Below are 57671 nucleotides of genomic sequence, written 5' to 3' on the forward strand. Positions count from 1 at the left end.
ACTCAACACATAACAAAGAATTGATTTATTTTATTCAATATTCAGCTATGATGTAATATTTAGTGTTTGAAATCACCAAAAACTATATAAAGAGTAATGATTGAGGACGATTACAATTCTGACATGTTTTTTACCAAAACTAAACTAATCACTGGTAACTGATTTCATTTAAGAAACAGAATTAAATTAAAAACTATTAAACTTATCACTTAAGATATTTGAGATTGATTGGTTAGGAAGTTATACATATTACTATACAATTATTCATGTGCACTGTTAGTTATTATATATATTATATAGGTCGTTCTATTTTTTAACCTTTAAAAAAAACTACTATTAAATATAGAAAATTTTAAAATTAAACTGCATCCTATTGTTGAATAGATATCAAAAATTACATAAAAAGTTATATGATAAAAAAATCGTAAATCTTCTAAAATTTTAGAATTATACAGCATAAGTTTGCACTGTTTTTATCCCAGAAAATTTAAATTTAATTTAGTGGAAAACCTATGCACCCGATGCTTAATGTTGCTACTCAAGCCGCAAGAAAGGCAGGAAGTTTAGTTATTAAATATTATGAAATTGTCGATTCAGTCATTGCTAGTAAAAAAAGCATGGCAGACTTTATAAGAAAGCTGAGTTGTGCGGCAAATCATTCAATGATCGATGTTATCCATAAGTATTATCCGCAACATGTTATTACCAACAAAGAAAAGAGTATTGTAGTGGGAAAAGATGCTACTGTCCAGTGGATTATCGATCCGCTTGACGGTAAAACTAACTTTACCAAACGTTTACCTCATTTTGCTATTTCTATAGTTGTATATATTAAGGGTCGTACAGCAGTTTCAACAATCTATGACCCTATTCGCAATGAACTTTTTACTGCAACTCGTGGTTATCATTCTCAACTTAATGGTTATCGTTTAAGGAGCAGTTCTGTAAGAACTCTAGATCATGCAGTCTTGGCTCCTGGATTTCTCTTTCAGCAAGAGCAAAATTTAAACGGCTATGCTACACTAGCGAATGAATTATTTATTCAATGCGCAGATTTTCGTCGTACCGGTTCTACCATTCTAGATTTAGCTTATGTAGCTGCTGGACGAATGGATGGTTTTTTTAAATTTGGCTTAAATTATTTAGACTTTGCTGGCGCTGAATTGTTAGTACGTGAAGCAGGGGGGTTAATCACCGAACTTACCGGCGAAGATTACGATTGTCTTCTTCCTGGAAACCTCATTGCCGGTAATCCCTGTATTATAAAAGCAATACTTTCTGTTTTAAAAAATAAATTTCGTAAAAAATCCAGAAATAGTCATCACTTATTATTTGATAATTGATCAATTTTTAAATCTCTCCTAAAACTAGCACTATAGTTTTATTATTGTTAATTCTTTATTAAAAAAGAAAATAAATATCGAGAAATCTATAGGTCAATAAATATACTATTTATTAAAGCAAATTAAAGTTATTTGCACCGTATCACTTACAAGTTTCGTTTATAGACAATTTTCTTAATTAATCTGAAATATTATCAAATAGGTTTTAATCTATACTACTCATTTTTAATGAGGATTTTAGTGATAAATCCTGTTAAAAACGTAAAGAAAATTATTCCTATTCGTATAAAAATAAACATATTAGTCTCGAAATTTTATCTATAATGGATTTATTAAATAATTTATTCATTTTTTCTGTTGTACGCAGGACAACAATTAAGCAGACGGTAGTTATCAAAAATCACAACTTATTAATTTATAATTACTAATTCTATTGCAATCAAATCAATTGATTTTAAATCAAATTAGCGGAAATTTTTTATATCCATAATTATGTGCGCAAATGGTATACGCCTTGGGATTCTTTTTACCAAATAACTCTTTTCTAGAGTTGAGAGAAATTTTGATAAACGAAACTTATTGAAATAGCTTATCCATAAATAAAAGAAAATAAAAAGAACCGTTTAATTCTAAATTAGTCGGTTTTTAAGGATATTTAAAGAATAATTAATACTCAATCATTTTTATACAAATTTTATTTATCATTATTCTTCAAATAAGAGAACAGTGCTAAACCAAACCGTAGATAAATAAGAATTTAAGATTCTATTTTGAAATAGCTAGGCAGAATCACTTATTATTTTTCTATAATAGTGAAAAGATAAGTTCCGTTTAGTATAACTAACAGAGCAGCTTCGAAATTAATTATGGCCCATTAAAAGAAAAAATGATTGAAGTCAGAAAACAGTTAAGAGTTTTCTCTTAAAAAGAGAATCGCTCCTGACAAAGTACCAGGAATCTTTGTGTTGCGCAAAATAATTTCTTAAAAATAAACGGGATAACAAGCACAAATACTTAGAACTTTATTTTTAATGCGTTTTAGCAAATTTTCATTATAAGTACTTTCCAATATATCACACATCCAATTAGCCACATTACATACGTCAGACCCTGAAAAACCTCTTCTTGTTATTGCTGAAGTACCTACTCGAATTCCAGAAGTTGTAAAAGCGCTTCTTTGATCATTAGGAATAACATTTTTATTAACAATAATATTACTCCGACTTAAAACTTCACTTGCTTCTTTACCAGATAAATTTTTTTCTGTCAAATCCACCAAAAATAAGTGACTATCAGTTCCACCGGAAACAACCTTAAATTTTCGTGATAAAAAAACCATCGCCATAATTTGAGCATTTTTAATTACTTGCTGTTGATATGTTTTAAATGATGGCTCCATTGCTTCTTTTAATGCAACCGCTTTTGCAGCAATTACATGCATCAACGGTCCACCCTGTGTTTTAGGAAACACAGCAGAATTTAATTTATCGTATAAAATGTTATCACCATTTTTAACTAAAATTAAACCGCCTCGTGGACCAGCGAGTGTTTTATGAGTAGTTGTAGTAACAACATGAGCATAAGGCAATGGAGTTGGATATATACCAGCAGCAACAAGGCCAGCTATATGAGCCATATCTACTAATAAATAGGCACCGATACTATCGGCAATTTGTCTCATTTTAATCCAATCAACTATCCTAGAATAGGCAGAAAAACCAGCAATAATCAGCTTTGGTCGGATGGTTATTGCTAATTTAGCTAAATGACTGTAATCAATACAACCATTTATATTGGTTTCATAAGAAAAACTATTGTATAACGCGCCAGAGAAGTTGACCAAGGAACCATGAGTTAAATGTCCGCCATGTTTCAGACTCATTCCTAATATTTTGTCTCCAGGTTTTAATAAAGCAGAATAAACAGCAAAATTGGCTTGCGAACCAGAATGAGGCTGTACGTTTGCATAATCAGCATTAAATAAGACCTTGGCACGATCGATAGCCAATTGTTCTATCACGTCAACATATTCGCATCCACTATAGCAACGTTTTTTGGGATAACCTTCAGCGTATTTGTTAGTTAACTTTGACCCCTGTGCTTGCATAACACGCAAGCTAGCGTAGTTTTCAGATGCAATTAATTCGATATATTCTTCTTGGCGAATTTCTTCTTGTCTTATTGCTTGCCATAATTTACGATCATAGTCTGCAATATTTTTACTGTGCTTTAACATTTAACTTCTTAAATTGTAGTCAAATTAACCTGAACATAGCGGAAACTAATTAAGTTAATTCCGGAGCTTACTTTATCCCTATTTTCATCATTTTTAATGACTCAGAAACTGATAAATTTGAAAATAATTAATCGTTATTATAAATTTTGACAGAATTAAAACATACAATGCTAGTACATATATTTCATTTTTCTTTCTTTCAAAAGAAATGGATATTATACTTAATTTAATTCCACATTAAAGTTCGTTACTTAATGAAAAGATACAGTTTATCCAGTAACATAAATGCAGATTGATACGATTAAACTTATTTCCACTTTTCTAAAGTACTACGTTCCTATATCTATTCTTTTTTAAGAATTTTATTCAATGTGCGGTAATGGTCTGTTAAATATCTGCGTTTGAAATATTAGGAAGCTAAAAACGTCCTTTACAGTCATATTGTTAAGCTTTTTTAGAAAGTTCTCTACTGAACGTAGTTATATAATAACACGCGCTTCTTTTATCAAAGTCTTTTTACAAAAGATTTTTATTTTAGCATTAACACACATTGTTACCTAAGACATAGTTATAAAATAAATTTTTATTTATCTTTTAAAAAGATAAAAAAGCGAGGATTAACATCATATCTAATATCTATGGCTTAACTCAAGTAAACAAAGAAATTATTAAAATTTTGTATAATTAAATTTTATAAAAACATAATCATTTTCATTAAATCTAATAAATACTTTCAATAAAAAATTGAAAGCTCATTATTTTAATAAATTTCTTTTAAAAGAATCTTTTATTACGATTCTTTAGAAAAGTTTAAACCTTTCATTGGAGCAAAAATCATATTTATGATCGACAATCTCTTATAAAGAGGTGAATGTCTTCCTTGAGATAAATTGCTAAAAAAAAGAAAATTTCACATCTGCTTAAGTTTAACTTAGCTATTTTGGATTCCTCTTTAAAGGGGCTCTTCTGCTTTATATCTTTGAGGTAAGAAATTAATAATGTTCGTCTACTAAATTTGATTGCCGCCATCTAATAGATAGATAAGTAAGTTATTTATCATCTATTACTTTATTACTTTTTTAAAAAAGCATGATAAAGGAATAATTTCTATTAAGATAGAATATTCTGCAATGTATTTACGTATTTCACTTACGCTATTTGCATATACAAAGTTATATTCGAATAGTAAATTGTATTTGATTTACGATATAACTTTTACAATTTTTGTAAAATTATCCTAGTTAATTTTATTAAAATTTAATTTTCTGTACTTACAGATATTCAAATTTAAATGAATAATTTAGTTGCTCATCACAAAAATGCATCAAATTAATTAGTTGAAAAACTGATTAATAAAGTAGAACTATATTCTGATAATTAAAAAACTTTTTAGTAAAGCTCAACTTTGTTGAAGACAATCTTTTATAATCTTTTTGTATTCAAGTCAGCTTGACTGATATTTATCTTTTATTCTAAATTAGAATTTAATAGACCAAATTTAAATTGTATGATTTTCCTAAAGATCACGCTCCCTAAAAATAAAAAGTAGTTGTAATAGTAGTGGATTTGTTTACACGCCTCTTTTTAAGAGGTTGTTGTTTTCCAACAAAAGGAAAATATTTAGTTTTTTATTCCTCTCAAAAAGCTAATTGATTATTTTAAACTGTACCTTTTTTGCGAAAAGCTTTTATTGCAGTTGATGTATAATAGTTTATTTTTTTTGCATTTTTCTTTTAAGAATGAACTCTTAATGTAATGAAAAATATTCGTAACTTTTCAATTATTGCTCATATTGATCATGGAAAATCCACATTATCTGATCGCCTAATACAAATTTGTGAAGGATTTAGCAAATATAAAAAATATACTCGAGCATTAGATTCGATGGACCTCGAACGTGAACGCGGTATTACCATTAAAGCACACAGCGTAAGATTAAATTATAAGGCGATTGATGGCGTATCATATCAATTAAATCTTATTGATACTCCAGGACACACAGATTTTTCTTATGAAGTTTTCCGATCACTTGCTGCATGTGAAGGAGCATTGTTAGTAATCGATGCTGAACAAGGAGTGAAAGCTCAAACATTGGCTAACTATTATACTGCAATGGAAAGAAATTTGAAAATAGTGCCCGTGCTAAACAAAATTGATCTTCCAAACGCTAATCCTGAACGTGTCACACAAGAAATTAAAGATCTTATTAATATTAATGAGATTTCTAATATAGTGCATTGCTCAGCAAAAACTGGTTTTGGAATGCTTAATCTTCTTGAACGATTGATACATGACATCCCACCTCCAAACGGAGATCCGACTGCATCATTACAGGCGTTAATTATCGATTCTTGGTTCGATAATTATTTAGGTATTGTTTCTTTAGTATGTATTAAAAACGGTTCCTTACGCAAAGGAGATCTAATTAAAGTAGTGAATACCAGTAAAACCTATTATGTGAATCGTATTGGTATTTTTACTCCAAAACATATTGACTGCGAATTTCTTAATTGCGGAGAGGTTGGCTGGTTAGCTTGTGCCATGAAAGATATTCAAAGCGCATCGGTAGGTGATACCCTAACATCGGCTGGTCATCCTGCAACTAGTTCATTAATCGGCTTTAAAAAAATAAAACCAAAAGTTTATGCTGGTTTTTTTCCAACAAATTCTAGTGATTACGAAGCTTTTCGTAGCGCTCTTGGAAAACTTTCCTTGAATGATTCATCTTTATCTTATGAACCTGAAAATTCAACCTCATTAGGTTCTGGTTTCAGATGTGGATTTCTTGGATTGCTTCACATGGAAGTTATCCAAGAACGCTTAAAACGTGAATATAATATTGAATTAATCATAACCGCACCTATGGTTACCTATGAAATTTTAACGACTAGAAAAAATGTAGTCTACATAGACAATCCCGTTCACTTACCTTCTTTAAATAACATTATTGAACTACGAGAACCTATTGCAGAGTGCCGTATTCTAGTTCCAAGAAACTATTTAAATAATATTATTACGTTATGTATCAAAAAACGCGGAGTTCAGATCAGATTAACTAATTTTGGGAACCAAATAGAGTTAATCTACGAAATTCCTATGGCCGAAGTTATATTAGACTTTTTTGATAAGATAAAATCTGTATCGCGGGGGTTTGCTTCACTGAATTATGAATTTAAACGATTCCAAAGTGCAGATATAGTACGAGTTGATATATTGCTCAATAGGGAAAAAATTGATGTATTAACACTGATGTCACATCGAAGTAAAGCTCTATATCGCGGGAAAACATTTGTTGATAAGCTTCAAAAGCTTATTCCTAGACAACAATTTGATATAATTATTCAGGCATCCATTGAAAATAACATAATTGCTCGTGCTGCTATTAAACAGCTTCGTAAGAACGTATTAGCTAAGTGCTATGGTGGTGACATTACTCGCAAGAAGAAATTATTAAAAAAACAAAAAAAAGGAAAAAAAAAGCTAAAACGGCTAGGCAATATTAGTCTTTCAAAAGAAACGTTCCTAAAAATTCTTTATGTAAATAATAAATATTAGAAGGTATATTTCAGATATGGCCAATACTTTTGTGTTGATATTAGCAGCTGTGACATTTGTTTCTGGAATTTTTTGGCTTTTTAAAAAGTTTAAGAAATTGGCTTTCATCTTTCATTTAAGAAACCAGTCTACCTGCAGGCAATCATATATTTCAAATATAATTATAAAAACAACAATCAATCAATTAAAGAAATTAGCAGAATTCAGCGCGTCAATTTTTCCAGTCTTACTTTTAGTGTTCATTATTCGGTCATTTATTTTTGAGCCATTTCAAATTCCATCAGGATCAATGATGCCAACTTTACTAAGTGGAGATTTTATTCTCGTTGAGAAATTCGCTTATGGAATTAAAAACCCAATTACCCAAACAACACTAATTAAAACGGGTCGCCCAAAACGAGGTGATATTGTAGTTTTTAAATATCCGTTTAATTCAAAATTAGATTACATCAAACGAGTTATAGGATTACCAGGTGATCGAGTCAATTATGATCCCATTAACAAAAGGTTAACAGTACATTTTAGTCAAACAAATGAGCAACAGATTTTTAGTTCGATTTTTCCAATAACTTATAGAGATTTCGTTCCAAGCGAATTTTCTCAGCTGTTTAATTATACTAAAAGCGGTGAAACCAAAAGCATTTTCTTAAAAAGATCAAATAACCAAAAAATAAATGGCGAACTACGATTAATGCAATGTGAAGAATTATTTAATAATGTAGGGCATAACATATTAATAATTCCTGAACAAAAAGATCCAACAGAAATTTATTACCAACAACAAGGTAACTGTGATGTATTGGCGGAATGGACAGTGCCTCAAGGAAAATATTTTATGATGGGTGATAACCGTGATAATAGTGCCGACAGTCGCTACTGGGGTTTTGTCCCGGAAAGAAACTTAGTAGGTAAAGCAATAATTATTTGGTTGAGTGTTGACAAACAAGAGGGACAATGGCCAAAAGGGATACGCTTTAGTCGCATTGGCAGCATTTATTGATAGTTTAAGCTTAAATTTATTTTGCCATCTCTATGGTGCTTATGCATAAATGGTTATTGGATAATTAATATATGAACTACTTAATCAATAAGCTTGAAGAAAGGTTAGGTTACTTTTTTCAAAAGCAAGATTTATTGTTGCAAGCCTTAACACATCGAAGTGCCGATAGTAAACATAACGAAAGGTTAGAATTTTTAGGTGACTCAATTTTAAGTTATGTTATTGCTAATGCACTGTATCAAAATTTTCCTTATATTAATGAAGGAGACATGAGTCGAATGCGTTCTTCTTTAGTTTGCGGAGATACACTTGCTAAAATTGCTAAAGAATTTGAAATAGGAACATATCTACGTCTTGGATCGGGAGAATTTAAAACCGGTGGACCCTATCGTGAATCAATTTTAGCTGATACAATGGAAGCGCTAATTGGTAGCATATTCTTGGACAGTAATATTCAAACTATTGAAGAAAAGATTCTTAATTGGTACTGCTCTCGTTTAGAAACAATTAGACCTGGTAATAAACAAAAGGATCCGAAAACACGATTACAAGAATATCTTCAAGGACATCGCTTACCTTTACCGTTGTATCGAATAGTTCAAGTTAGCGGAGAGGCACATGATCAAATGTTTACTATACATTGCCAGGTCAGTATATTAATTAATCCTGTAGTTGGTAATGGAACCAGTCGTCGTAGAGCTGAACAAGAGGCAGCAGAACGAACTCTTAAATTACTGGAACTTTAGATGAATGACGCACAAGTTACTTATTGCGGATATGTAACAATCATAGGTAGACCAAATGTTGGAAAATCTACATTGCTGAATCAGATCATGCAAAAAAAAATATCGATTACTTCACGTAAACCTCAAACTACTTCCTATCCTGTTATGGGAATTTCCACTATAGGGCCTTACCAAACTATTTATGTTGATACACCAGGATTACAGTTCTTGGAGAAAAGGACAATAAATCGATTAATGAATAAAATAGTTAATAGCTTTATTATTGATGCAGCATTGGTAATCCTCGTAGCAGAAGAAACACACTGGACGCATGATGAGGAACTATTAATAAAGAAACTATTTAATATTCACTGTCCGATTGTTTTAGCTATTAACAAAGTTGATAATTTATCTGACAAGAAAAAATTACTACCTCACATAAACTTTCTTAATCAGAAGATGTTGTTTAACGACATTGTTCCAATATGCGCTAAAAATAATATAAATGTTAAAAATTTAATTAAAATTGTTCAAAAAAACCTCCCAAGGGGAGCGCATCGTTTTTCAAACAACAATGTTACTAATCTTTCTCAAAGGTTTATGGTTTCAGAAGTTATAAGAGAAAAACTAATGCGATTACTTGGAGATGAGCTTCCTTACTACACCACAGCAAAAATTAACCATTTTTTTATTAATAATCATGGTCATTATGACATTCATGCTTTTATTTTAGTAGAAAAAAGCAACCAAAAGAAAATAGTTATTGGAAATAAAGGAAATAAAATTAAACTAATTGGAATTAAAGCAAGAAAAGATATTGAAAGTTTGCTTAAAAAGCAAGTGTATCTAAGTCTTTGGGTAAAAACCAAATCAAGAAGAATTGATAATAACTGATAGTATTTACAGTAATTTGAACTATAGTCAAAATTTTTAGAACAAGGTTATCTTAATGGAAGTTTGGCAACGGGCTTTCGTATTACAAACACATTTTTACGGCGAAAGAGGACTTATTCTTGATCTATTTACCGAACATCAAGGACGAACTCGCGTTCTAGCCAAGAATGTATATTCTCAATACTCTATTTTTAAAGGCATTTTCCAACTTTTTACGCCATTATTAATATGTTGGAAAGGGCGCAGTGCATTAAAAACTATGCAAAGCGCCGAGCCGATCTCACTAAGTTTACCGCTAAGCGGAAAAATATTATATTGTGGTCTTTATGTTAATGAATTACTTTCACGTGTTCTTCTTTACGAAGCCGACTATTCTACGTTATTTTATGATTACCTCTATTGTTTACAATCATTAGCAAAAACTACTCATTCACCAGAACCAATACTTCGAAAATTTGAATTTTCACTTCTAAATTATTTAGGATATGGTGTTGATTTTTTGCATTGCGCTGACAGTGGTGAACCAATTAAGGATAGTAAGATATATTCTTATCAAGAAGAAAGAGGTTTTGTTACCGCTGATGCATTTAAAAATTACTGTCATTTTAATGGATATGAATTGCAAGCAATAGCAGAACAGAATTTTTTTAATTCTGATATATTGCAAACTGCAAAACGATTTATCCGTTTAGCATTAAAACCTTATCTAGGAAATAAATTGTTAAAAAGTTATGAGCTCTTTCATTAACTAATTAAGAATCCGTAAGTTCCCCTTTCATTCTAGAAGGTAATTATTCAAATTCAAAAAATTTGACTTACATTTCGATTATTTTTTATTATCTAGAGTTACTGAATTTTAATTCACCAAAATTTAAGGAAAGAGCATGTCTGAATTATTGCTAGGTGTTAATATCGATCATATTGCAACGGTGCGAAACGTTCGTAAAACAGCGTGGCCAGATCCGATCTTGGCAGCTTTTATCTCTGAACAAGCAGGAGCTGATAGTATTACTGTACATTTACGTGAAGACAGAAGACATATTACTGATCGTGACATACAATTATTGAGAAAAACAATTTATACCAAAATGAATTTGGAAATGGCAGCTACAAAAGAAATGATCTCTATTGCTTGCAATATAGCTCCATATTCTTGTTGTTTAGTACCAGAAAAACGTCAGGAGATAACCACTGAATGCGGATTGGATGTAGTCAATCAACTAAAAAAACTCAAACAAGTAGTAAGTCAATTATCTGACTTTGGTATTCAGGTATCATTATTCATTGATCCTGACGAGAAGCAAATTGCAGCAACTGCAGATGTAGGAGCACCATGTATTGAAATTCACACAGGCGCTTATGCAAATGCAATTAATGAGGAAGTTCGAATGATAGAATTTTCTCGTATTCGAAAAAGTGTAGATTTTGCTGTTAAAATAGGCTTAAAGGTCAACGCAGGTCACGGACTTGATTATCATAATGTTAAAGCAGTGGCGGCTTTGCCACAAATACAAGAACTAAATATCGGACATGCGATTATTGGTCGTGCTGTTATTAGCGGCCTAGCAGCTGCAGTAAAAGATATGAAGCACCTTATGTATGAAGCGCGTAGCTAAAAAATGGCAATTGTCGGGATTGGTACCGATATTATTGAAATAAGTCGTATCGAAAAAATTGTTTTTCGTCACGGGAGTCGATTTGCGCGTCGTATTCTGAGCTCTAAAGAATGGAAACAATATCAATATTGTCATCAACCCACACGTTTTCTTGCAAAACGCTTTGCAGTAAAGGAAGCAGCGTCTAAAGCATTAGGAACTGGTATTCGTTGCGGATTATCTTTTTCTCAATTTGAGGTCTACAGCAGTTCGTTGGGGAAGCCAACATTGCGGCTTTTTAAACAAGCGGCACTACTGGCTAATTTGTTAGAGATTACTAGTATGCATATTACATTATCTGATGAGCGATGCTACGCTTATGCAATAGTTATTTTTGAGCGATAAAAATTTTTTATAAATATTCACTTCCTCTTAATTGGAGGAGTCCCTATCTTTTTATCTTTTTATTGAAAATAACTGAAACTCTTTTCATAAAGAAAAGAAATTGAAATAGTATATTCTATAATTAAACTATCAGTAGTTTTTATGTTTAAAAATGTAAACTAAACTTGTTAATTTAACACTTTATTGTCAAATAATATTAATGCTAAGACATAATAGTAAGTTTTAAAATTATATAAGGAATAAGAAACAAAAAATATATCAAGACATTGATTTCAACCATGCGTTCTTTTTTTTAGAAAAAATTATTTATATTTAGATGTACTGATTAATTTATAAAAATTATTAATTTGCGAAAAGATCTAGAATAAAGCCCTTTATAAAAGGATATATATGTTTATCTTGATTTTTTATCTTTTTTCGAAACCGATAAACCTGAAATTTTTATACGAATAAAATTCACTTTCAAAAAAGAAGAAATGGTAAGTTTGAAAATCGGAAAAATAAATAAAAAGTTTCAAATCCTTTGAATCATAATCTAAGTAAATTTAATATAAATTGTTATAGTCCTTTCTGAAAAAAACCTTATAAAAGGGAGCTACTTTTTTATAAAAGTAGTCTTCATTTCTAAAATGGAATTGCAAGGGTTTCCTAAAGGAACAACTCATTCTTTCTAGACAAGTGAGAGCTATATTTTTTATTAACCATTTTCAATGAAAATTATTAAAAATATGTTGATTATCATTGATATAATATTTATTATAAGTTCTTTGTTTTATATCCTATCTCTGATAAAAAAATACATTTAGTAGTGGACAAATTGTTTTTAAAAACTTTCCTTTTAAAAAAAAGCACTAATCTAGTTTTAGTAAAGCTTATAGTCTCTCTCTTAAAGAAATAAATTTCTAACAGCTCTACGTAGCCCAAAAGTTAACACTGATCCTACACTATAGTTTTATAAAAAAGAGCACATCATAGACAGCTCGATTAGTAAATGATTGTCAATCGTCTATTAGAGAATAATTTTTATACATTTATAAGTTCGTAGTTCTTTAATTAAGAATTCTCTTTAAGATTAAAAAGAATTTTTTTATAGATTTTCGTTAAATGGGCAAAATTTTATGAAACGCTTCGTAAAATTACTCCTTAATAAAAGACAAGACCATTAGTTGCACTAAAACTATAACTAACTTTTTCATATGGAAAGAAGTAATTGTTGATTTAGATTATAATATCTAAGTAAATTAAAAATTTTAATTCTGGAGGTATTTTTTGAATAAACGGAACATTCAACGAATTGTTTTTTTTGATTTAGACGGAACGTTACATCAACAAGATATGTTTGGTTGTTTTCTTCTTTATTTACTCTTTCGTCTTCCTTTAAACATTATACTAGTTACTCTTGTTCTCCCAGTGGTATTATCCGGATTGTTAATCAGAGGTGTCTTAATAAGATGGCCAATAAGTTTGCTACTTTGGTCTATTACTTTTGGTCATAGTGAAGCACAATTACAGAGATTACAAGAAAAATTCGTAATTATGTTTCGTTTTCGTTTACACCGTTTTCCACAAGTAATGGCTCATTTAAATAGTTATCTTAATAAGAAGCATACTCAAGTATGGATTATCACCGGCTCACCACAACTTTTAGTAGAAAAAGTTTACAGTGATATGTTTTTTTTTTCGAAAATACGACTTATTGGAAGCCAGATACAGTGGCGTTACGGAGGTTGGATTATGACATTGCGTTGTTTAGGCAATGAAAAAGTAACCCAGTTAGAACGAATACTAGGGGTTCCGTTAAAATTATACAGTGGTTATAGTGATAGTTCTCGTGATGCCCCGTTACTTCGTTTTTGCCAAAATCGCTGGCATGTAACACATGACGGGCAGCTTAAACGACTTAATTAATTTCAGTTAAACCACGATAGATTCATATTTAATTAACACGAGTCGAGGTTATAAATGAATCATTATAATGATGAGATATGCATGCGTTATGCCATAAACCTAGCTAAGTATGCAGAATCCAAAGGAGAAGTACCAGTTGGTTCAATTTTAGTATTAAATGGTTCAATTATTGGAGAAGGTTGGAATTGTTCTATCGAACATTGCGATCCAGTTGCTCATGCTGAAATTATAGCACTTCAAAGCGGAGCGGCCCAGATAGGAAATTATCGTTTGTTAAAAGCAACATTGTATGTCACGATGGAACCGTGTGTGATGTGTGCTGGAGCGATGATTCAGGCCCGTATTAGTCGTTTAGTGTTTGGCGCCAAGAGCGAAAAAACCGGAGCAGCAGGATCACTTTTAAATGTATTTAATTATCCAAATCTAAATCATCAGATTAAACTTACCGGAGATGTCTTATCACAAGATTGCTCCAATCAACTCAGCAATTTTTTTCGACAACGCCGACGAAAAAATAGCTTTTAAAAATCTATTAGCTTTAAACATAAAGTATGCTAGAAAAACTTTAGTTTAATTACTTTTAAACGACAGTGTGAATTACAGTAGTCATTATAGTTAGTGAATTAAAATTTAAATCTTATTAAGATAATACAATTTTCATTTTTATCAAATACAATCAATTAAAGTTGAAATTTGCGACTGTATAAATTTAAACTAATAATTTACTTATCTTCTTTTAAGAATTTTCCTTTCTTTAAATAAAAGATACTGTTAATTAAATTTGTATCATGAATTAATAGAAAGAAATTACAAAATGTAAAGAATAATAAATAAAATTTAAATAAGTGAAACGATAGTTATCAAATTGATCAAGATCGCAGAGATCCCTCTACTAAAACAATCCCTTGGAAATGGGAGATTTGTCAATTATTATGAAATCATTAAAAGAACATACTACTGATGTTCTCATTATTGGAAGTGGCGCAGCTGGTTTATCACTAGCACTACGTTTATCTGACAATCTCAATATTACAATTTTAAGCAAAAGTTCAATAAATGAAGGATCTACTTTATATGCTCAAGGCGGTATTGCGGCAGTTTTCAATAAATCTGATAGCATCAGCTCTCATATTAACGATACGCTAAAAGCTGGGGTTGGTATCTGCGATCCAGAAATAGTTGAATTTGTCGTTAGTAACGCCAGTCATTGTATAAAATGGCTAGAAAATCAGGGAGTATCATTCGATACTGAGGAGTCTTTAGATTCGAACATAGCTCATTATCGACTTGCTCGTGAAGGGGGTCACAGTTATCGTCGCATACTACATGTTTCCGACGCAACAGGTATGGCAATTGAGACCGCTCTGGTTAAAAAACTATCAACACATCCTAGAGTTAAAGTTTTAGAATACTGTCAAGCGATAGATTTAATTATATCAAATCATGTAAGGTGGTCTGGTTCAAAACGAGTTCTTGGAGCCTATATATGGAACCGTGCTAAAGAAGAAGTAGAGCTATACCAATCCAATACAATAGTGCTGGCTACTGGAGGTGCATCTAAAGTGTATCAATACACTACAAATCCAGAAATTTCTTCTGGTGACGGTATTGCTATGGCTTGGCGTGCTGGCTGCCGAGTGGCTAACTTAGAGTTTAACCAATTTCATCCAACATGTTTATTTCACCCAAAAGAACATAATTTCCTACTTACAGAGGCATTAAGAGGTGAGGGTGCTTATCTTTGTAGATCAGATGGAAGTCGTTTTATGACAAAATTTGATGTACGTGCAGAGCTAGCACCTAGAGACATTGTTACGAGAGGTATCGACTGCGAAATGAAGCGATTAGGCATGGATTGTATGTATCTTGATTTGACCCATTGGTCAAAAAATTTTTTAAGCCAGCGATTTCCAACTATTTATAATAAATTACTAACTGTAAATATCGACCCTACCTGTCAATTTATTCCTATTGTTCCAGCTGCCCATTATACCTGTGGCGGTATAGTTGTCGATAAACACGGAAAAACCGACTTAGAAGGTCTCTATGCAATTGGAGAGGTTAGCTATACTGGTTTGCATGGTGCTAATCGTTTGGCCTCTAATTCTCTTTTAGAGTGTCTTGTGTACAGCTGGTCGGCAGCGGAAAATATTTCCCATCATATATCAACTACAAGTAAAGTCTGTCAAATTCCACCCTGGAATATAAATTGGTTTAATGATCCTGATGAAAAATTAATACTTCGAAATATTGAACATGAATTGCGATCATTCATGTGGAACTATGTCGGCATTATACGAACTAAAAAGCGTTTAGAGCGCGCACAACATCGAATAGAACTATTACATAATGAAATAAGTAGATATTACTCTGATTTTCGCTTTTCTAAGCATTTGTTAGAAGTTCGAAATTTAATACAAGTTTCTGAATTGATTATAAAAAGCGCCTTGCAAAGGAAGGAAAGTCGGGGTTTGCACTTTATTTTAGATTATCCAAATATGGAGGTAGATACATTTCCAACTATTTTAGAACCTTAAATAAATAAAAGGCCCTTTTTTTAATTTTTATTTTTTAGCTAAAAATTCTTTTTTATCTTCTTCAAAAGAAAATTAGCTAACTTTTAGAGAGATCTTTTTAATTCCACTACGGAATCTATAGCGATTAATGACGTTGATATATTAAATATTGCAAGTTTTTTTTAAAAAGTAAGTTAATAAACTCACAAACACGGCTATATTAGATAACTTTCACCATTAGAAATTATTTTTTCCTCTTTTCTTTAGAAAACAGAGTTTAATTTCGTAGTTTATTATATAAAAATAGCTTTTTAAAAGTATTCATTTACGAAAAATTCACTTCAAATTGGTAGTTAGACAACACTATAGAATAGAAAAAACTCTTTTGAAGAAAAAATTTTTAATTTTTTTAAAAAAATTCTTTCTATAAAATAGTATTATAATGTATGAACTAAAACTTATTGTAATCGGATTTCGAAGAAAGTAGAAAATTTAATAGACATTGGTTAGAAAATAAATCTTCCAATTTTTTGACCAATTTGATCATCTTAATTGTTTTTTTACTTAAAATGTACTTAAAAGAAGCAATTGAAAATTATTGCAAGTAATTTCATTCAACTCCAAAAAACTAATATTTTAAAGGCATCGCAAAAATATCATTTTTATTTTTTTTGAAGTGGAAAATTAGAAAGAATCAGTATCTTTAAACAAACCTACTTTCAAATCTCTTGCAGTATAAATGATAGCACCGTCACGTAATAATTCACCGTCAGCCATGCCCATAACTAACTTGCGATTAATTATGCGACGAAAATGAATGCGGTAAGTTACTTTTTTTGTATTAGGAAGAATTTGTCCAGTGAATTTCACCTCGCCTACGCCTAATGCACGCCCTCTTCCTTCTCCGCCAAGCCAGCCTAAGTGGAAACCAACTAATTGCCACATAGCATCTAGACCAAGACAACCTGGCATTACTGGATCTCCAATAAAATGACAACTAAAAAACCACATATCTGGATGAATATCTAATTCTGCTTCTACAAACCCTTTATTATAATTACCACCATCTTCGGTCATTTTAATAACTCGATCCATCATTAGCATATTAGGTGCAGGCAATTGTGGTCCTTCTTTTCCAAAGAGCTCACCTCGTCCAGAAGCTAAAAGATCTTTTTTTGTATAAAAAACTTGTGTATTTATCATGTTTATTTTAACCTTAATTGTTTAAATGCATATATTGTTCAATAAGTTAGACATTTAATATAAGTTCTATTTTTATAGAAAATTATTTAATAGTGATAAAATAATCATTACTTTCGTAAATCAATATTAACTTTACTTTTATAAAAAAATTTTATTAAAAAATTTACTTTTATCGTCAAACAATAATATCTCAAATCAATACATTAACGATAATTTTAATTAACAAATAAATATATCATTTAATAAGGTTGTATTAATATGCAATGGTTTTTTTTAATTAACGTGTTTATACTTCCATCTGCTTATTATTTTTAATAAAAATAGATAAATATGCGTAAGCATAATCCATTTATTTTCTAAATAGAAAATTAACTTATGTTATTTCTATAAATTCTTTTTAAGAGATGTCAAACTCATTAAATAAGTAAATCGAATATTCTTCTCATCTGAGGGAAGTTAACACAAACATAAAAATTCTTGTGAAATTATAGTCTTCTGGAATGGATATTGAAACTAAATTTAGTTTAGTTTAATGATAAATTAACCATTATCTCATTATAGAATATAATTAATAGAAAACAGGTGGTCAAATAAAAAAGCAATTTTTTAACATTAGTAATGTATTTTCATATTCAAACTTACCTTAATTCTAATCGCTTTTTCATTTCAAATGATTTTCTGACCATTCATTTTAGATTAAAGTTTCATATATATCTTTTTAAGACAGCTTGTTCATATTTTTAGACAAAAAACTCGATGTATTTGCTATATTTTCTGAAATTTCTCCCACTAACATTTTTCACTTTAATTTTAATAGATTGATGAACAATATAGTCGTGATTTTTAATCTACGCTTATTTAACTATGATGATGAAATTAATCTAATAAGTAGATCGGAATAGCGTGCGATCTTAAAGATCTAAATTATGCTTATGTAGGATACATTTTTGACTTATCTTACCAAGATTTACCAATTAAAAAGCTCTTCCTCTGGAAGAGAAGTTTTAAACTTACAGTTTCTTGGTCTACTGAGCTAATTAAATCAGATATCAAATATTTAAATTTAACTAACTCATCCACATCTCTAAAGCTGTGGCTTGCAAACTAATTAATTCTAATAGAACAAACATATGTGGAACAATCTATGATAATGTTACTATTTAATTAGATTTTCTTAAAAAGAAAATTTAATTAAAGTTGTAGAAATTACGAAATCATTTTTCATAAACTAAATTTGATTCTAGATTATTAATACTAGTAATTAAATCTTAATTACATTGGTTTAACATTAAAAAATTATTTTTATTTAACTTGAGTAATATTATTTATGTTATCCCTTAGATAAAAGACCTCCAACTTTTATTAGTCATCTTGATAAAGATAGATACTGGTAAACACTTGCTATAAGCACAATTATAAAATAAGTTATCTGAGGATTAGTTATCTATGCTAATTTTTAGTGTAAGAACTAATTATTCTTAAATGTATTGCAATTTGTATTACTTATAATATTTGTTAATTAACATTAACAATTTTTAACTAAAATTATCAATAATTGTTCATCGAATATAATTTCTTTCTAAGTTATAGAAATAAAATTTCTCTAATTATATTATTTTATTTTTCATAAAAAAATAAGTTAATAGGCATGTAATTTAACTAAATTAAACAACGAATTTACTTTCAATTATATTAGCGAACTGTCTTAAATGTTTAGTATTTTATAACTAACTGTATATTATACTATAATCCAAGAATCGCTTTATTTTTATAATCTTTTTCTATTAAAAGCTTTACCAAATCGATTAAGATACCATTATCAATCAGCAAAAGTAATAGAACTGCTACGATTTCAATTCTATTTAGTTTTTTTAAACTAATTTATTTTCTTGAATTTTTTTAAAGAAAAATGTACAGTGGGCACACGATAATCGTTAAGTGTATTTAAATGAGGTAAAATCCTTATGATTGTTAGTAAGTTTGGTATAGGGCAGCAAGTCCGACATAGACTGTTAGGATATCTTGGAGTTATTATTGATGTAGATCCTGAGTTTTCACTAGAAAGGCTTGCATTAAAAGACATTGTAATAGAGGATAATTTGCGTAAATCTCCATGGTATCATGTAGTCATGGAAGACGAGACCGGAAAACCCGTTCATACTTATCTAGCGGAAGTACAGCTTGGATATGAATTTTTTCCTGTTCATCCAGATCATCCAACATTGGATGATTTAGCTGAATCAATTAAATTACAACTTCAAGCTCCTTGTTTAAGAAATTAATTAAAATAATTGAATGGGTGATCACACATACATTAGTTTAGCTTTTAAAAAAAAGTTAATTGAATTTCTTTCCTGCTTTTCAAGGAAAAGTTATTCATTAATATTTTTTTGGGAATTAAACATTTTAGTTTTTTAAATCAAAGCAGAATTCTAGAAAACTTCTGAAAAGAAAAGGAAAAAATTAAATGTTCCAATTCTCTTCTGTTTTATGACTTGTTTTTTCTTTCGAAAACCAACTATCTACATAATAGATGTCTACTTATTTTTGGGTATGTGAGGTAGTTACTAAAAGACCTGTTTACTAAATAACTACGTATAATTTAACCGTACATGTAAGGTTTTCTCTTTTATAGACATCTCACTGATTTTGGTAATCCAGCAATTTTTGTCGCCTGCTTCGCAGGTCCTTTAGGAAATAAGCTAAAAAGATAACGACTATTACCTTTTTTCTCCCCGTAATTCTGCGTCATAAATTTTACTAACATCCGCATAGTCGGAGATATGTTGTATTTCAAATAAAACTCACGGATAAAGTAAATTACTTGCCAATGATTTTCATTTAAGAAAATACCTTCTTGACATGCAATTTCTTTTGCTAAAGATTCAGACCAATCTTTCAAAGAAATTAAATATCCCTGCGTGTCAGTTTCAATTATCGTTCCATTAAATTTCATCAATATTTTTTATTTAATTAAATTACTATTCTTAAATAAGAAGTTAATCAAATAGTTCTAAATCTATATTAGAAATATATAATAAAATAGATTTCATAATTTTTTCGATATATATTAATAAATAATTTGTACTTTACAACGAAATTTTTATACAATCATCATTCGAAACTTGTCAAGAATATATAGGATATTTTTGATCTTTATTAAAGATAATACAATTTAATTCATTTATAATTAAATTTAATATTTAAAGTTAAGGATTTCTAATTTACATGTCAAAATTTTCTTTAAAAAAGAAAAAGAAAAAAATAGATAAACCTTAATTAACTGAAGTAATACTCCTTGCAATATAAAATGTACCAATTATAGTTCACTTCGTTGTGGAGGAGTGGCCGAGTGGTTGAAGGCACCGGTCTTGAAAACCGGCAACGCGAAAGCGTTCTAGAGTTCGAATCTCTACTCCTCCGTGCTTTTAATCAGTTTATTAGATGTTTTAGTTTTAATTCTATTTTGTGTTAACGTTTCAGATGGGTTTTTCTATTGACAGTTAATATCGAAAAAAAAATAAGATATTAGAGAATTAAAGGAATATATCAAAAAGTATGTGGAAAAAAGATTTTTTCATAAAAATCTTTTATGACATAAGTATACTGGCTGCATCTTTTTCTAGGAGTCAACGCTAAAACCTGATAGCAAAAAGTAGCTAAGGAGCGCGTCTTAAAGTTAGATTAAAAAATACGGCATCTCCATATAACAAGAGTTGTTATGACAAGTTAATACTTAAGCAGAATAATCTTTGACAAAAGATGTAGTGCTATTCTAACAATATATTTAAAAAATACTTTTTGAAGCCTAATTAAAATAATTAAAAAATTCTCTAAATAAAAGACTTCATAACATGTAAATAGTAAATTTTTATTCTTCTAATTCAAGAAACCCCTTAATTGCAGAATAACTGCTTATTAGATTCAATGACGTAATAGTTTTTAAAAGTCTTTTTATAAAGAACTTTAGATCTTATAAGATGTAAAAAGCTGCTTTTTAAGCAATTGATTTATTAAAATCTTAATATAACTAAAATTTAGTGTGCCAACTATTGCTAATAATAACCATAATTTATTAATTTTTTAAAACCTAAAAATTACTCCTTACTAAGCAGATTCTACTAATTTACTTAAATTAAGGAGTTAATGCAAAATGTAAATAATCTTAAAAATTAATACATAAAAGATCTTTTTAAAAGTTCCCTTATATTATTTAAAATAACAATCCCGAAATTATAAGAGTTACAATTAGTTTTATTTTATGAAAACTAAAATCATCATGAAAATACTTCGATAGTAATTAAGGTTTGTAACACTAAAAATACTTTAAAAATTTCTATTAATTTATTTAGATTTTATTTGACAAAGCAATAGATAGCTTGAATGAAAGTCATAAAGAAATCTTTAGTTGATCCATATTGTTTTACTAAACTTTCTTCATCATTGAATTTTAATAATTTATACTCTACAATTGTAGATTGCGAGCCAATATTGTTAAGTAACAAAGCTGTCTCTTAGTACTACTATAAATAAAATCCGCCATTCTTTTAAGGAGATATATTAAGAATATTGATGCTTAATTAAGCAGAAATAATCAAATAATATTGATATTAATTAAAGTAGTTAACTAGCTTGACGTTTGCCAAATTTCTTAACAAGGGGACTTTTTTTAAAAGTGATTGATAGTTCTTTTAATGCTAAAAAATTTTTGAGTACCTTAACTAGTCAATCTGGTGTCTACAGTATGTATGATGCGTTCGGTAAAGTAATTTATGTAGGCAAAGCTAAAAATTTAAAAAAACGTTTATCCAGTTACTTTCGTCTAAACATTTCCAATCGAAAAACAGAAGTCTTAGTAAAAAATATTCACCATATTGATATTGCCGTTACTCATACAGAAACTGAAGCACTCTTGCTTGAGCAAAACTATATTAAGGTACATCGACCAAAGTATAATGTACTGTTACGTGATGATAAATCTTATTCTTTTATTTTTCTTAGCGAAGAGCAACACCCTCGCCTTGTACTACATCGAGGACCTAAACGTGCAAAGGGAGATTACTTCGGGCCATTTCCTAACAATTATCTAATAAAAGAAACATTATCCTTATTAAAAAAGATGTTTCCTATTCGTCAATGCAACGATAATACTTATAGAAACCGTTCACGTCCATGCTTACAATATCAAATTGGGCATTGCTTGGGACCTTGCATAAAAGGATTAGTTAGTGATGAAGAGTATAAACAGCAAGTAGAATATGTACGTTTATTCTTGTTAAACAAAGATCAACAGGTACTTAATAAACTTGTAGAAAAAATGGATATCGCTAGTCGTACTCTAAAATTTGAAGACGCAGCTTATATACGTGATCAAATAAAAACAGTAAAGCAAGTAACAGAAAAACAATATGTCTCTGGAGAAAAAGCAGATCTCGATGTTATTAGTATTTCCTTTAATAATGGAATCGCTTGTATGCATGTACTTTTTATTCGAGAGGGAAAAATGATAGGCAACCAAAATTTTTTTCTAAAAACACCAATTATCGCCGAATCATCAGAAATCAAACAAACATTTATCAGTCAATTTTACTTATATCAAAACCAAAAACAATTTTTGCCTTTAAAAATTTTATTAGACTTTTCTTTTCCTGAGAGGAAACTTTTTTCATCACTTTTAAGCAAACAAGCCGGTAAAAAAATTTGTATTGAAACCTCCGCCAAGGGAGATAACGTTTCTTATTTGAAACTAGCTCGTATAAACGCTGAGGCAGGGTTAATTACAGAATTAGCTCAATCTTCCACAATGCATTACCGAATGTTGTCTTTATCAAAAGTATTAGGTGTCAAAAAAATTAATCGAATTGAATGTTTTGACGTTAGCCATATCATGGGAGAACAAACTGTCGCTTCCTGTGTAGTTTTTAATAAAGACGGTCCAGTACGCTCAGAGTGTCGCCATTATAATATAAAACATATTATTCCTGGTGATGATTGCGCTGCAATAGGTAAAGCTTTGCAGCGTAGGTACAATAGAAATCTAAAAGAAGAAAAAATTCCCGATGTGATAATAATTGATGGAGGAAAAGGACAGTTAGGAATAGCAAAAAAAATTTTTTCCCAATTAGAGATTTCTTGGGATAAATCTCGCGTAATTTTGGTTAGTATAGCAAAAAGGAAATCTCAAAAGAACAACTTTGAGACATTATTTTTTCAACCTTATGGAAAAGGATTGACCTTGACAAAAAATTCGTCTGCATTAAATGCAATACAATATATTCGTGATTATGCTCACAACCTTGCTATTACTTTTCATCGTAAAAAACGCAATAAAGAAAAAAGCACAAGTACGCTAGAATTAATCAAAGGTATTGGGCCAAAAAGAAGACAGTTATTATTAAAATATATGGGCGGACTACAATCATTAAGTAATGCCAATATTGAAGATATTACGAAAATTCCTGGAATTTCTCATATCTTAGCATCGAAAATTTTCAATACTTTAAAAAAGTAATGATGTAATTTACTTAGATCTTCATTTTATTCATTGAATTAAAATAGTATCATGCAGCTCAATATACCTACTTGGTTCACCCTGTTTCGCATTTTTATGATTCCATTTTTTCTTTTGGCTTTTTATCTTCCATTTCGATGGACGTCGTTTTGTTGTACATTAATTTTTATTTTAGCGGCAATAACAGATTGGTTTGACGGTTTTTTAGCGCGTCGTTGGAAGCAAACTACCTATTTTGGTGCATTCCTTGACCCTGTTGTTGATAAAATTATGGTAACAATAGCGTTAGTTCTAATTATTGAACATTTTCATTCGTGGTGGATTACATTACCTGCGGCGACAATGATTGCTAGAGAAATTATTATTTCTGCATTACGTGAATGGATGGCAGAAATAGGTAAACGAAGCAACATGACAGTTTCTTGGGTTGGTAAAATAAAGACTACAGCACAAATGTTCGCTTTAGTAACATTATTATGTCGGTCAAACGGTCTTGTTTTCGAAATAGGAATTGCTACATTACATATTTCGGCTATACTAACATTTTTTTCTATGTTTCAATATTTATATGCCGCTAGGCGAGATTTATTCAAAAAATAAAAATAATTCGTTTTAAAAAATCAAAGAAATAATTTGACAAAAAAATTTTCTTATAAAGAAAAAAATACTAAACTATACCCTAATTTTATTTTCTTTCTTTTTAAGAAAAGCTTAACATATATAAGATACAAAAATTTAACAAATGAACTATTCTTTTTTTTATCATAATAACTACTAATTTTAATTGGTTTAAAAAATTATCTTTCTTATAAAAAGAATATCCTAGTATAAGTATTAAAATTTGTTCAATTGTAGCATTTTCATAAATGAATATATCTCGTACGATTAATTATGTAAAACCGATATAAACCAAATAATTAAGATGTAAAATTTGTTAAAAAGTTAAATATTTATCTATGAATGTCTTACAGAAATTTTTAAAATATGAAAAATAGTAGCTTTTAAATTTGAACTGTTTATGTTTATAATATTTTCATCCAAAATATATATAACGTACTTTATTTTGAACAAGATTTTTGCTATCTTTTGACAATTCAAAATTTTTTCTTATGAATTGTTTCTGACTCACTCTTTATTGAACGACACTAGCAAATTAGTATCCTTATAAAACTATATTAAATTTTAATTAATTAAAAAAATTTTTAAAGGCGCATTGGCAGAGTGGTCATGCAGCGGATTGCAAATCCGCCCACACCCCGGTTCGAGTCCGGGATGCGCCTGTAATTTCTCATATGCCCGGGTGGTGAAATGGTAAACACAAGGGACTTAAAATCCCTCGGCTGTCAGCTTTACGAGTTCAAGTCTCGTCCCGGGTATTATAATATTTGCTTTTTCCTTTTTTCTTTTTTCTAGATTAATAATTAACAGATTTATTCATGAAAGCGCATAGTAACGCGTGCTTAAAACATTGTAATCAATAATTGCTTTATTTATGTAAATTCTGTTTACTTTTAAAAACCGAAAAATGTAAAAATGATAATTTTTGATCTTTAATTAAACACTCTCCTTTAAATAAGATAGTAATATCAAAAACATTTTTTGATCTAAAATATTCATTATTTTAGAAACTAATTTAAAAATTTGAATTTTTTTATTCCTGTAAATAAAATTTAAGATTCTTTAACAAAGAAATGAGCTCCTACTTTTTATTTCAAACTAATGTTTTTTGTTTATCTTTTCTATAAAATGAAATTAATAGAGATTAGTCCTTCTTAATAAGAAGGAATCCTGATTAAGTTTTATACTTTTAATAAGTATAAGTATTTTATAAGTAAAAATAATTAAAAAATACCAAAGGTTCTCTTTTTATAAGAAGCAGATTAATTAATCACATTTTTATTTTTGCTGCTTTTTTTACTGATATCTTCTGGCATTCCAGAACGGCGACGTAACGCTTTATCAACATCTACTTGATTTATGTCAAAATTTTCCAAAAATTCTCTAATTTCACTAGAGATAAAAATCGGTATTTGTTCATTAGAATCAAACTGCTCTTGAGTAGAAGAAAGAGGATTATGCACTTCTATATAAAAAGTATTATTTGGTTCTATTGTTGTTTTTATTGGTTCGTTAATAAATTGAACACGGGTTCCAATTGGAACATGATCGAATAGATATTTAATATCCTTAGCTCTTAGACGGACACAACCATGACTTACTCGTAATCCAATTCCGAAATTAGCATTAGTGCCATGAAGTGCGTATAAACGACCAACATATAGTGCATGTAATCCCATCGGGTTATTTGGTCCAGCTGGAAAAATTTTTGGTAATGTCTCATTATATTTTAAATACTCTTTACGCATAGCTTGCGTTGGAGTCCAAGTGGGGTTATTTTTCTTACGCTGTACTGACGTTATCCAATTAGAGGGTGTTTCTGTACCAACTTCACCGATGCCAATTGGCAACACAACTACCTTATTAGTATTTTTTGGATAAAAAAATAGCCGCATTTCCGCGTTATTAATTATAATCCCTTCATGTACTGTGTTTGGTAAAATCAATTGTTTCGGAATAATTATCTTGGTACCTGGGATAGGTAGATATACATCTATTCCTGGATTAGCTTCAAGTATATTGCTAAGTCCAACTTGAAACTGATTAGCAAAGTACTCAAGTGAATGTTTATTTCCATCTGGAATGGTAATTTGTAAGTTTTCTCCTATTAAACGACTTTTTTCTTTTGGCAATGAATAAATAACTGCTATGGTAGATTGGCTATAGATGACTATTAATAATACTAAACTGAGTAGTGAAAATATTCTCTTTCTTTTAAAGAAAGAAGTGCTAAATAAAATCATTTATACAGACTAATAAGTATAAATTTTTAATAAAAAATGAGATTTTTTTGTATAAATAATATAAATTAAAAATAATCAACATGATTTAGTAATCAATAACGCATAATCGAAAATTTTGTTCAGAAAACCAAAATAACTATAAAAATTGATAACTTTAAATAAAGTTTATGAATCGCAAAATGAATGAGCTATGTTTTTATATCTATTATTACTTAATCTCCTAGTAATTTTAATTAATTACTTCAACAATGCAAAAAAAACTTCTTAATATCTGTGATAACAGAACAAATTCAGGAACCTGATTAGTTATCTAGTGATTAATAATATTGTTCAAAAATCTTCATTTTAGGCTTTAAAAAAGCGTGATATTTTTAATTTTTAATCAAAGTCTCTCTTTTAGAGAAACAGGAAAAAATATTTTTTCTTTACAGAGGACACTACAACAATTCAAATAATTTTTAGTGCAAATATTGCATTGAATAAATAACAGATTGCATTGCTGATTATAGCAATTAACATATCTATCGCATAAGGAATTACATTGACGACAATGAGAGATGATATCTGTGGTAACACGTTCACTTAATCGCTCATCAAAAACAAAATTCTTACCAATAAATCTTACTGGTAATTTTTTTTTCCATGCACGACGTACATATCCAATAATTCCACCGTCTATCTGAAATACATTCTTAAAACCATTGTATCGCATCCATGCACTAGCTTTTTCACAACGTATTCCTCCTGTACAATATAAAATTATTTTTTTATCTTTTTTATTTTTTAGCCTTTCTACAACCATTAATAATTTTTCACGAAATGTATTCGAGGGAATCTCAATAGCCCGATCAAAATGTCCTATCTCATATTCGTAATGATTACGTACATCAATCAGTAATACTTGTGGATCGGCCATCATAGCATTAACTTCTTCTGCTTTTAAATAATAACCAACATTTTTTGGATTAAAATTTGGATCATTGATCCCATCTGCTAAGATTTTTTTTCTTACCTTTAAACGTAATTTCGAAAAAGAGTTATTATTATTTTCTAAAGCAACATTTATTCGAATATCTTTTAATTGTGGATGAAACTTATATAAGGTTGTACGAAATTTGTTAAAATAAATTCGAGGTACACTAATTTGTGCATTAATTCCTTCGAAAGCTACATAGATACGACCGAGAATGTGTAAAGCAGTGAACACACGGTGAAGTTGATCACGAAAATATTGTGGATCTTCTAAAGCAAAATAATGATAAAAAGAAAGAGTAATTCGTGATATCTTTAAAAAAGAATCTGATTTTATTTCCTTCTTAGGAAGGAGATCATAATACCGTTGTGTCATAGACATGATGATGATTTCTAATCAAAAATTTTTGATGTATTATATAGAAAAAAATCAATATAGATATATGTATCACTGTATATTTCAAGTTTATAATGAAAGATATTTCATATTTCATTAATTAAATTAAATTTAATAATTTTTAAATCAATCTTTTTCTCTTCTAAGAAAAACATCTTTTTAAAGTTTAAAAAATAATTGTGAATATGTTAAAAATGGTATTAGCGAAATCATGACTTCAAAACTGAAGGTTATTTATTTAACAAAAATTATATAAGTAATTCACTTATTTAATTTTTTTTGTTATAAAATTAATTTTTCAATAAAAATATACATAAAAACATGAAGCAGTTTACTTATCTTTATTCAAGATAAATGATTAGGATGGGAAGTTCTTTTTAAGAAATTCTAAGTTTTTCAAAAATTATTCTGTATTAAAAAAGATCATACTATTAAGTATCAACCCTAAACTTGTTTGAAAAGGATTAATTTAATAAAGGAAACGGGGTATCAGTTTGATCCTATTTAATATTATTTCTCCTCCTCTCCTTAAAATAAATACTTTATTTCTGTTAGATTACTAAACGTCATATAGTGAATCTTAAGATTGAACTCATTTCTAATAATGAAATAGTAAAAAAATATTTTTTTTACTTACATAAACATATAGTTAATTTAATTAATATTATTTGATCATGGATCAAATCGGTTAGATAACTCTACTCGGAGTTAAATTGATATTTTTTATATTGACACATTTTTATTTTAAAAATGTATGTTTATATAACAGTACAATTTCTATTGACTTAAACATACTTTGGTTCGCGTGGCCACAACTTTCCATAATAGTTAGGAAGAAAATACTACTATCGCTTCTAAAGATTGTAAAACGCAATCATTATTGTTGTTTCTAAATAACAATAATAACATCCTTTACATAACTAACGATAATATATAATTTTTTAATAAAACTGATTAATATGATTAATTAAAAAATTAAAACAATTTTATTGTTGCCTTTGATATAAAAATTTTATGAAATTATAGAATTTTTTGATTGATTAATGTTAACTCATTGAAAGTAAATTTCAATAGTATTCTATATTAGCTTATTTTATTTTTTTTGCTGAAAGTCTAGAAAATAATGTCAATCATGAATAATTCGTACATGTAAATTACCAATGAAACATGAATAAAATAATAATGGATATGAATGCACTTCCTGTTTTTCGCTGTTCTTTATTACATCCACGTTACTGGTTAACGTGGATAGGTATTGCAATAATGTATCTTTTAATGTTGCTACCTTATCCAATTCTTCACATATTAGGCATTCGATTAGGACGACTTGCTATGTACTTTATGCGCTATAGGAAAGAAATTATACGTCGTAATTTGCGGTTATGTTTCCCAACTATGTCCACAAAAGAACAAGATGTGCTTCTAAAAAAGAATTTTGAATCTGTTGGCATGGGATTAATTGAAACAGGCATAGCTTGGTTTTGGCCTAATTGGCGCATTAAACGTTGGGTATCTATTGTCGGATTGGAACATATTGCTAATATTCGAATAAAAAATAAAGGAATACTGCTTATTGGTATACATTTTCTTACTCTTGAGTTAGGTGCACGAATTTTTGGGATGTATAATCCTGGCATTGGGGTTTACCGTCCTAACAACGATCCATTGTTAAATTGGTTGCAAACTTGGGGACGCATGCGATCCAACAAATCTATGTTAGATCGTTCAGACATTAAAGGTATGATTCGTGCTTTGAAAAATGGTGATATTATTTGGTACGCACCAGATCACGACTATGGACCAAAAAGTAGTGTGTTTGTTCCATTATTTTCTGTTCCACGAGTTGCAACTACTTCTGGCACTTATTTACTAGTTAAAGCAGCAAAACCAGCAGTAATTCCATTTATTCCTCGACGCTTACCTCATGGTAAAGGATACGAACTAATAATTTTACCAAATGAAAAAAATATACCGTTAAGTAGTAATATTGAAACCGCTCGTTATATGAATAAGATAGTAGAAAAAATTATATTATCTGCTCCAGAACAATATATGTGGTTTCATCGAAGATTTAAGACTAGGCCTCCAGGAGAGTTTTCTCTATACCATTAACTTCTTATAAGAATCTAATTACCTTTTATTTTTTATTCTATAGAGAATAGACCATTTTGCAAAATGTGTTTCTGTCCTAAAAAAAGACTATTTCAGCAATTTTTAAAATTATTTAAGTTTAATACAACAACACACTTTACTCTAGCAACTAGAAATTAGTTCTTTTATAAAAAAATTTTGGCAGTAAAGAAAGATAATGTAAAAAAAAGACGTAACAAACTTCTCCTATAACGAAAAATGAAAAAATTAAGATGATCATAGTTTTTTTAATTTAGCAAAAACTATAAATGTGCAGATTAAAAAAATTAGCGTAGAAATTAGAAAGATTGTTTCAATCAATGTTTTGTTGAACAAAACAAACGAAATTATAACTGCAATCTAATTATCAATTAAATACTTAAAAATATGCTAAATTTGTTAGAATAAACATCCTATCATTAGGAAAGGAAAAACAAAAAAGCCGGAGCTGACGATTTTTTCTGCAATGTGTCTACTAGCACAGATCCTTGATCAGAAAAAAAGTAGTTTCTTCGCTCCAAACATTGATCGATGGTAGCAATGAAAGTTATATGTAAGGGTATAGACATCTTGGTTATCGATGCTGGCATAATATTTAGATTTTAAAAAAATTTAAAATTTTTTAAAAAAGTCTATCCGTGTTGTTTAAATAAAAAAACATCAATGTAGCAACATAAACTATTTGATAGTGTAGTTTTTCTATATAGACAGGTTTTTTTCTTTCTATAGGAATAGAAAATTTTTTTATTATATCTTTCTTTAAAAAGAATAGCTCAAAAAGAATCAAATACTACTTCAGTAGTTACAGAAATACTTATTGAAATAATAACATTACTATTATTGATTTACTCAAAACATTTTATCAATCTATCTGTTGTATAATTTGAAATATACATTCCCTTTTTTTTAGAAACTGTATTATTCCGATGTATATTGAAATAGATTCAAATGAATTGTTCCTATTAACAAAATTTATTTTTGTATTATCTTTCCTGTTTAATAGCATTATTGGAGTGATTTCAGACATAATGTAATCAACTGAAAACATACTTTCTTTCTTAAGAAGAAAATGAAAGGTTTATTCTTTTTTATAGATATTGTTTGAAGCAAAGCTATTTTGTCGATAACCAATACTCATTTTTTTGTTTATTCCTGCTAATTAAGTTTGATTGTTTAAATCTTTCTTTACTATTATTTGTTTCAGTTGACGTTTTTTTAAAAAGGTGTCCTTGTTGAGAATTGTGATTTATTGATTTTTATTTTCTTATTCTTCTTTATGGAAAGAATGATTATTTGCGATGGTTCGTCTATTGCACTAATTTCTGCAAACCTAGATTCTTTAATGTCTATGTCAGTTATTGTGACTCTTTCTGAAGAATTTTTGGTGGTAGAATATTGTATCAATGAATTATTCGCTTTCATATTTGAAAATGTGGAAAATTAACAAAAGGTATTGATGAAGAAAACAAATAATGCTCACCACGATGGTGAAGACTGAATCGACAGTTATCATTGAAGCGTAAATAATATAAAGAAAGTTTAAGAAGACGTAGCACGGTAACGGTTATATTATCATTATCTTGGTAAAAATCACTACTACTAGTATTATTGTGTACTATATTATTTTTTCTTTGTTTTTGTTCGTTATGGTTTTCATTATTCTGACTTTTTTCCTCTAAAAACGTGGAAGTGGTATGTCTCATTTTTTCATGTGAAACATTAGTTGAGTTAATTGAGCGAACGATTTTGCTGTTGAAACGGATTTTACGGTTTAGGTTACGATGTCGATAATAAGATGATGTCCGTTGTTCTTTTCTTTGTTTGCATTCAAAATTGATGTTTCTTGTTATTTTTTTTGCTTCAGTAGACTGCTGCATACGCTGATGAAAACGATGAAAATTATGGTAGTGACGATTATTTTCAACTTGACTCACTCGGTTTAAATTATCGTTACGGCCATAACGGTTATTATACCGATATCGATACTGAACGCGTCGATTCAAGCGATCATTTTTTTCGTGACGAAAAGATGTTGTTAACTCGTTTGGTTCTGCAATAGTTATTAAAGATGTAGCATTCGTTTTCTGTTGCAATACTGATAGTAAATTAGTAATAAAAGATTTAAAACCATCCACTAAACGATTAAATAAACCATATACGAAACGACTATTTATCCTGGTTGTGCTAACATTAGATTCTTTTGTTAGTACATGCTCATTCAAAACATCTAATCGTTCATTAGCTAACAGTGAATCATGGACTAAAAACGCTGTTAAAGATGGTTGTCGATGGTATTTTTGCTCAGATGAAGCGCTATACTCTATCGAATGACTTAATTCTGATTCGTGTAATTGTGGTAATAAATAACTTAAAGTGGATGCCGTTTCCTCGCCTTTACGCACACGCAGTACTGCATATTGTGGAGTTTGCATTTGATCATTCGGAACAATAACTGCCCGAACTCCGCCTTGACGCTTCTCAATGGCATTAACTGCCTCACGTTTTTCATTCAGCAAATAAGATGCTATGGGAACTGGTACAATTGCATGTACCTCGTGAGTATTCTCTTTTAGAGCTTCTTCTTCAATAAGTCGAAGAATGGAAAGAGAAAGTGATTCATTATCACGAATAGTGCCTGTTCCATTACAACGAGGACAAACGTGATGACTTGATTCACCTAATGAAGAACTTAGACGTTGGCGAGATAGTTCTAATAAACCAAATCGAGAGATACGTCCAATTTGGATACGAGCCCGATCATGACGAACCAACTCTCGTAGAGAATTTTCCACCTCACGCTGATGATTTACCGGAGTCATGTCGATAAAGTCAATAACAATTAATCCACCTAAGTCACGCAAACGAAGTTGTCTAGCTATTTCATCTGCAGCTTCAAGATTAGTATTAAAAGCGGTCTCTTCAATATCACCACCTCGAGTTGAGCGTGCAGAATTAATGTCGATAGCTGTTAATGCCTCAGTGGTATCGATAGCAATAGAACCCCCAGAAGGAAGCTGTACTTTTCGCTGGAAAGCGGACTCAATTTGAGATTCAATCTGGTAGTGACTAAAAAGAGGAATTTCTCCACTATAAAGTTTAATTTTTCTGGTAAAATCAGGACGCCCTAGCGAAGCTATGTGTTCTTTTGCTAATCCAACCACTTTAGGGTTATCAATTAAAATTTCACCAATATCGGGTCGTAAATAATCACGAAAAGCCCGAATGATAACATCGCTTTCTTGATGAATTAAAAAAGGCGCTTGCCGTTCTTCAGCAGCTTTTTTAATTGCTTGCCAGTGTTTTAGACGAAAAGTTAGATCCCATTGTAACGCATTAGTGGATTTGCCAACACCAGCAGTACGAACAATAAGGCCCATACCATCCGGTAACTCAAGAGAAGCTAAAATTTCTTTCAATTCAGCTCGATCTTCACCTTCTATGCGTCGAGAAATTCCACCTGCACGAGGATTATTTGGCATAAGAACCAGGTAAGTCCCGGCTAAACTAATAAAAGTAGTTAGAGCAGCACCTTTGTTACCACGTTCTTCTTTGTCAACTTGCACAATAATTTCTTGACCTTCACGTAGCACATCTTTGATGCTGATTTTTCCATATAAACTGTTTGAAGAAAAATATTCACTAGAAATTTCTTTAAGAGGAAGAAAACCGTGGCGTTCTACGCCGTAATCTACAAATGCTGCTTCTAAACTAGGTTCAATGCGAATAATTTTACCTTTATAAATGTTGGCTTTCTTCTGTTCATGTTTAGGACTTTCAATGTCTAAATCATATAATTTTTGGCCATCAACTAGGGCAATACGCAACTCTTCTCGTTGAGTTGCATTAATTAACATTCTTTTCATCGTAATTTACTCGTTTATTTTTCTTAGAATATCTTAAGAATAAGGAAGTTAGTCTGTCAGTGATAGATTAATAACTTAGCGAAGCTAAACTGCAACCAAGAAACAATTTTTTTGATGATTTCTTTGCGTTTGTATTAAGGAATAGCTTTCCTTATTCAATAGAAAAAGAGGTTACGGAAACTCTCAATTTGAACAAGATTCCAATTTTTAGAGTCTTATTCCAATCTATAATCAAGTTTTTGCTTGATCACAGAATATTTACGTCATAAATTTATATTATAAACTGATAAACTCAAAAATTTAAAATTCCTTAAACTTTGTTTCGTACAAAAATGAAAAACTCATGGTTAAAGCTCATATTGATAAATACACTATGTTGTTCACTATATTTGAACTATTATTCATTACTAATTAATTTAAGCTAAGTCCGCTAATAATCTTAATCTAATTTTCGAAAAAAATTGTATAAACTTTTTAAAAAACTCATTTATTAAAATCTCAAAACGAGACTGTCGAATTTGCATTTCAATATTTAAAGCATTTGATTTTTATGAAGATAAATAATTTTGGCGTACAACTTATTAATGTTTCAGAAGACATATCTGGTCAACGAATTAGCAATTTTTTATTTACTTACCTGAAAGATGTTCCAGAAAGTGCAATTTATCGTTTCCTTCGTAAAGGAAATATACGCGTTAACAAAAAAAGAGTAAAACCAGAATATAAGCTACAAAATAACGATAAATTACGTATTCCTCCAATACAACGAACAAAACAAAGTCATGTCTTTAATCAATTGAATAAATTTACAATATTAAATGCTGATATTCTTTATGAAGATAAAAGTCTATTAATTTTAAATAAACCATCTGGAACGGCTGTGCATGGAGGAAGCGGTCTTAATATTGGCCTTATTGAATATCTTCGAGCATTACGTCCTACAGAAAATTTTCTAGCACTGGTTCATCGTTTAGATAAAGAGACCTCTGGAGTTTTATTAATAGCCAAAAAGCGATCAGTATTGCGTACTCTACACGAACAAATGCGCGCTAAAAAAATTCAAAAAGAATATCTAGCTCTAGTACGTGGCCACTGGAAACCTAATGTCAAGGTTATTTCGGCGCCACTTTTAAAATATTGTTTTTCCAATAGCAGAAAATATGTCATGCAAATTAACGCCGCGGGCAAACCATCAGAAACCCTTTTTAAAATTGAAGAACGTTTCAGGTTTGCTACTTTAGTTCGAGCAAGTCCAATAACTGGACGTACTCACCAAATTCGAGCTCATGCTCAGTATGCGGGACATCCAATTGCATTTGATGATCGCTATGGCGATAAAACATTTAATCGAAAATTAAAAAGTTATGGCATAACCAGGCTATTTTTACATGCCATATCCGTTCGTTTTAATTATCCAAAAAATGGGAACATCTTTCAGATTAAAGCGCCAATGGATTTATCTTTACATCAATGCTTATCATGTTTGCGACGTTCTTTTAAAGAAAAGTGAGAATTAGAAAAATATTTCGCACTTCCGTTCAATTATTGCTTTTTTAAAACATAAAAACAGTTACTATTTTCATACTTATTCAATTTACGAAAAATTGTTATTTTAAGGCTATATTACCAATACTTCTTATTTCATAGAATGACGAGTCGCTCCATTATTGAAATTACAACAAAATCAATATAACTATAAAATCGTAATGATTAAAAATTTTTAATAATTAAGTAATATTCATTATTCTTAACTTACAGTTCCTATGGAAAATATACTGTCAAACTTCTATTTATTCATAAGGTAATTTTTAAAATTTTAGAAGGGATAAAACTAACAAACTCTATTAAGATTAAAGGTAGTCGGTACGTTCAATTATAAAATATTGTCTAGTTCCATCAAAAACGTTTTAAAGAAATTGGTACAATATCATGTATTAGTATAATGTATGCGTTCTTCGCGATAACCCTTAAAAATTAATTTAAAAATTTATTTATACATGCTAGAATTTAGCAATGCATATTGAGAATGTGCTGATTGATAGCAGCATGATCAAACTAGTAAATAAAAGGATCTTTTTTAAAGAAATTCTAATTTTTTAAATCATAAGACGATCCCTGTTAAATGTAACAATATGCTTTCTACTTGAATTAAATTAAAGAGTGTTTAGCAATTCTAGACTTCAGGTAAAGATTTTATTACAATCTATATCGAAATTACCTGAAATTTCAATGGCAGCTTATTTGTCTTAAAACAATGTTGCAAATGATGCTCTTCGGGCAGATAATGAATAAAAGATAAAAAGTATTAATCAATAGTTATACAGTAAACAAAACAAGTAATTAATTAAAGTTAATCGATTAACCAAAGAATTATCAAAATTCTTTTTATAAAAAAATTTATGTTAATAATCAAATTTAATAGCTTTTAATGAGTAATTATAACGATAATAAAAATTTATTCTCTATCTATTCCCAATTTATCGTCTATATGTACTGTACAAAAACTACAGGTATAAATTAGGATCGATCAAGTATAACATGGATGTTTTACATAATCTGTAAAATAAATAGATTTCGATTCATGTTATAACGTATTAATTTATTTTTTACAAAGACAGGAAAGCCAACATACTCCCTATGCTGGCTTAAAAAGGAGCAAACAGTGGCAGTACAACAAAATAAACCTACTCGTTCAAAAAGAGGAATGCGTCGTTCTCACGATACATTAGCTAACCCAATTATATCAGTAGATAAACATTCCGGTGAAACTCATCTACGTCACCATATCACTTGTAATGGATTTTACCGTGGTCGTAAGATTCATTACTACTTTTAGTGGTTAGAGACTCAACATTGAGACATCTAACCATTGCGTTAGATGCTATGGGCGGTGATTTTGGTCCTAAAGTAACAATACCTGCTGCTTTACAAGCATTAAATTTGTATCCTCAGCTTAATTTGTTACTTATTGGTAATCCAGAAGCGATACGTCCTTTACTGGTAAAAACTGATTCTATCTTACTTGAACGATTGGTAGTTATTCCTGCTAGATCAGTGATTACTAACGACGCCAAGCCATCGCAAGCTATAAGAGCAAGTCGTGGTACATCCATGCGTATTATGCTAGAACTTATTAAGGATAACAGTGCTCAAGCCTGTGTTAGCGCTGGAAATACCGGCGCATTAGTTGGACTAGCAAAGTTTGTATTAAAACCCCTTAAAGGTATTGAACGACCAGCTTTAATGGTTATTTTACCGCACCAAAAATCAGGTAAAACAGTTGTGCTGGACTTAGGGGCTAATGTTTACTGTGATGGCCGGATGCTAACACAATTCGCTTTAATGGGTTCAGTGATAGCAGAACACATTGTTGGAATCGCTAATCCACGTGTAGCTTTATTAAATATTGGTGAGGAAGAAATCAAGGGAATTGATCCAATTCAACATGCAGCATCCTTGTTAAGAAACGCTCCGTCAATTAATTATATTGGTTATCTTGAAGCTAATGAATTACTAACAGGAAAAACTGATGTTCTTGTTTGCGATGGTTTTATCGGAAACATCACATTAAAGACTATGGAAGGAGTAATAAGAGTCATTTCATCGTTACTAGCTCCTCCTGAAGGAGATAAAAAAAAACAGAGTTGGCTAATACAACAATTTAATCAGTTAAACCCCGACCAATATAATGGTGCCTATTTGGTAGGTTTACGTGGTACAGTAATTAAAAGTCATGGGGCAGCTAATCAACATGCATTTATCGCTGCTATTAAGCAAGCTATTCAAGCAATGGAGCGAAGAATTCCAGAGCGAATAGGTGCACGCCTAGACGCAGAACCACTTAAAAGCGATTAAGGTACATGTTCACAAAGATTGTTGGTACAGGAAGTTATCTTCCTACACACGTTCGATCAAATGCTGATTTGGAAAAAATGGTAAATACATCAGACGAATGGATTGTTGTTCGTACTGGTATTCGTGAGCGTCGTATTGCTGCGATTGATGAGACTGTTTCTTGTATGGGAAGAAACGCGGCTGAACGAGCGCTAGCTATGGCAGGTATTGAAGCCGAAAAAGTTGGCATGATTATTGTTGCTACTACATCATCTAGCCATGCTTTTCCGAGTTCAGCCTGTCAGATTCAACGCGGACTTGGTATAAATGACTGCATTTCTTTTGATTTAGCAGCGGCCTGTTCTGGTTTTACTTATGCGCTAAGCGTAGCTGATAGTTATGTTAAAGCAGCCAATTATATTGGAAAGAATATAGTAGAGTACGCACTTGTAGTTGGTTCTGATGCACTAAGTTATACTTTGGACCCTAAAGATCGGGAAACACTGATTTTATTTGGTGATGGCGCTGGAGCAGTGGTTCTTGGGCGTTCTGTTGAACCAGGTATTATTTCCACTCATTTACATGCTAAAGGTTGTTACGGTGATCTATTAAAACTTCCTTATCATAATCGGTTTGATCCAAATTCTTCAGTTTATCTGAAGATGTCTGGTAACGAAGTTTTCAAAGTTGCGGTCACTGAATTAATTAATATCGTTGATGAGGCGCTTAACGCTAACGGTATCGAAAGAAATGAATTGAATTGGTTAGTACCTCACCAAGCCAATATTCGTATTATTACTGCTACCGCAAAGCGACTAGGAATAGATATGGAAAAAGTAGTCATTACTCTTGATCGTCACGGAAATACTTCTGCAGCTTCCATTCCGTTAGCATTAGATGAAGCAGTGCGAGATAACCGTATTCAGCCTGGACATCTAGTGCTTCTTGAAGCATTTGGTGGTGGGTTTACATGGGGATCAGTATTACTACGATTTTAATAATTTAACTCTTTAATTTCAGAAAGGAACATGATGACTAGTTTTGCTATGGTATTTCCAGGGCAAGGTTCTCAAAAAGTAGGCATGTTAACAGACCTAGCAAAAAATTATCCAATAGTTAGAACAACATTTAATGAGGCTTCTTCTATTTTACACTACGATTTATGGAAGTTAGTACAATATGGTCCATCGGAAAAACTAAATAGAACTTATGTAACTCAACCAGCTTTATTAGCTGCATCGGTTGCCATTTGGCGTATTTGGAAAGCTAAAAGAGGAAAGATGCCAACTTTTATGGGAGGACATAGTCTAGGTGAGTATTCCGCACTTGTATGTGCTGATAGTTTAAATTTTTTTGATGCAATTTCTTTAGTAGCTCTTCGAGGGAAGATAATGCAAAAAGCATTTCCAGCTGGCACTTGTGCGATGTCTGCTATTATAGGTCTTAAAAGCAATTTGATCATGACTATTTGCAAAGAAGCATCTCAAGAACAGATTGTTTCGCCGGCAAATTTTAATGCACCCGACCAAATTGTTATTGCTGGACATAAAGAAGCAGTCGAACGTGCCTGTTCAGCCTGCAAGAAAGCTGGAGCAAAACGCATAGTTCTATTGCCAATAAGTGTGCCATCCCACTGTGCTTTAATGAAACCGGCTGCTGAAGAATTGGCAAAAAAACTAAACACCATAACATTTTCTACACCTAAAATTCCTGTAATTAACAATGTTGATATACGTATAGAAAAAGATCCAAAGGATATTTGTCAAGCGTTAATTCGTCAACTTTATAATCCAATTTATTGGACAAAAGTTGTCGAATATTTATCGTTGCAAGGGGTAGAAATATTACTAGAAATCGGTCCTGGAAAAGTACTGACTAATCTAACCAAGCGAATTGTTAAGACTTTATTAAGCGTAGCAGTAAACGATTCTAATTCATTAATAAAAACGATTAAACAAGAAAATTTTGGAGATAAGATTACTAATGAATCTAAAAGGAAAAACTGCGCTGGTAACCGGTTCTAGCCGAGGTATTGGTCGCGCAACAGCAGAAATGCTTGCAGGGAAGGGAGCTACAGTTATTGGCACTGCTACCAGTGAGTTAGGTGCTTCAATTGTTAGCTCTTATCTTAATGGTAAAGGGAAAGGAATAGAATTGGACGTGTCTGACAGCGCATCTATCTGTGCTTGTTTAAAACAAATACATACAGAATTTGGAAGTATAGATATTTTGGTGAATAATACAGGTGTTAAACGTGATAATTTGTTAATACGTATGAAAGAAGATGAATGGCAGTCTGTTCTCGATATTAACTTGACATCTGTATTTCGTATTTCAAAAATAGTAATACGATCGATGATAAAAAAACATTACGGTAGAATTATTAATATTGGTTCCATTGTAGGTACTATAGGGAATATTGGTCAAGCAAATTATGCTTCGTCCAAAGCGGGTTTGGTGGGACTCAGTAGATCCTTAGCACGTGAGGTGGCTTCATACGGTATTACCGTTAACATAGTTGCACCGGGTTTTATATCGACTGATATGACTAAAGGATTAGAAAAGGAACATCGCGAAAAAATTTTATCTAAAATTCCTACAAATCGTTTTGGTTCTCCGAGAGAAGTTGCTAGCGCTGTTGCGTTCTTCGCCTCAGAGGAGGCAGCATACATAACTGGCGAAATAATACATGTTAATGGTGGAATGTGTATGTTGTAAAATCAATTTTTATTCATCTTTTTGATAAAAAAGAAGATAGAATAGAATTGTAAGTTGAAATTTAGTTAGTCGAGGTTGAGTTATGTAACTCTCGATTCTTGTTTACTATAAAACATCGCGTGAATAAATTTTGATAGGAAAATAGTATGAGCACTATCGAAGATAGCGTTAAAACAATTATTGCTGAACAATTAGGAGTGAAGAAAGAGGAAGTTGTTAATCATGCATCTTTCGTTGATGATCTCGGAGCCGATTCTCTTGATACAGTTGAATTAGTAATGGCTTTAGAAGAAGAATTTGATACTGAAATCCCAGATGAAGAAGCTGAAAAAATTACTACTGTTCAAGCGGCAATCGATTTTATTCAAGCAAGTCAGAAGTAATAAAAATTTTTGTCAATAAATATCTCTTAAGCTAAAAATCTTAAATTTCGATAGGCTAGATCAATTTATGAAAAATAATTTGTCTTTCGAAATAAAGCGAACAACAGGAAAGAACATTTAAATTTGCTCAGTATCTTGCTGAATCAGCGGTTAGGTGGTTTTTTCTTATTGTTATGTTATCAACAATCTCAGTTAACTTTAACTATATATTTAAATTTTCATGATCAGCTCTTTTTAATAAGCATACTTAATAAACGTAATTAACGACTATAAGGAAATAGAATCCAAATTACAGAATAAATTTTTTAATCCAGAGAAAATTTATTTTTATTAAAAGAACTTACATTCTATAATAGAAAAAATTGAAAAAACAACTTAATAATGAAAGATGAAACATGTTGGATTAACGGTATTCAAAGCAAAAAATTATCTCTCACTGATCGCACAATCCATTTTGGAGACGGGTTTTTCACTACAACTCGAGTTATAAATGGTAAAATTCACCTTTTATCATGGCATCTTGAACGACTGCTGCTAGCAGCAAATCGACTATTGTTTGCACCGTTTGATGTAATTGCTCTACGAGAAGAAATGTTAATAGCAGCAAAAACAAGCAACAAAAATAATGGTGTTGTTAAAGTATTAATTAGTCGGGGTGAAGGAAATCGAGGTTATAGCTTCAAAAATTGTAATAGTCCGACACGAATCGTCTTTTACTCACCTTATCCAAGAGGTTACCTAAAATGGCGCCAAAACGGAATACGACTATGTAAAAGTCCAATTCGTTTAACACGTAATCCTTTACTAGCTGGCATCAAGCATAACAACAGACTCGAACAAATAATGATCCGAGCTCATATGGAACCCACTGGGGCGGATGAAGCGCTGGTGTTGGATTCTGAAGGGAAAGTAGTAGAGTGCATAAGCGCCAACCTTTTTTGGCGAAAAGGATTAGAAGTTTTTACTCCAAAAATATATTATGCTGGCGTTTCTGGTGTAATGCGCCGTCACGTCATATCAGTATTACCGACACTTGGATATTCTTTATCAGAAGTTTTAGTCGGTCCTAACGCTCTGGAAGTTGCAGAAGAAGTGTTTATTACTAATTCGTTGTTGCCATTAGCTTCAGTAAAAGAGATAGATGGTCGGCATTATAATGACAAGACTCTTTACCTTCAACTTTCTTTGTTGTGTTAATTAATACTTAAAAGCTTAAAGATAACGTTTTAAAAAAATTTTTTATTTACTAGTTAAGATTGACACAATGACAATAAAGATGACCATGATTATCATGCTAATAGTATTACTTATACTAACAACTATCAGTTATTTACTGCAAATTGAGCAATTCTCTGCTAAACCATTACTCCTTCAAAAGGAAAAAATTTTTACTTTGTCGTCTGGCGCTAATCAATATAGTTTAAAGATTTTCCTTAAAAAGGAGCATTTAGTTTCATCGCATATCGATCAACTTTCTCAATTGGTCACTTTGGAGCCAAAACTAGCATTAATAAAAGCTGGCACATATAGATTAACACCTGGAATGACAATTCGTGATTTACTTTTACTTTTAGTTAGTGGCAAAGAAGCGCAATTCCCTATTCGCCTTGCTGAAGGGTCAACTCTTAAAGAATGTTTAAATTCGCTTGCACAAGCACCATATTTGAAGCATTCCCAACAAGAATGTATAAAACTAAAAAACCTTCTAGAAGGAAATTTTTATCCGGATACTTACCTGTATACTTCTTCTACTTTTGATAGTGAAATTCTTGATCGTGCACAACTTCGAATGGAAACTTTTCTAAAGAAAATTTGGCATGAACGAGATAAACACTTGCCATACACATCTCCAAATTCATTATTAATTATGGCTTCCCTTATTGAAAAGGAAACAAGTATAAAAAAAGAAAAAGCACGAATAGCATCTGTATTTATTAATCGATTGCGTATTGGAATGAAATTACAATCAGACCCGTCAGTAATTTACGGTATTAACAAAGATTATCATCGTGGAATCACTCGAAAAGACCTAGCTGTACCAACGCCATATAATACTTATTTTATTAATGGACTTCCGCCAACGCCAATTGCGATACCAAGCCAATCTTCCATCGAAGCTGCTGCACATCCAGAAAAAAGCAACTATTTTTATTTTGTTTCCGATAGGAACGGAGGTCATATTTTTTCTACTAATCTAATAAATCATAATCAAGCGGTACAGAAGTATCGTAAACAAAGGAAAATATGAATGGTAAATTTATAGTAATTGAAGGTCAAAAAGGCGCCGGAAAAACCAGTGCAGTTACTCAGGTTATTAAAACTCTAAAGAAATATGGAATCAAAGATGTAATCGCTACTCGTGAACCTGGAGGTACTCCGTTAGCAGAAGCTTTACGTAAACTCATCAAACATGGAGTAAATGATGAATCTATCACTGACCATGCAGAGTTATTAATGCTTTATGCTGCAAGAGCACAACTACTAGAAAAGGTAATCAAACCGGCATTAATTCGAGGTACTTGGGTAATAGGAGATCGTCATGATCTTTCTTCTCAAGCCTATCAGGGTGGAGGACGCGGCATAAGTACACATTTATTGCAAACATTACGCAATTCCATTTTAGGAAATTTTTCTCCAGATCTAACTTTTTATTTAGATGTTTTACCTAAAATTGGTATAATGCGATCTAGAGAAAGATTTGATAAAGGTAACGATCGTATTGGAACAGAATCAACTGATTTTTTTGATCGAACCTATAAACAATATCAAACGCTTGCAGCAAAAGAAGACCGAATCATTACTATTGACGCTAATCAATCGCTTGTTAGCGTAAAGGTTGCTATTCATGATCAACTAAAAAAATGGCTTAACACTCAACAAGTCTTATCATTACAATGAAATGGTATCCATGGTTAAATTTTTCTTATCAAAAAATTATAGCACAATACCAGCGACAATCTGGCGGTCATCATGCTCTTTTGCTACATAGTCAACCTGGAAATGGAGAAGAGTCATTATCTTATGCTTTAAGACGTTGGCTAATGTGTCAAAAAAAAAACGATACTAAAAGTTGTGGAGTGTGCCGTGGATGTAAATTAATGATAGCTAATAATCACCCTGATTGTTACCCTCTATGTCAAGAAGAGCGCTATCCAAAAGGAACTATTGGAATTGATGATGTTCGTACTGTTATCAATAATATTCATAAACGCGCTCATCAAGATGGAGTAAAGATAGTATGGTGTCCTTATACTGAGCTACTAACTGAACAGGCAAGTAATTCAATACTAAAAATTTTAGAAGAACCACCTGAAGATACTTATTTTCTACTAGCTTGCCAGACTCCTTCAAGGTTGTTACCAACAATTAGAAGTCGCTGTCTTTATTGGAAGATATCAACCCCCAATGAAATATTAGGAATATTTTGGCTAAAGCACGTAGGCTACAATGATTCCTTATCTATTTGTGCCGCATTACGTCTATGTAATTATGCACCACTAGCAGCGCAGGCTCTGCTCTCACCAGAAAATTGGGAGGCCCGCTTATCTCTTTTTACTACGCTTCAAGAAGCTTATTATAAGAAAGATTTTCTGATACTTCTTCCAATACTGCTAAATCAAAAAAAAAGTGATGAACCATTACGTTGGTTACTCAGTCTACTAAGTGATTTAATTAAAAACAAACAAGAAAGCACCGAAACTTTTTTAATCAATATTGATAAGAAAGAACTAGTGAATCTGTTATCTACATATTGGTCTGATAGGATTTTGAAAAAACAGTGGGAACAATGGCTACAGTGCTTCATTCAGTGGAGAGAAATAAGTAATGTCAATTATGAATTACTACTAACATATTATTTACTTAACTGGGAAAAAGATACAATAAATCAGGATCTTGCTAGATATTAAGATTTATGATAAAGTTTTACTTTTTTTAAAAGTGTATAGATATGTTTTTAGTTGATTCTCATTGTCATCTTGATAGCTTAAATTATCAGATGTTACATCGAGATGTGACGGATGTTATCGACAAGGCTAAGTTGCAAGATGTAAAAATAATATTAACAGTGTGTACTACTATTTCTAATTTTCATTTTATGAGAGAAATGATAGGCACTCGTAAAGGTGTGCTGTTTTCTTGTGGCACTCACCCATTAAATCTTGATGAATCTTATAGTTTTTTCGATCTTTACAATTTTGCAATGATGGAAGATGTAATAGCAATCGGTGAAACCGGTTTAGATTATTTTCGTAGACAAGATAATAAAGAAAAACAAAGAATGGCATTTCGTGAACATATTCGTGTAGGCCGTATGTTAAATAAACCGCTGATTGTACACATGCGAAATGCACATAAGGACATATTAATTATCCTTAGTGAGGAGCGGGCGTATGAGTGTGGAGGTGTGCTGCATAGCTTTGCTGAAGATCGAGAAACCGCTAGAAAATTACTTGACGAAGGTTTTAGTATTTCGTTCTCTGGAATGGTGACTTTTCGAAATGCGAAAGAACTACATGAAGTAGTGCGTTACATTCCATTTGATCGTCTTCTTATAGAAACAGATTCTCCGTATCTTACTCCTGCTCCTTATCGTGGAAAGGAAAATCAACCAGCTTATGTACGTAATATTGCAGAATGTATAGCAACAATAAAAGGATGTTCCCTCGCTTGGTTAGCTAATTCTACTACCAATAATTTTGGACGATTATTTCATGTAAATATTAATTCTTATTTAAAAACTGACTAACAATAAATGTTTCATTTAAATTAAACTTAAAGAAATGTTACTCTTTCAATAATACTCAAATGCTGATTTGGAGATAAAATAGAAAAACTTTCTTTGCAATTAAAAGCTATTGTATATATTAACTATTATGAAAAATAGTATTTAATCTATGAGTATTCCTTTATATTAGAAGGAATATTTCGTTCAAAATGAATTTGCTCTCTTATATACAAGTTAAATCTTAATTTAAAAAATTGTTTTAACGCTACACATAGCAATTGACATAGTTAAGCGTCTTATTCAAAGAATTTTTATTATTATACTTATTAATAATCTTGAATTAATTTTTAATCAAAAAAATAAAAGTATAAAAAGCATTAACCACTATGGATAATAAAGGAAACGTTTTCAGCAGAATTATTCGCCGAGAAATTTTGGCTGATATTCTTTACCAAGATGATTTAGTAACTGCTTTTCGTGATGCTAATCCTAGAACTCCAGTTCATATTCTAATTGTCACAAATATGATTATTCCTACCGTTAATAACGTTACCAGTGAAAATGAAATAATTCTGGGTAGACTATTTACAGTTGCGGCAAAGATGGCAAAAAAAGAAAAAATTGATACACTTGGTTATCGATTGATAGTTAATTGCAATCAACATGGAGGACAAGAGATTTATCATTTACATATGCACATGTTAGGAGGGAGACCACTTGGCCCAATGCTAGTTTTTTAACTGATTTCAAAAATAGAACCAAAATAATACTACTAAAATTATTTTCCAATAGAGTTTTTCTTTAATTAAAATAAATATAATAGTTTTGCTGAAATTGATCTTCTTATCATCTTTTCTTTATCAAAGATTTACAATTCATTAAGGGTAATTATTCCTAATTTCAAATATTATTCTTGTTTATTTACCCATAAAAATTGAAAATTAAAAATACATAAGTGTATGATATTGTTTTTTTTTGTTATCAGTATACCTTGTGCTAGAATTTCAGTTAGAATCCCTCTCGGAGATTTTTTTATTTTTCATATATTAGCTTTTGAAAAATAAAAGAATGATAAACGAATGTATCTAATTTAAACTAGGAATATATTCGTTTATTATTTGTTTGTCATTTATTACAAATGGGCAAGAAAACGTCTATTATTTTTATAATAACAGTTCTAATCAGTTTTGCTTTCAAGATACTTGCAAAAATATCAACTAAATCCTTTTCTTCTCCATATTTTATTTTGATACAAGAAAAACCATCTATTACAAATAAATTAATGAACATACCAAAGAAAACTAAAACAATAGATTGGACAACTAAGCTATCACCTCTAGTACATCAGCTTTTATCTGTAAGAGGAATTAATAAGGGAAGTATGTTAGTTATAAATACGATGAAAAATGCCACTAATGGCAGCGTGCAAACCCGTAAAGCTACGTCTACGCTTGTTCATTTAATTAAAGCAGTAGATACCGATAATAAATTTCATATTGTAAAAATTGATCAGTTGAATGCAGCACGTCGTATGTTAGGCCTTTCAGTAGACGACAGTTTAGAGTCACGTGGTAAAGCAATAGAATTAGCCCGCTATCTTAGTGCACAATATCTACTTTATAGTGTTATTTTTGGCGATATAAAAAATCCAAAGCTTAATCTTCAGTTAATGTTGGTACAATCTGGTGAAATTGTTTGGTACTGCAACAATGTTCTTCTAGACCAATAAATACTTTTCAGTTGAAATTACTATTTATGTTCTTAAAAAGAACACGGATACTAAAATGCGAACCGGTGCAAGGATTAACTAATGATAGTTGGAGATTGCGAGGAATCAAGAACGATCTTTTAATACGCAGCACTAATAAACATAAAATCCAGCTTGGCATTAATCGTCATCGAGAATTTCGTCTACTACGTAGTTTAAACGATACAAATTTAGCGCCGCGTCCAAGAGCAAATAATGCTGGATTACTTTTATTAGATTGGATTTATGGAGAATCTATAAAAGAATTAGATTGGCAAAGCATAACAATAGTTAGCAAATTAGCAACCGCTTTAGCTTCACTTCATCAACGTCGCTGCTGTGGTTATCCAATAAATCTACTAGAACGCTACATTCACTACTGGCAAAACAGTGATCCATCAAGGCGTTCACCAGCCTGGTTAAAACTCCAACACCACTTTTTAAATCAAAATCAACCAAAAGTTTTACGACGGGCTTTTTTACATATGGATGTGCATCGAAAAAATGTTTTGAAAAAAAAAAGCGGCTCGTTAGTACTTATTGACTGGGAATATGCTGGTGATGGAGATATAGCATTAGAATTATCAATGTTTTTTTGTAATAATAATTTTTCAACAGAAGCTCGTGAATGTTTTTTGCGCGGCTATACAAAAAAATTACACGGTATTGAATTTAATAAACTTTCTCAACAAATCAAAAAATGGACTCCTTGGGTCAAGTATTTGATTTTATTATGGTATGAAGTACGTTGGCAACAAACTAAAAATCCAAATTTTATTGTTATGGCAGAACCACTGCGTTACTATTTTAATTTAGCAAAATAAAGAATCTCTATTAAAATTTTATACATAATCTTTCTATGAAAAATTTATAACAACAAATGATGTATGTTAGTTATTTTTTTCTATATTAGAATAGTATGATCTTACTGAATTTAATAACAAAATGAGTAGATAGTAATCATTTTTTAAAAAATTCCTTAAATTTTTTCATGTGTCTATATGGAATAACGTAGATAATAGTAAAGAAAAATTATTAATAACATGGTAGGATTGATGATCGATAAGATCAATCATTAGTCTCATAATTTAGTTCTACTATTTACGGTTCTTAGAACTTGTATTTTGTACACAATATTAAAAAAACAATGTATCAACCTGTTGTACTATACATTAGTATACGTTATGTATATAGATATGCAGTTTATTGTTTTGAAGACTTTGTATCTTCCTGGCTTTCTATTATTGGTATTTCATTAGGAGTTACATCATTAATAGTTGTATTGTCAGTAATGAACGGCTTTGAGCATGAGCTTGAGAAGAATATCCTCGGCTTAATTCCTCAAGCGCTGCTGACTAATTCTGAAGAACGTCTCAATCCTGAAAACACTCCACCTCCGACATTAAATGCACTTCCTGGAGTTTCTCTTATCACAACGCTAACTACTAGTGATGTAGTATTGCAGAGTAATCAAAATATAGCAATGGGTGTAATGCTTGGGATTAACCCAACTGATCCAGAACCTTTATCGCACTATCTTATGGATAATGCTAATCAAAAGGACCTTATTGCTGGTCAATATCGAATAATTTTAGGCTATAAGTTAGCTAACGCTCTTGATGTAAAACGTGGCGATATAGTACGGCTAATAATGCCAAATATTAGCCAATTTACGCCAGTAGGTCAATTGCTCAATCAGAGACTTTTCACTGTAATTGGTTTTTTTTCCACTAAAAGTAATGTTGATAGTTATCAACTACTAGTTAATCAACGGGATGCATCACGTCTAATGCTTTATCCAGATGGATATATTACTGGATGGCGCTTATGGTTAAAACAACCAATAGAAATAGAAAAGTTATTACGAAATAAATCTCTACCAGATGGTTTCGTATTACACGATTGGAGAGAACGTAACGGTGAATTATTCCAAGCTGTGCACATGGAAAAAAAAGTCATGAGTTTGTTATTCAGTCTTATTATTATAGTTTCAGTATTTAATGTTATTTCTTCACTCGGATTGCTAATCATGGAGAAACAAGCTGAAGTAGCGATTCTTCGAACTCAAGGATTGAGTAGCCGTCAAGTAATGCTAATATTTATGATTCAAGGAGCAATTGGAGGTATCGTTGGCGCGTCTTTTGGAGCTAGCGTTGGAGTTTTATTAGCGAAATATTTGAACAAACTGGCATTTTTAGTACCTAAGTTATTATTTAATAATATAGTTTTACCTGTTAGTATCGATTCTTTACAAGTGATAAATATCATTCAGTTGACTATGATTTTAACATTATTGTCGACAATTTACCCTTCTTGGTGCGCTGCTATTGCTTCACCTGCCAAAGTGTTACGATATGAATAAAGTTCCTTTACTGCGTTGTTCTAATTTAAGTAAACAATATCAAGAAGGTAAAACTTATACGGATATATTACACGACATTAATTTTTCATTACATTATGGTGAGATGGTGGCAATTGTTGGTAATTCCGGTTCTGGTAAAAGCACGTTACTTCATTTACTAGGTGGATTAGATCAACCAACCAGTGGACAAATAATGTTTGAAGGAAAATTAATGAGTGCTTTAACATCTAAAGAACAAGATTTAATGCGCAATCGTCGCCTTGGTTTTATTTATCAATTCCATCATTTATTACCAGACTTTTCCGCGTTAGAAAATATAGCAATGCCTTTACTAATTAGTGGGGTTCATCCAGCAAGAGCGCGAGAAAAAGCGAGAAATATGTTAGAAACAGTTTATCTTGAACAATATAGTCAGCATCGACCATCGGAACTTTCTGGAGGTGAACGACAACGCGTAGCGATTGCGCGTGCATTAGTAAATCATCCAGTACTAGTTTTGGCTGATGAACCAACTGGAAATTTGGACCAAAAAAATTCAGATAATATTTTTCAATTATTGCACGAAATTAATGTACGTGAAGGCACTGCTTTTTTGATTGTAACTCATGATCTGCAGTTTGCAAATCAACTAGATCGAAAATTAGAAATATGCGCTGGTAAATTACAATCTAAGGTTACATTTTCTACAGTTACAAAATGAAAACACCATTATCTTTATATATTGCATTTCGATTCAATCGGAGTAATTGCGGAAAGTTGATATCATCAATTTCAATGATTTCCATAATTAGCATTGCTCTTAGCATAACGGTCTTGATCATTGGCCTCAGTGCTTTAAACGGTTTTGAGCGTGAGCTAAATAATCGTGTATTAGCAGTCATTCCACACGGAGAAATCGAACCGGTAAATTCGGAATTTTTTGATTTATTGACGGTGTTAAAACGTATTAAACAAGTGCCAGGTATTCGCTCTGCTGCACCTTATCTGAACTTTAATGGCATTATTGAAAGTAATAATAAATTGCAAGCAGTACAGGTTAAAGGGATTGATCCAAAAATAGAAATGCAATTAAATATTTTACCAAACTATGTTCAAGATAATTATTCATGGTCTCTTTTTAAGGCTGGTCAGCGACAGATTATTATTGGTAAGGGAGTTGCTAATTCACTTAAAATTGAACCAGGTAAATGGATAACAATGACAATTGCGAGTAAAAACCTACAAGGAATAAAACTTTCAAAACCAAAACAAATCCACTTACAAGTAGTTGGTATTTTGAATTTGAATGGACAATTGGATCACCATCTTGTATTAATGCCTTTATCAGATGCTCAACAATATTTACAAGAAAATAAAAACGTATGTGGAATAGCTATCAAAGTTAACAATGTCTTTAACGCCAACAAGTTAGTAGATCAAGCAGGAAGGGTAACTAATACTTATGTTAAGATTCGAAGTTGGATTGGCACATATGGTTATATATATAATGATATTCAGATGATTCGTAAAATTATGTATCTATCTATGATGCTGATAGTTGGAATTTCTTGTTTCGGGATTATTTCTGTTTTGGCAATGGTTGTGAAAGAAAAAAATATGGATATCGCAATATTGCGAACGTTAGGAGCCAGAAATAAACTGATCCACTTTATCTTTGTTTGGTATGGATTCTTGTTAGGGTTAGCAGGTAGTTTAATTGGAATTGTAATGACTTTAATGACTATCATAAATTTACCTCTGATAGTAAGGGAATTAGAAAAATTCTATGGTCATAAACTATTATCTAGCGGTATCTATTTTATCAACTTTCTACCTATTGAATTATCTTGGAAAGATATAGTTAATACAGTAATAATAGTATTATTAATTAGCGTACTAACAAGTTGGTATCCAGCTCAGCGCGCGAGTCATATCAATCCAATTAAAATATTAACTGGTCGATAATTAATTTTTTTTGTGTTTCGTGAGGAATATTCCAATATGGAAATGCTGAATTGTCATGATTTAGTTAGATTTCAAAAGAAAAAAAGATTTAAACAACAGCGACAACGTGCAAATATTTTTCGTTTAAATGGATCTCAGTGTGTTCTAAAAATTCCATTTTAGTGATTTCTTCAATCTCCAAGAAGGAAGGATTAATGCTAAGCAATCACCGCTATGTAAAATCTTCCACTTAGATAGATGGTAAAAACTTTACAAAAGGTGAAAAGATTTCAGTAATAAAAAGAAACATTAAGAAAAACAGTAAGAACGAAGTTATCTATGGAAGATAACTATTTTATTTTTCAGTAAATACTCTCTAGAGAGCTATTTTTTTCTTTTGATTAATATGGAGAAAATAGTATTATTTTAATAAATTTAAAAACGGATAAATGAAAAATTAAAATTAATAGCAAAACTACTTGATAAGTATCATCATAGGTAGGAAAATTTTTACATTTAACAAATAAAGATTGTCTTTTTATTTAAAAAATTACCAAACGAAAAAATAGTTTTAAATTATTTTTTCTAATTCGTTGACCATTTCCACCGCTCTTCCAATATAATTTCTCGGTGTTAGCATTTTTAGTCGTTTTTTTTCTTCTTCTGATAAAGAAAGATCATCGATAAAGGCTCTTACAATCGCAGCGTTAACGTTTTTCCCACGAGTCAGCTTTTTTAATCTTTCATAAGGATAATTCATTCCGTACCGTCTCATTACTGTTTGGATAGGTTCAGCTAATATTTGCCAATTATTATCTAATTCTGCTAGTAATACTGACTTATTTGCTTTTAGTTTACTTATTCCTTTTAAGGTAGACTGATATGCAATCATTGATTGTCCAATTCCGACACCTAAATTACGCAAAACGGTTGAGTCAGTTAGATCTCTTTGCCAGCGAGAAATAGGTAGTTTTTCTACTAAGTGATTTATGATAGCGTTTGCTAAACCAAGATTACCCTCTGAATTTTCGAAATCAATAGGATTTATCTTATGTGGCATAATTGAAGAACTAATTTCAGTAGCAACGATTTTTTGTTTGAAGTAATTAAGTGTTATATATCCCCACATATCTCGATTAAAATCAATAATAACTGAATTGAATCGTGCAATGCAGCTTAACATTTCAGCAATATAGTCGTGTGGTTCTATCTGAGTAGTATAGGGATTCCATCTAATACCAAGTTCAGTAACAAATTCCTCACTAAGACGATGCCAATCTATCTCAGGATATGCTACAATGTGAGCATTATAATTTCCAACTGTTCCATTAATTTTTCCAAGTATTTCAACTTGTTCTAATTGAAGATAAATTCGGTTCATGCGATAAACAAAATTAGCAATTTCCTTTCCTAAAGTTGACGGTGTTGCTGGCTGACCATGAGTACGTGAAAGAAGCGGAAGATCGCGATAACATTTAGCAAATGAATAAGTTTTGGAAATAATCTCCTTCCAGATAGGCAGTAAAATAAATTGACGAAGATGAATTAACATCAATGCATAAGAAAGGTTATTGATATCTTCAGAGGTGCAAGCGAAATGAACGAATTCACTTATCTTCTGTAATGTAGGTTCCTTTATTATTTTTTCTTTTAGAAAATATTCTACTGCTTTCATATCGTGATTGACAATTTTTTCGATAGCCTTTATCCGATTAGCATCTTTCAATCCGAAGTTTGCGAAAATAGCATCAAGAAAATTTTTTATCTCCTTATTAAAGGAAGGAATTTCCTTAATGGCACTTTGTGATGCTAGTTTTTGTAGCCAACGTACTTCTACATAGACACGAAATTTAAAAAAACCAAATTCACTAAAAATAGCACGTAGCGAACTAATTTGATCGCCATAACGTCCATCTATTGGAGAAAGAGCAGTCAAAGAAGATAGTTCCATACTGTTTTTCCCTATGATATTAAATCTATGATTAAATTTATTTAAATAACAAATGAAGATTATTCAAAATAAATTTTGAACAAAAACATTCATTACATTAGCTTTTTTATAAAAAGTAGCAATTTGGCTAACTGTTATGCTAAAAATCTCCTCCTATGAGGAGGAGTGGATAGATCTTAAATTAAAGAGTTTCGCATCATCTTTTATCTTTAACTACTAAAATTAAAAACCTTATGATCATTTAATAATTCTGTTTGTTCATATTAAGTTTATTTTTTTGACTCTTTTTTATAAAAATCGAGCATATTTGGTTATTGAACAACCTAATATTTTCATCGTCTAAACCCAACTAGATAGTTACATATGTATTAATTATCGTAGAAATCTTAATAAGCTAATGGACAGCGGCTTTTAATTATTCCACCGCCTAAGCAAAATTCTTTTAGGTAAAATACCGCCGACTGACCTGGTGTAACAGCATACACAGGCTGTGAAAAAATAACCTGTAAATGTCCATTTATCTCTGGTTTTATTAAACAATGGACATCAGGTTGTTGGTAACGAGTTTTTACCGTGCAATACAATTCTTTTTCAAGGGGATTTCTTTCTACCCAGTGAAGTTGGTTAGCAATAAGTCCAGTAGACATCAACCGTGGATGAAAACGTCCCTGGGCGACAACTAATTGATTACGATCGATATCTTTATCTACCACATACCTAGGATCTGTTCCATTACCACGAATTCCACCAATTCTTAATCCTTTTCGTTGTCCTAAAGTGTGATACATCAAACCTTGATGAATACCTATTTGCTGACCATCGACGGATATAATAAGTCCTGGATTTGCAGGTAAATATTGACTGATAAAATCACGAAAATTTTTTTTTCCAATAAAGCAAATTCCAGTAGAATCTTTTTTATTTGCTGTTACTAAGCCGAGTCTAGCGGCAAGACGGCGAACTTCTAGTTTTTTCATTTTTCCTATTGGAAACAAACAGTAGGAAAGCTGTTTATGACTCAACGTATACAAGAAATAACTTTGATCTTTATTTTCATCTAAACCGCGTAACAACCTGCTTTTTCCATTGAAATTAGCACGTTGTACGTAGTGCCCAGTTGCAATATAGTCAGCATATAAGTCTTCAATAGCAAATTTTAAAAAAGCTTTGAATTTTATTTCTTTGTTACATAAAACATCCGGGTTAGGAGTTCTTCCTGCTCTATATTCAGAAATAACATGTAAAAAAACATTATCCCAGTATTCTGCAGAAAAATTGATGGTATGTAACTTGATACCTAGTGCATTGCAAACAGATTTAGCGTCGGCAAGATCATTTTCTGCAGCGCAATACTTTTCATCATCATCTTCTTCCCAATTTTTCATAAATAACCCTTCTACCTGGTAATTTTGCTGTTGCAAAATCCAAGCTGAAACAGAAGAGTCAACTCCACCTGACATGCCAATAATTACTTTTTTTCGTATATTTTTTGGCATAAAACCTCTGAAATGAATAGAAATCCTTGATTGTTACAATGTAAATAAAATTACACTACTATAATTTTTTATGACTTTATCATTAGTTCTTTCTTAGTTGATCATTATTACAAATGAAGCAAGCTCATGTCTGTAACAATTTTTCAAAAAATCAAACATCTAAACATTGAGAAATTCTTTTTTAGAAAAAAATTATAGACATATAAAAAATATACTGAATACAACTGCAAGTATCCCTATTTAAGATCAAAAATTAAAGTTATAATCCAAAAATTATCGATAATTATCATTTCTTCAATGGAGAATTTTAATATTTTTTATGTTAGAGATTGCATAACTTATTCTTTGAGATAAAGTAACTGATATAACTATTGTGTTATCTTTTCATGATCTGCAGTTATTCAAAATATTTTTTTTTCGAACAACAGAGAGATTTTTAATTTATTTACAGATTTTTATTTTTGAAAATTAATAAAACGCTCAACATATTTATTGTTGTACTTGTAGTAAAAGATAAGAAAAATAATTTCGATATTTTTGAATTTTCACATTTTAATCTCTATTAAAAATATCTTCTAAGAATTGGAAATAATCTTCGTGAGAATTTTCAAACGTAAATAGTGGAATATAATAAATAATTTTTTATTTCTTTTTTTATTTAGTTTTTTTAAAACTAGCCGATCTTTATTTGAAAACTTCCTAACCATGTGTTTATTTAAAATATTGAATTTTTCAAAATTTATTAATCATTTCAAAATGAAAATCTAGAATGTTTTCTCTTTTGATTTTCTAATGATTCAGAATCCAATAATTTAATTTTTTTAAAAAATGTTCTATTTTTAACATTTAATCGATATTGTGAATTGCTTTCTTAAGTATTGTATTGTAATTGTCGAAAATTAAGAAATTTATTATGAGTGCTGAAGATATTTTCCAGTTTCGAATTTAAACTAAAAAAGTTCTTAGAACATTTAATTTTTTGATCTTTTTATATAAAAAGATGGTTCAATATGTATAAAATATTACTTTTTATAGAGATAAGTTATATGCATAAAAAGATATCCAATTTTTGGACTTTTTAAAAAACGAAATATGTTTTCATAAATTTATTTATTTTTTTTTATTTGAATCAATCCAAATAAATTAGATTACTAATGAACTTGTTATAAGTGATTATGACATGTGTGTCCATATATTCTAACATGAATACATATTCAATACTTTTCGTGTAGATTAAATTAAATTTTACTTTTAGTAAAGAAAAATAATTAATGGTAGAAATTTTCGTTACAGGTTTTTATCACTATCGAACCTAATATTTAGGGTAACAAAATATGCCATATTTACTATTTAAATAGTTCTAAATTTTTAGATAAAATTTCTGTTTCAAAAAATCTTAAAATTAAATTTAAAATTTTTACTTATCTTTCTGAAAAAGAAAGGGGTAACTCTAGATGTCTACTTAAAACATTTTTTATCTCTCTTTTTAAGAGAGATTTCAAAAAAATTAATGTTAGGTTAATTTTAATTAATTAAGGATTTTTTTCTTAAAATTTGCATATTTTTAAGTTAAAAAATATATTTTGATTCCTCATCGAAAAAATAAAAGTAAACTTTAAGCTATCATAAATCAAACATAATCTTTATTAATTATCATATTAATTGATGATAATAAAATCTTACTCTTAAGTAGTAAATTTACATTATTAAACATCACAAATTTCCATAAAATAAAAGGAATTTTTTCTATTATGTCTTATCAAACCAAAAAGAAAATGCTAGTAACTTGTGCATTACCATACGCTAATGGTCCAATCCATCTTGGGCATATGTTAGAACATATACAAGCAGATATCTGGGTTCGTTATCAACGAATGCAAGGTCATCAAGTTTATTTTATCTGTGCTGATGATGCTCATGGCACTCCAATTATGCTTAAAGCACAACAGTTAGGTATTTCCCCAGAAAAGATGATCCATAAGATCAATATAGAACATCAAAAAGATTTTTCTGGGTTTAATATTAGTTATGACAACTATTGTTCGACTCATAGTGAGGAAAATAGAGCTCTTGTAATGAAAATTTATCAACGCCTGAAGAAAAATGGACTGATTAAATTACGGACAATTTCTCAGTTATTTGACCAGAAAAAAAAGATATTTTTACCAGACCGATTTGTAAAAGGCAACTGCTTCAAGTGTTTCTCGCCTGACCAATACGGGGATCATTGTGAAGCTTGCGGAGCAAGTTACAACCCAACTGATCTTATTAATCCAAGATCTGTAATCTCAGGATCTAAACCTGTTTTGCGAGAATCAGAGCATATTTTTTTAAATTTACCGGCTGTTGGTGAACAGTTATATTCTTGGATATGTTCTGGTTCATTGCAAAAAAAAACAGCTAATAAGCTGTTAGAA

The 57671-nt window shown here is 30.6% G+C and carries 41 protein-coding genes, 3 tRNA genes and 2 pseudogenes (1 of these 46 only partly in view); 37 read left to right on the top strand and 9 right to left on the bottom strand.

Annotated features, from left to right (window positions below; genetic code table 11):
- Positions 1 to 512: 512 nt before the first annotated feature.
- Positions 513 to 1343, top strand: a complete 831-nt coding sequence (suhB, locus tag JK145_RS01785) for an inositol-1-monophosphatase (RefSeq protein WP_220665138.1) — start codon at positions 513 to 515, stop codon at positions 1341 to 1343.
- Between the two features lie 982 nt (positions 1344 to 2325).
- On the opposite strand, the gene glyA is transcribed toward suhB, so the two are convergent.
- Positions 2326 to 3579 (bottom strand): serine hydroxymethyltransferase, encoded by a 1254-nt coding sequence (glyA, locus tag JK145_RS01790; protein ID WP_220665139.1) that lies wholly within the window; start codon positions 3577 to 3579, stop codon positions 2326 to 2328.
- Positions 3580 to 5334: 1755 nt separating this feature from the next.
- On the opposite strand from glyA, the gene lepA reads away from it, so the two are divergent.
- The 10 genes from lepA to nadB all read left to right on the top strand — a co-directional run bounded on the left by lepA (position 5335) and on the right by nadB (position 16198).
- Positions 5335 to 7134: a translation elongation factor 4 gene (gene lepA / locus JK145_RS01795; RefSeq protein WP_220665140.1), complete on the top strand. Its 1800-nt coding sequence runs from the start codon at positions 5335 to 5337 to the stop codon at positions 7132 to 7134.
- A gap of 16 nt (positions 7135 to 7150) precedes the next feature.
- On the top strand, positions 7151 to 8134 hold the full coding sequence (lepB, locus tag JK145_RS01800) for a signal peptidase I (RefSeq protein WP_220665141.1): 984 nt from the start codon (positions 7151 to 7153) through the stop codon (positions 8132 to 8134).
- A gap of 71 nt (positions 8135 to 8205) precedes the next feature.
- Entirely contained in the window at positions 8206 to 8880 is a 675-nt protein-coding gene (rnc, locus tag JK145_RS01805) for a ribonuclease III (RefSeq protein WP_220665142.1), read from the top strand.
- Positions 8881 to 9753, top strand: coding sequence for a GTPase Era (era, locus tag JK145_RS01810; protein ID WP_220665143.1), 873 nt, complete (start codon positions 8881 to 8883; stop codon positions 9751 to 9753).
- A 55-nt stretch (positions 9754 to 9808) separates the two neighbouring features.
- Positions 9809 to 10501 carry a DNA repair protein RecO gene (gene recO, locus JK145_RS01815; protein WP_220665144.1) on the top strand — a complete coding sequence of 231 codons (693 nt, stop codon included), beginning with the start codon at positions 9809 to 9811 and terminating at the stop codon, positions 10499 to 10501.
- Positions 10502 to 10637: 136 nt separating this feature from the next.
- Entirely contained in the window at positions 10638 to 11369 is a 732-nt protein-coding gene (gene pdxJ / locus JK145_RS01820; RefSeq protein WP_220665145.1) for a pyridoxine 5'-phosphate synthase, read from the top strand.
- A gap of 3 nt (positions 11370 to 11372) precedes the next feature.
- Positions 11373 to 11753, top strand: coding sequence for a holo-ACP synthase (gene acpS / locus JK145_RS01825; RefSeq protein ID WP_220665146.1), 381 nt, complete (start codon positions 11373 to 11375; stop codon positions 11751 to 11753).
- A 1269-nt stretch (positions 11754 to 13022) separates the two neighbouring features.
- Positions 13023 to 13661, top strand: a complete 639-nt coding sequence (yfhb, locus tag JK145_RS01830; protein ID WP_220665147.1) for a phosphatidylglycerophosphatase C — start codon at positions 13023 to 13025, stop codon at positions 13659 to 13661.
- A 54-nt stretch (positions 13662 to 13715) separates the two neighbouring features.
- On the top strand, positions 13716 to 14186 hold the full coding sequence (tadA, locus tag JK145_RS01835; RefSeq protein ID WP_220665148.1) for a tRNA adenosine(34) deaminase TadA: 471 nt from the start codon (positions 13716 to 13718) through the stop codon (positions 14184 to 14186).
- Between the two features lie 407 nt (positions 14187 to 14593).
- A complete protein-coding gene (gene nadB / locus JK145_RS01840) occupies positions 14594 to 16198 on the top strand; it encodes an L-aspartate oxidase (protein WP_220665149.1) in 1605 nt (534 codons plus the stop codon).
- A 663-nt stretch (positions 16199 to 16861) separates the two neighbouring features.
- Here the strand turns inward: nadB and fabA are convergent.
- On the bottom strand, positions 16862 to 17380 hold the full coding sequence (gene fabA / locus JK145_RS01845; protein WP_220665150.1) for a bifunctional 3-hydroxydecanoyl-ACP dehydratase/trans-2-decenoyl-ACP isomerase: 519 nt from the start codon (positions 17378 to 17380) through the stop codon (positions 16862 to 16864).
- Between the two features lie 1964 nt (positions 17381 to 19344).
- Between fabA and hspQ the strand changes: the two genes are divergently transcribed.
- Positions 19345 to 19662, top strand: a complete 318-nt coding sequence (gene hspQ / locus JK145_RS01850) for a heat shock protein HspQ (protein ID WP_220665151.1) — start codon at positions 19345 to 19347, stop codon at positions 19660 to 19662.
- A 347-nt stretch (positions 19663 to 20009) separates the two neighbouring features.
- On the opposite strand, the gene JK145_RS01855 is transcribed toward hspQ, so the two are convergent.
- Entirely contained in the window at positions 20010 to 20336 is a 327-nt protein-coding gene (locus JK145_RS01855) for a TusE/DsrC/DsvC family sulfur relay protein (protein WP_220665152.1), read from the bottom strand.
- Positions 20337 to 20718: 382 nt separating this feature from the next.
- On the opposite strand from JK145_RS01855, the gene JK145_RS01860 reads away from it, so the two are divergent.
- From JK145_RS01860 to JK145_RS01880, 5 genes are all read left to right on the top strand, one after another.
- Positions 20719 to 20803: transfer RNA gene (locus tag JK145_RS01860), tRNA-Ser, on the top strand.
- Positions 20804 to 22058: 1255 nt separating this feature from the next.
- Positions 22059 to 23891 carry an excinuclease ABC subunit UvrC gene (gene uvrC, locus JK145_RS01865; RefSeq protein ID WP_220665262.1) on the top strand — a complete coding sequence of 611 codons (1833 nt, stop codon included), beginning with the start codon at positions 22059 to 22061 and terminating at the stop codon, positions 23889 to 23891.
- A 51-nt stretch (positions 23892 to 23942) separates the two neighbouring features.
- Entirely contained in the window at positions 23943 to 24491 is a 549-nt protein-coding gene (pgsA, locus tag JK145_RS01870; protein ID WP_220665153.1) for a CDP-diacylglycerol--glycerol-3-phosphate 3-phosphatidyltransferase, read from the top strand.
- Between the two features lie 607 nt (positions 24492 to 25098).
- Positions 25099 to 25171: transfer RNA gene (locus JK145_RS01875), tRNA-Cys, on the top strand.
- Positions 25172 to 25185: 14 nt separating this feature from the next.
- Positions 25186 to 25267 (top strand) — tRNA-Leu (locus JK145_RS01880).
- Between the two features lie 504 nt (positions 25268 to 25771).
- On the opposite strand, the gene JK145_RS01885 is transcribed toward JK145_RS01880, so the two are convergent.
- Positions 25772 to 26752, bottom strand: coding sequence for a L,D-transpeptidase family protein (locus JK145_RS01885; protein ID WP_220665154.1), 981 nt, complete (start codon positions 26750 to 26752; stop codon positions 25772 to 25774).
- A 382-nt stretch (positions 26753 to 27134) separates the two neighbouring features.
- The gene (locus tag JK145_RS01890) at positions 27135 to 28106 is read right to left on the bottom strand and encodes a rhodanese-related sulfurtransferase (protein WP_255555792.1); all 972 of its coding nucleotides are present in this window, start codon (positions 28104 to 28106) and stop codon (positions 27135 to 27137) included.
- A gap of 1203 nt (positions 28107 to 29309) precedes the next feature.
- Between JK145_RS01890 and JK145_RS01895 the strand changes: the two genes are divergently transcribed.
- The gene (locus tag JK145_RS01895) at positions 29310 to 30233 is read left to right on the top strand and encodes a Kdo(2)-lipid IV(A) acyltransferase (RefSeq protein ID WP_220665264.1); all 924 of its coding nucleotides are present in this window, start codon (positions 29310 to 29312) and stop codon (positions 30231 to 30233) included.
- A 437-nt stretch (positions 30234 to 30670) separates the two neighbouring features.
- Here JK145_RS01895 and JK145_RS01900 read toward each other — a convergent pair whose 3' ends face one another.
- Both JK145_RS01900 and rne read right to left on the bottom strand, forming a co-directional pair.
- Positions 30671 to 30820, bottom strand: a complete 150-nt coding sequence (locus JK145_RS01900) for a hypothetical protein (RefSeq protein WP_220665155.1) — start codon at positions 30818 to 30820, stop codon at positions 30671 to 30673.
- Between the two features lie 849 nt (positions 30821 to 31669).
- A complete protein-coding gene (gene rne, locus JK145_RS01905) occupies positions 31670 to 34114 on the bottom strand; it encodes a ribonuclease E (RefSeq protein ID WP_255555793.1) in 2445 nt (814 codons plus the stop codon).
- A gap of 550 nt (positions 34115 to 34664) precedes the next feature.
- Between rne and rluC the strand changes: the two genes are divergently transcribed.
- The 18 genes and pseudogenes from rluC to lolE all read left to right on the top strand — a co-directional run bounded on the left by rluC (position 34665) and on the right by lolE (position 51828).
- The gene (rluC, locus tag JK145_RS01910) at positions 34665 to 35624 is read left to right on the top strand and encodes a 23S rRNA pseudouridine(955/2504/2580) synthase RluC (RefSeq protein WP_220665156.1); all 960 of its coding nucleotides are present in this window, start codon (positions 34665 to 34667) and stop codon (positions 35622 to 35624) included.
- Positions 35625 to 36776: 1152 nt separating this feature from the next.
- The gene (gene rpmF / locus JK145_RS01915) at positions 36777 to 36950 is read left to right on the top strand and encodes a 50S ribosomal protein L32 (RefSeq protein ID WP_220665157.1); all 174 of its coding nucleotides are present in this window, start codon (positions 36777 to 36779) and stop codon (positions 36948 to 36950) included.
- A gap of 17 nt (positions 36951 to 36967) precedes the next feature.
- The gene (gene plsX / locus JK145_RS01920; RefSeq protein WP_220665265.1) at positions 36968 to 37969 is read left to right on the top strand and encodes a phosphate acyltransferase PlsX; all 1002 of its coding nucleotides are present in this window, start codon (positions 36968 to 36970) and stop codon (positions 37967 to 37969) included.
- Positions 37970 to 37974: 5 nt separating this feature from the next.
- Complete coding sequence (locus tag JK145_RS01925) at positions 37975 to 38946, top strand: beta-ketoacyl-ACP synthase III (protein WP_220665158.1); 972 nt, start codon at positions 37975 to 37977, stop codon at positions 38944 to 38946.
- A 33-nt stretch (positions 38947 to 38979) separates the two neighbouring features.
- Positions 38980 to 39906 (top strand): annotated as a pseudogene (fabD, locus tag JK145_RS01930) (ACP S-malonyltransferase); the annotation flags it as partial.
- A gap of 25 nt (positions 39907 to 39931) precedes the next feature.
- Entirely contained in the window at positions 39932 to 40666 is a 735-nt protein-coding gene (gene fabG / locus JK145_RS01935) for a 3-oxoacyl-ACP reductase FabG (protein ID WP_220665159.1), read from the top strand.
- Between the two features lie 146 nt (positions 40667 to 40812).
- Positions 40813 to 41049 carry an acyl carrier protein gene (gene acpP / locus JK145_RS01940; protein WP_220665160.1) on the top strand — a complete coding sequence of 79 codons (237 nt, stop codon included), beginning with the start codon at positions 40813 to 40815 and terminating at the stop codon, positions 41047 to 41049.
- Between the two features lie 381 nt (positions 41050 to 41430).
- Positions 41431 to 42246 (top strand): aminodeoxychorismate lyase, encoded by an 816-nt coding sequence (gene pabC, locus JK145_RS01945; RefSeq protein WP_220665161.1) that lies wholly within the window; start codon positions 41431 to 41433, stop codon positions 42244 to 42246.
- 67 nt (positions 42247 to 42313) lie between these two features.
- The gene (mltG, locus tag JK145_RS01950) at positions 42314 to 43297 is read left to right on the top strand and encodes an endolytic transglycosylase MltG (protein WP_220665162.1); all 984 of its coding nucleotides are present in this window, start codon (positions 42314 to 42316) and stop codon (positions 43295 to 43297) included.
- The gene (tmk, locus tag JK145_RS01955; RefSeq protein WP_220665163.1) at positions 43294 to 43947 is read left to right on the top strand and encodes a dTMP kinase; all 654 of its coding nucleotides are present in this window, start codon (positions 43294 to 43296) and stop codon (positions 43945 to 43947) included. Before mltG ends, tmk begins: the two co-directional genes overlap by 4 nt.
- Positions 43944 to 44957 carry a DNA polymerase III subunit delta' C-terminal domain-containing protein gene (locus tag JK145_RS01960; protein WP_220665164.1) on the top strand — a complete coding sequence of 338 codons (1014 nt, stop codon included), beginning with the start codon at positions 43944 to 43946 and terminating at the stop codon, positions 44955 to 44957. Before tmk ends, JK145_RS01960 begins: the two co-directional genes overlap by 4 nt.
- A gap of 41 nt (positions 44958 to 44998) precedes the next feature.
- On the top strand, positions 44999 to 45796 hold the full coding sequence (locus tag JK145_RS01965) for a YchF/TatD family DNA exonuclease (RefSeq protein WP_220665165.1): 798 nt from the start codon (positions 44999 to 45001) through the stop codon (positions 45794 to 45796).
- Positions 45797 to 46161: 365 nt separating this feature from the next.
- Entirely contained in the window at positions 46162 to 46515 is a 354-nt protein-coding gene (locus JK145_RS01970) for an HIT domain-containing protein (protein ID WP_220665166.1), read from the top strand.
- A 542-nt stretch (positions 46516 to 47057) separates the two neighbouring features.
- Positions 47058 to 47504, top strand: coding sequence for a penicillin-binding protein activator LpoB (locus JK145_RS01975; protein WP_255555794.1), 447 nt, complete (start codon positions 47058 to 47060; stop codon positions 47502 to 47504).
- Positions 47505 to 47530: 26 nt separating this feature from the next.
- Entirely contained in the window at positions 47531 to 48346 is an 816-nt protein-coding gene (locus tag JK145_RS01980) for a phosphotransferase (RefSeq protein ID WP_220665168.1), read from the top strand.
- Between the two features lie 323 nt (positions 48347 to 48669).
- The gene (lolC, locus tag JK145_RS01985) at positions 48670 to 49884 is read left to right on the top strand and encodes a lipoprotein-releasing ABC transporter permease subunit LolC (RefSeq protein ID WP_220665169.1); all 1215 of its coding nucleotides are present in this window, start codon (positions 48670 to 48672) and stop codon (positions 49882 to 49884) included.
- Complete coding sequence (gene lolD, locus JK145_RS01990) at positions 49877 to 50584, top strand: lipoprotein-releasing ABC transporter ATP-binding protein LolD (RefSeq protein WP_220665170.1); 708 nt, start codon at positions 49877 to 49879, stop codon at positions 50582 to 50584. Before lolC ends, lolD begins: the two co-directional genes overlap by 8 nt.
- On the top strand, positions 50581 to 51828 hold the full coding sequence (gene lolE / locus JK145_RS01995) for a lipoprotein-releasing ABC transporter permease subunit LolE (protein ID WP_220665171.1): 1248 nt from the start codon (positions 50581 to 50583) through the stop codon (positions 51826 to 51828). The genes lolD and lolE overlap by 4 nt, the downstream gene beginning before the upstream one ends.
- A gap of 550 nt (positions 51829 to 52378) precedes the next feature.
- On the opposite strand, the gene purB is transcribed toward lolE, so the two are convergent.
- The gene (gene purB / locus JK145_RS02000; protein ID WP_220665172.1) at positions 52379 to 53758 is read right to left on the bottom strand and encodes an adenylosuccinate lyase; all 1380 of its coding nucleotides are present in this window, start codon (positions 53756 to 53758) and stop codon (positions 52379 to 52381) included.
- A 386-nt stretch (positions 53759 to 54144) separates the two neighbouring features.
- Positions 54145 to 55254, bottom strand: a complete 1110-nt coding sequence (mnmA, locus tag JK145_RS02005) for a tRNA 2-thiouridine(34) synthase MnmA (protein ID WP_220665173.1) — start codon at positions 55252 to 55254, stop codon at positions 54145 to 54147.
- Positions 55255 to 56993: 1739 nt separating this feature from the next.
- Here mnmA and metG point away from each other — a divergent pair.
- Positions 56994 to 57671 (top strand): annotated as a pseudogene (gene metG, locus JK145_RS02010) (methionine--tRNA ligase) (its annotated part continues 975 nt past the right edge of the window); the annotation flags it as partial.

It is taken from the genome of Sodalis sp. CWE (genome assembly GCF_019646055.1).
Lineage (GTDB): Bacteria > Pseudomonadota > Gammaproteobacteria > Enterobacterales > Enterobacteriaceae > CWE.

Excerpts from the sequence above, each read along its gene's own strand:
- suhB (WP_220665138.1), top strand. The coding sequence starts at position 513 with ATGCACCCGATGCTTAATGTTGCTACTCAAGCCGCAAGAAAGGCAGGA.
- glyA (WP_220665139.1), bottom strand. The coding sequence starts at position 3,579 with ATGTTAAAGCACAGTAAAAATATTGCAGACTATGATCGTAAATTATGG.
- lepA (WP_220665140.1), top strand. The coding sequence starts at position 5,335 with ATGAAAAATATTCGTAACTTTTCAATTATTGCTCATATTGATCATGGA.
- lepB (WP_220665141.1), top strand. The coding sequence starts at position 7,151 with ATGGCCAATACTTTTGTGTTGATATTAGCAGCTGTGACATTTGTTTCT.
- rnc (WP_220665142.1), top strand. The coding sequence starts at position 8,206 with ATGAACTACTTAATCAATAAGCTTGAAGAAAGGTTAGGTTACTTTTTT.
- era (WP_220665143.1), top strand. The coding sequence starts at position 8,881 with ATGAATGACGCACAAGTTACTTATTGCGGATATGTAACAATCATAGGT.
- recO (WP_220665144.1), top strand. The coding sequence starts at position 9,809 with ATGGAAGTTTGGCAACGGGCTTTCGTATTACAAACACATTTTTACGGC.
- pdxJ (WP_220665145.1), top strand. The coding sequence starts at position 10,638 with ATGTCTGAATTATTGCTAGGTGTTAATATCGATCATATTGCAACGGTG.
- acpS (WP_220665146.1), top strand. The coding sequence starts at position 11,373 with ATGGCAATTGTCGGGATTGGTACCGATATTATTGAAATAAGTCGTATC.
- tadA (WP_220665148.1), top strand. The coding sequence starts at position 13,716 with ATGAATCATTATAATGATGAGATATGCATGCGTTATGCCATAAACCTA.
- nadB (WP_220665149.1), top strand. The coding sequence starts at position 14,594 with ATGAAATCATTAAAAGAACATACTACTGATGTTCTCATTATTGGAAGT.
- fabA (WP_220665150.1), bottom strand. The coding sequence starts at position 17,380 with ATGATAAATACACAAGTTTTTTATACAAAAAAAGATCTTTTAGCTTCT.
- hspQ (WP_220665151.1), top strand. The coding sequence starts at position 19,345 with ATGATTGTTAGTAAGTTTGGTATAGGGCAGCAAGTCCGACATAGACTG.
- JK145_RS01855 (WP_220665152.1), bottom strand. The coding sequence starts at position 20,336 with ATGAAATTTAATGGAACGATAATTGAAACTGACACGCAGGGATATTTA.
- pgsA (WP_220665153.1), top strand. The coding sequence starts at position 23,943 with ATGCAGCTCAATATACCTACTTGGTTCACCCTGTTTCGCATTTTTATG.
- JK145_RS01885 (WP_220665154.1), bottom strand. The coding sequence starts at position 26,752 with ATGATTTTATTTAGCACTTCTTTCTTTAAAAGAAAGAGAATATTTTCA.
- JK145_RS01890 (WP_255555792.1), bottom strand. The coding sequence starts at position 28,106 with ATGTCTATGACACAACGGTATTATGATCTCCTTCCTAAGAAGGAAATA.
- JK145_RS01895 (WP_220665264.1), top strand. The coding sequence starts at position 29,310 with ATGAATGCACTTCCTGTTTTTCGCTGTTCTTTATTACATCCACGTTAC.
- JK145_RS01900 (WP_220665155.1), bottom strand. The coding sequence starts at position 30,820 with ATGTCTATACCCTTACATATAACTTTCATTGCTACCATCGATCAATGT.
- rne (WP_255555793.1), bottom strand. The coding sequence starts at position 34,114 with ATGAAAAGAATGTTAATTAATGCAACTCAACGAGAAGAGTTGCGTATT.
- rluC (WP_220665156.1), top strand. The coding sequence starts at position 34,665 with ATGAAGATAAATAATTTTGGCGTACAACTTATTAATGTTTCAGAAGAC.
- JK145_RS01925 (WP_220665158.1), top strand. The coding sequence starts at position 37,975 with ATGTTCACAAAGATTGTTGGTACAGGAAGTTATCTTCCTACACACGTT.
- fabG (WP_220665159.1), top strand. The coding sequence starts at position 39,932 with ATGAATCTAAAAGGAAAAACTGCGCTGGTAACCGGTTCTAGCCGAGGT.
- acpP (WP_220665160.1), top strand. The coding sequence starts at position 40,813 with ATGAGCACTATCGAAGATAGCGTTAAAACAATTATTGCTGAACAATTA.
- pabC (WP_220665161.1), top strand. The coding sequence starts at position 41,431 with ATGAAAGATGAAACATGTTGGATTAACGGTATTCAAAGCAAAAAATTA.
- mltG (WP_220665162.1), top strand. The coding sequence starts at position 42,314 with ATGACAATAAAGATGACCATGATTATCATGCTAATAGTATTACTTATA.
- tmk (WP_220665163.1), top strand. The coding sequence starts at position 43,294 with ATGAATGGTAAATTTATAGTAATTGAAGGTCAAAAAGGCGCCGGAAAA.
- JK145_RS01960 (WP_220665164.1), top strand. The coding sequence starts at position 43,944 with ATGAAATGGTATCCATGGTTAAATTTTTCTTATCAAAAAATTATAGCA.
- JK145_RS01965 (WP_220665165.1), top strand. The coding sequence starts at position 44,999 with ATGTTTTTAGTTGATTCTCATTGTCATCTTGATAGCTTAAATTATCAG.
- JK145_RS01970 (WP_220665166.1), top strand. The coding sequence starts at position 46,162 with ATGGATAATAAAGGAAACGTTTTCAGCAGAATTATTCGCCGAGAAATT.
- JK145_RS01975 (WP_255555794.1), top strand. The coding sequence starts at position 47,058 with ATGAACATACCAAAGAAAACTAAAACAATAGATTGGACAACTAAGCTA.
- JK145_RS01980 (WP_220665168.1), top strand. The coding sequence starts at position 47,531 with ATGTTCTTAAAAAGAACACGGATACTAAAATGCGAACCGGTGCAAGGA.
- lolC (WP_220665169.1), top strand. The coding sequence starts at position 48,670 with ATGTATCAACCTGTTGTACTATACATTAGTATACGTTATGTATATAGA.
- lolD (WP_220665170.1), top strand. The coding sequence starts at position 49,877 with ATGAATAAAGTTCCTTTACTGCGTTGTTCTAATTTAAGTAAACAATAT.
- lolE (WP_220665171.1), top strand. The coding sequence starts at position 50,581 with ATGAAAACACCATTATCTTTATATATTGCATTTCGATTCAATCGGAGT.
- purB (WP_220665172.1), bottom strand. The coding sequence starts at position 53,758 with ATGGAACTATCTTCTTTGACTGCTCTTTCTCCAATAGATGGACGTTAT.
- mnmA (WP_220665173.1), bottom strand. The coding sequence starts at position 55,254 with ATGCCAAAAAATATACGAAAAAAAGTAATTATTGGCATGTCAGGTGGA.